Consider the following 57,671-nt stretch of genomic DNA (forward strand, 5'->3'; position numbering starts at 1 on the left):
TGCCTGCGGCGGTATCATCAATCTTGACACATTGGCTGACAGACGGGATTTCCATTTCAATGACGTTCTTTAATGCAGCTGCGGGTCCTGGTCTTGCGCCCACAGCTTCATCTGCTGCAATAACACAGTCGGGCTCTAGGCCTTGTTGTTGAGCTTTTGCCAGCATGCCCTCAATCATTATACGACTGTAACCTGTGGTGCTACCAATACGTATATTACGCTCACGCAAGCGGACAAATAGTTTGTCGGCTCCGGGTATTATTTGGCTGTGCCTATCGATTTCCTGAATCTGTATCGGGGCCAGACGGCGATATAGTCCGTCTATATCAGATTCCTGGGATGGGCGCCCATGAACCACTTGCCAGGCAGTTTGAATGGAATTTTGTTGTAGCATCTGGCGAATATGTTCTTTCTTCTCAGTACCCATTGGAATACGGGTTTGCTCTTCACTGACCGTAACTCCAGCCTCAGCAAAAATTTGCATAAACGCTTGTAAAGGGGCGCGGGAGCCAAAATCTACTAAGGTTCCGGCCCAGTCGAGGATAGCAGCTTTAAGTTGCAGTGGTTCCATGGATTATCTCCTTTTTGGTAATTGATAAGGGAGTTGAGCGGTAAAATATCTATCGACTAAGTACCTTTGAGCAGATCTTTAGCCAGTGTTCCAAAGGAGCTACGGCTAAACCAGGCACTTTTCCTGAATCATCCCACTCGCGCAGACGTAGAGCATCCTCGGCGAAGGGGGCTTTCAGAAAATTATCTTTTTCTTTATCTGTCATTCTTTTTCCTTGTTTTTTTAGGGTTTTGTGGCTTGCTGCGGATAGCCGTGTCTCATAAATGTTATCTGTACTCATTAAAAATCTTTTAGCTTGAACATGTAGGGCGATAGGCTTTGTGACTGTATTGGGAAAACCCCACCTTTCGAGTAAATCTGCACCTATTAGGTCATGTGCACTGTAGCCTTCAGTATCCGTCCCGGGTATTTTTTCCTTTATAGCGTGGAGATGGCCGATATCATGAAGAAACGCTGCAACAGTCATTTCACCGGAGATACCAGAGTGTTCCGCCAGGGTGGCACACTGGGTAGCATGCTGTAGCTGCGTGCATTTTTCTCCAAGTGTTAAATTCCCGTACTGCAAAAATAACTGTTTAATTTTATCGACAACATTAGCTCTCATCGATTAAGCACTCATCTAGAGGGATCTTGTCCAAAATACCCTTCACCACCCGTTCCATTAATGCTGGTCCGGTTGTCATACCTTTTCCTCCAATACCGGTTATTAAATGAATATTTTCTGTTGCGGATTTTAGGAATACGCCTTGGCTACTTTCCTGGCTGTAATAGCCATTCCAAATCCTGGCAACATTTAAATAGGGTAGATTAAGGATACGCTTGGCTTCGGCTAACATCAGTGAGTTGATTTCCTGACATATTTCATAGTCCAAAGTGCCTGAGTCCTGGGCGGTGAAGTACTCATGAGAATCGCCAATGATGATGCTGCCATCGGCAGATTGTCGGAACAGAAGGTGGATACCAAATTTTCCATAGCTTGGATCAATATGGGGCTTCGGTAAATTTTTATAATTAGGGCAACTTTTAAATGCTTCATAGCGGCGGATTGTCAGACCTGTAAGCAGGTTCCCTGGTATTTTGACTCCCTTGATTTGTTGGGTGCGCAACATCTGCAATTTACTAAGCTGTAGCTGTTCTGTTTGTAATAAGTGCGGAAATAGATGACTAAGTTGGTGGCCACAACAAATCATTACCTGTTCTGAAATAAAAGACTCACCTGTTGAGCAGCGAAGCTGGACCCCATTTTTGACTTCCTCTACGGCTATTACCGGAGATGCCTTCTTAAAATGTAAATTTTTCGTGTCTTCAAGTAGTTTCCAAAAAAACTTCATTAACAGGGAGCTTTCGGCACTCATTTCCTGTGGATAGTAGAGGCCACCATGGCAGTAACTCTGCTTTAGTAAATTAATTTGCTTGTGACACTGCGTCGAGGTAAGGAGCCTGGAAACGTAGTTAGTCTCACGATTAATCTCATGCATTTCCTCTAGTAGATTGGCCTCTTCTAAAGAAGAAGCCACGTAGAGAGAGCCATGCTGCCAGAGTGCGTCCGGCATTATTGTCGCCAACTCGCCATAAAGTTCCAGCGATCGTCGCCCCAGATTTCGCCATAGTTTTAGATTCATACCAGATGGTACTACTTGGCCAAAATTGCGTACCGTGGCTCCGTGAGGCTTAGTGCTGGCTTCAATTAACAGCACTTTTTTTCCGGATTTTAGTGCATGGTAAGCAGCAAAACTGCCTAATATCCCGGCACCGACAATGGCAATATCAAATTTCATAACTGCTCTATAGCCTTTTTTACACTGGAGAAGTAATAAGCCTCAACCGTGAAGAAGAATTACGGTGCAAGCGGCGAAAGAAAAGAAGTGAGAGCAGCATTAACAAAATACATGCAATACCAGTAGCATAGGAAAGTTGCTGAGTAAACTGTAACCAGTTTAGGTTTGGTTGCGCGAAAGTCTTATAGAGCATGACACTAATGCTGCCGATATAACCCGTACTATCTGCCAGATAAATCACAAATCCTGCGTTACCTAGGCTCTTGGTGCAGGCGACCAGACGTTCAAATAATAAACAGTTAAATGGAACATAGCCTATATAGAGCCCGATATTGGTCCCAATCATCCAGGCAGCCCCGGATACAATATCTAACTCAAATGCGAGAGTTGAAGTTATGCAGATTGCTCCCCCAGCCGCGACTAATAGCTGGTTTAGCTGCAATGCGCGATAGTTGTTACGTACAAAAATAAGTAGCGCCAGGGATGCTAAAACTATCAGTGCCACGGGTAGAGTGCTGGTAAGGAAGATCTGGGGTGCTTGACCATGACCCAAAGCTTGCCAAAGCTCTGCAGCGAAATTATCAGAGAAGTCACGAAATGCCGTTAGGAATACATAAGCGATGATTAAAGCCAACAATCCCAGATTCGTTTCATTCACGAAAGTCCAACGCATTTCATTCGTCATTGGTACTCTTTGTTTTCGTGCACGGATGTCTGCTTGATTGGGTTGGGGAATTCTACTGAGTGTAAATGTAGATAGAATCAGTGCAGGTAGAAATAATAAGCCCACGGTTGCAGGCATCCAGATTTCCGGCACTTTCCATTCCAGCATTAGATATGCGGCTACTGCTTTTACGGCTCCTGAAGAGACGATTAAGCTAACACATAAAATGGCGCCTAGTGCTTCAGTAAGACGACGCCCCTCTAAATAGCTGAATACTAGTCCCCACACCATTCCAAGTGGGAGACCATTAAAAAAAAGCATGACAACATTATAAGGAGCGGGGATCAATGCGAATGCTATCAAGGCCAGATGACTGAAAAGAATTAGAATTACCAGTATTCTTCCCCGCTGCAATGGCCGTAACTCTGAGACAACCTTAATCCCGATAATTTTTGAAAACGCATAACCCAGTACTTGGGAAATTATAAGTGCGGTTTTAAAGTCTAGAGTGAAATCCCAGCCGGAAATGTTGGCGTAAGATGCTGCTGCAAAGGGCTTGCGGAAAGCATACATACAAAAATAAGTGAAGAATGCAGCAACTCCGGAAAAGAGTAGCAAGAAAAGCTCACTGTTGAAATCTTCACTGGAATCAGATTCCTGTTTTTTACTGGTTTTTTCCATTTTATCGATAGCTGCCATTTGGTCTAGACCAGATTTTAGGTGCTTATGATTGCGTTTTTGTGACAGTCTTTTTTAAGTTCAATAACCATTCCAGATGGTAAAAATTTTTCATTTATATATTCGCAGGGAATATTCACACACCTGTTATACAAACGTCATAGCGGCAATTTAGGATTCTGGTCTAGTCCAGATTTATGTTGATGATCGAGCAAGTTAATTTGTGTCGATAAAAATTTGCCAATCATTTTTTGATGGATACAGGGGAAGTAAAATGATTTATGTCAAATTATTGCCTGCAACGATTACTCTGCTGGTGGGACAAGTAAATTACGCTCATGCACAAGAAAGTAGTAAGCAGAGTGTCCAGGATGATAGCGAAATAGAAGAGATTGTTGTGCTTGGACGAATGTTTGAGACAGAGTTACGTTCCCTGGAGTTACAGAGGGAATCCAACCGGATTGTTAATGTGGTATCGGCAGATGGTATCGGTAAGTTACCGGATCGTAACGCCGCAGAGGCAGTTCAAAGAGTCGCAGGCGTATCTATCGAGCGTGACCAGGGGGAAGGGCGGTTTGTCGCTGTGCGTGGCCTCCCGTCCCAATGGAGCTCTTCTAGCCTTAATGATCATCGTTTGCCATCTGCAGAAGAGGAAACTACCAGCAGGGCTACGGCGTTTGATTTCTTTCCATCGGAGCTGATTGAACGTATTGAGGTCTCTAAGGCTGTTACCGCGGATCAGGAAGGTGACTCTATTGGCGGCAATGTTAATTTTGTGACTCGTACAGCCCCTGAAGAACGCACTTTGGATATATCCCTATCTGGTGGCTATGCGGATAAAGCCGACGGTGATATTAAATCCATGAGCATTCTTTATGGGGATAGAAGTGAAAGTGGTAAATGGGGATTTTTGGCCAATGTAACTGGTTGGAGCAGGGATTGGGCAACAGATAACTACGAGCCCCGCCGTAAAGGGGAGGGAATATATCGATTGGAACTGCGGGATTATACCGGAACCAGAGATACCCTGGGGTTAAACCTTGCTACTGAATACCGATTGGAAGAAGGAGGTAAGATTTTTGCTCGTGGTTTGTATGGGACATTAGAAGATGAGGAGACACATTACAAGCACAGGTTGCGGTTCGATAAAGATAGAATGGAACTTCAGCATATCCACAATACTTTGATAACACGTATGCAAGGTGTTGAAGTTGGTGGAGAGCACTTTTTTGGTGATGATAAGCAGCTGAATTGGAATTTAGCCAGCTATGATAATGAATTCCGCTATGGGAATACACCCAATAAAGGTGATCGCTCTTATTTTGTAATGCGTTTTGATCAAACGGAAGTAGGTTATGTTGGTCTGGATGATGATGGGCTAGCTTACAACCAAATCGATGGTGGTACTGACCCAGCAGAAAATATACCCACTCACCTTCCGGATGGTTTTGTAATGGACCCAAGCCAGTCCAGCCTATCTTGGGTTGAGCTATATAAAGTGTATGTCAACGAAAAGGATAAAATGGTAGCCACTTTTGACTTTTCTTCCCAGTTTTCCAGTGAGCTGGAGTTAAAGTTCGGTATGAAATATCGGGACAAGGAACGGGTGTCTGAATTCTCCGATGCATTTTACATTTGGGATGAGGAAAACTATGGGCCTGCCCCAGTTCTCTCTGACTTTACCTTGTTTGATCAGCCTGGCAGAAATAATTTCCTATCCGAGTTGGATATCAACTATGACTCCCAATTCTCTCAGGTTGCTTCAATGTCTCAATTGGAGAATTTTTGGAACCAAAACCGGGATAAATTCATTTTGATTCCCGAAGAATCAGCTCTAGTTGAAAATGGAGGGGCTCTTGGGCGAAATTTTGAGCTAACAGAGAGGCATCTATCGGCTTATGGTATGGGTAATTATGAGCTTTCAGATAGAGCCACTCTTGTAATGGGATTACGACTCACTCAGACACAAACGAAGGTGGAAAGCCAGGTATTTGTTAACGATGAAGCTAATAACGGCTATTTGGTGCCGTTTAATGGTGATAAAGAGTATTTATCCATTCTACCATCGGCACATCTAAAATATGCGCTCACAGAGGATAGCAATATCAGGCTCGCGCTGACCAGAACCTTTGCCAGGCCGGACTTTGGGGATCTGAATCCGGGAGGGTACTATGCCGAGCACGATAATGAGTTTATAGGAGGTAATCCAGATCTTGATCCTACTTACTCTTGGAATCTGGATTTTATGTATGAGTACTATTTTAATGACTCCGGGATTTTATCTGCTGGTCTATTTTATAAAGATATTACAGATCCAATTTTTAAGGATGTGAAAGAAGGTGAATATAATGGGGTGTCAGGAGTCGATATTTATAGTCCGGAAAATGGTGAAGATGCGTGGTTGGGGGGATTGGAATTTAATCTGGTGCGAAAATTGGATTTCCTCCCTGGATTTCTTTCAAATATTGGGGTATCGACAAATTTAACCATGATGGATTCAGAAATGCGTGTTCCGGGCCGTGATGGTGCGGTGCCGATTTCCCGTCAGGCTGATTTATTACATAATCTCTCTATCTATTATGATGACGGTGCTTTCTCCATTCGCTTAGCTCAAAACCATAAGGGAGAGTATATTGAAGAGCATGGTGGCAATAAAAATGAAGACCAGTACTACGGTGCTTACACAAGCCTGGATATGAGTGCAAATTATACGATTGGGGACAATTTAGTTATTTTTGCTGAGGCCTTAAACCTTACGAATGAACCTTTAACTTATTATATTGGTGATAAAGATAGGCCAAAACAAGTTGAGTATTATGGGGTTCGTGGTCAACTGGGTTTTCGCTATAGTTTTTTTTAGCTAATCTTTTATCTTGCACAGGAGAAACATCTCGGTTGTCGTCGAGTTGCTTCTCCCAAAAGCAGTTAAACACCAATTGTAAGCGGGTCGCCGCGTCTGAGTAATGTTTCAATGTCAACACCCTTTGGTAGACTGCCAGTGCTATGAGCTCCTCTAGTTTCCAGTCTTGATCGAATAAATGCATCACTAATCGATTCGTTGCCTGACTGTAAAAGTAGATGAACCTGCATTGCAATCGCCATCTGATCAATAATACTGCGTGCTCTGTATTCAAATTGATCCAAATCAGCAAGCTCTTTTTTTAGTGAATCTATAGCGTTATCGAAGCGGATATCCATACCAATGCTTGTTGCCATCTCATCCAGCCAGTGATTTACGACATTGGGTGTTTTTGTAATGGCACGCAACACATCAAGAGCCTGGATATTACCGGAACCCTCCCATATGGCATTAATTGGAGCATCGCGGTAGAGTCGTGCAGTGATAAAACTTTCAATAACACCATTTCCACCGAGGCATTCCATCGCCTCATAGGCATGATGCGGGCTGCGCTTACAAATCCAATACTTACCCACAGCTGCTCCCAGTCTTAGGAGCATTTGTTCGTGTTCTTGACCTTCATGATCCATAGCTCGGGCCATGCGCATGGTCAAGGCCACTGACCCTTCAACTTCTAATTGCAGGTCTGCCAGGACATTTTGCATTAGGGCTTGATCAATTAGCTTTTTTCCAAAGGCTTCTCTATGGGATGCATGGTATATAGCTTGCAATACGGCTTGGCGTTGGCCCCCAGAGGAACCGACCATACAATCAAAACGAGTTATCGCGACCATCTTGATAATTGCATTGACTCCCCGACCTTCTTCACCCAATAGCCATCCTAAGGCACCTCGCATCTCCACTTCGGAAGAGGCATTGGATACATTGCCAGATTTCACTTTGAGCCTTTGGATTTCTAATGGGTTTTTACTTCCATCCGGACGCCATCGGGGAACCAAAAAACAAGAAAGCCCGCCCGGTGCCTGAGCCAGAATTAGAAAACCGTCACACATAGGAGCAGACATAAACCATTTATGCCCAAGTAGCTCATAAGTTCCGTCATCCATGGGGATTGCACAGGTTGTGTTGGCACGTACATCTGACCCACCTTGTTTCTCTGTCATACCCATACCGATAGTCAGAGAGTGTTTTTCATAGTAGGGGCGATTACTGCCATCGTAGCCCCGGCTAAGAATTTTAGGGATCCACTCCTTGGCGATTGATGGGTTTAATTTTATCGAAGGAAGAGAGGCAAAAGTCATCGTGATTGGGCACCCATGACCCGCCTCAAGTTGACAATGCAGATAGTTCTTTGCCGCTCGAGCAACATTGGCACCGCTACAAGGATGACTCCAGGGGGAGCTGTGTAGTCCTTCTGATAAGGCAAGCTGCATAAGTTGATGGTAAGAAGGATGATAGCGAACTAAGTCTATACGGTTTCCGATTCGGTCATGACTTTCAAATATGGGTTTAAACTCATTGGCAGCATAACCCCGTTCAATCATTTCTGGTCTTCCACAAACCTCGCCATAGCGTTGTAGATCATTTTCGGCCCAATGTCCGCCATTAAGGTGTACCGAATCGAGTAGAGCCTGATCGCCGGCATACAGGTTGTGCCCTGAGAGAGGGGAAGTCTGATTCTTTACCGTATGAGTGGTTGCATGGGCAGAGGGGTGAAGGTGATCGCTCATGATCAGGGCCTCAATGGTTAACATAGTTATATGTTCTTTGATTCATCTACTTGTACCAAAACACCAAACAGGTACCAAGAGACATGGTGATAGCGTACCAATACAAAATCATAAAGTAGTCCCACCCTGATTACTATTTGCGCACTCATTAAATCTATTACGCACTATAAAAATATTTAATAAGTATAATTTATAGGGTTTCTTTGGATAGGTTATCCAAAATAATATTACTTTCATGAAAGAGAGTGTATTTATTATTTTAGTGTGATTGATTAGCTAAATTTTAATTTTTGTTACTACTTGGTTTTTTGTGCCGTTTATAGGTTTTTAACTTTTCTAGGTATGCTTTTTTTCATGCTAATATTTAAAATAAATCCATTAATTTTGTGGGTTAGTGCAAATTTATTACTGTTTTTTAAACGCTTTATTTTTTTTAAGTTTAGACAAAAGGATGTTTCTAGTTGGTTGCTTAATAATCGTCTTTAATACCTTTGTATGAAAAAATGACATTTGTAATAATCGCTGGCACACTTAAGATTGAATTTTTGTTATCTGTATCACTTACTGTTGCAGTGTGTTGGTTGATCGAATAGATTTAGCTCTCAATATCGAGAATGTGGATAGAAAATAATAAAAAAGTAAGAAGTCATTAGATAAAATCTTAAAGAGATTGCATATTGGGGGAACCCAGATGAATTTGCATAAGGAATATGCACGCCTCAAAGTTGTTTCGCAGGATCATGTTTGTAAGGGTCCCGCTGTTACCTTCTTAACCTCATCAGTCAACTTGCAGAGTTCAATTTTTGCAGGGCATATTGAAGAGGAGTTTAAAACCAGATGCTCCATTGTTCAGCGAGTCCCATCTTTTTCACTTGATGGAGTTAAGGCTGATTATCTCTTGCTCGACTGTGTTGGGCTCTTTAAAGCGGATCTTGATCAGTTATTACGTGATATTCATGCTTCTACTAACTCGCCTGGCATTATTCTCTTAAATGTTGACGACCCTAATGAGTTTGACTTTGTCTTACACTGGGAGAAGGTCCTAGGATTGATGCCGGCAAAATGTGAGCCCGGGGTTATTATGGAGCGATTAGGTAAGATATTCCTGGGGGAATATTGGTTCCCTAGAGATGTTCTGCATAACTTTTTAAGGCAGCATAGACGTCCTAAAAGATGGATGGATTCTAGCGCAAACCTTACACAAAGAGAAAGACAGATATTGGAACTTATTTGTGAGTGTAGAACCAATGCAGATATTGCGGAGGTACTATGTGTCAGTGAGCATACCGTTAAAAGTCACCTATACAAGGTTTATAAAAAGATTGGTTGCAAAAACAGATTGGAGGCAAGTAGTTGGGCGAGTCAAAATCTGTGAAATTAAAAATTCTATTTTTTTCTATTTGGTTTATTTCTAGTACAGTTATTTCCCAGGAGTCAGAGTTTGCTCAGAGCGAAGAGTCAATCCTTACCGGTTTGGTGATTGATAACACAGTAAGCGGCATAGGGCATGAGTTCGCACGCTCTTTATCGTTGTATATTACATCCAACTTGACTGACTTTGATTATAACCTGACTGTGTATGAAAGGCCTTCTGCGCGGTGGGGTAGTGTTGTGTGGGTAAATTATGAGAATAAGCAGGTGTTCAGGACTGTTATTTACCCAGGCAGAAGACGTTTTGGGCAGATAGTTGAGCAAGCTGTTGCTCAAATCAATAATAATGTACGACAGCAAAGGCTGCAGCAGTTATTTTCACAAAACTTGGACTTGGCCGGGGAGGAATTATAGTGAAGTTCTATGTTTTATTGGTTTTATCTTTCTTTTCTGTCTCTGCCTATTCGACAGAGCTAATTTACACTCCAGTAAATCCATCCTTCGGAGGTAATCCATTAAATGGTAATTATTTGTTAAATAATGCCAGTGCTCAAAATAGTAAAAAAGATCCTAAAGCTGGTAAGTCACCATACTCTGATTCATCTTCACTTGACAGGTTTACGGATACACTAGAATCCAGATTGTTGTCTCAGTTGCTCACAGATGTTGGAGATGGAAATGATGGTACTCTCGTAACCGATGACTTTATCGTTAACATACTTGATGTAGATGGTACCCTAACTATAACTATTACAGATGCTGTCACAGGAGAGCTTTCTGAGATCGTAGTCGTTGGCCTAAATCCTGGTAACTGATTTAATTGGTCAATAGATTGTTTGTTCTTTAGGGTGGTGGTGATGGTGGTTAGAATAATAGTTATATTTTTGGTTTTTATTTTAAGTGGTTGTAGTTTCTTTCAAAATGCAGGAGAGGCGTTGTTTGGCCCAGGTCATCAAAAAGCCACTTTGACGGATCGAATGAGTACTTATGCAGATCTTTTGAATTTGCCCTTACCGAGGGGGAAGATAGTAGTAGCGGTTTATGGGTTTAGTGATCAAACTGGCCAGTACAGGCCAGCACCGTCTAGCTCTTTTTCTACTGCAGTAACACAAGGCGCTGCCTCTATGCTCGTACAAGTACTCAACGAGTCAGGTTGGTTTGTTACTCTTGAACGTGAAGGGCTGCAAAACCTGCTTACTGAGAGAAAAATCATACGAGCAGCAATCAAAGAGCAGGAAACTCCCCAACCCTTTGAGCTCCCCTCCCTGATGTCAGCAAATATAATGTTGGAGGGCGGTATAGTCGCTTATGATACCAATATCAAAACCGGCGGAGCCGGTGCGCGTTATTTTGGTATTGGGCTTTCTGAGCAATATCGAGTAGATGAAGTGACCGTGAATTTGCGTGCGGTCGATGTTAGAACTGGAAGAGTTTTAAATAGCGTTTTAACCAGTAAGAAAATTCTATCAAGGCAGGTCCAGGGAGACGTTTACACATTTGTTGAGTATAAGCGTTTGTTAGAGATTGAGGCTGGAATGACGACCAATGATCCGGCTCAACTTTGTGTGCTTTCTGCGATTGAATCTGCAGTTATTCACCTTATTGCCAATGGTGTGACGAATAACATTTGGGCAATGCAGGATGTCAATGAATTCCCTGCATCTGTATTGAGTGAATATGCGGATGCAACTGTGAAAATTCTTTAGAATAATTTTTTTATTAAATATTCTGACTAATTTCTTTGTCTTGCAATGGTTGCTAGCTGCTCACATTTTTATGTGGGCGGTTTTTCTTGTTGAATCTTTGTGTAAGTTTGTGTAATTTAGTAAATCTACTTGTCGATATCTTACATCTTCGTATTAAATCAACTTTCTAGAAAGGCTTTCATACAAAAGTCTTAAATATTTATTGTTTTCCCACCCCAAAAAATATTCTTTTTTCTGATTTATTGTTTTCGCTTAAATTCCTATAGTGGTCCTCGATGAGCGGAATGGCTCTCTCTTTAATTAACCTTTAGGAGAATTTTGGTGGGCGTTATCAAAGTGAGCCTATGTGGTTTATTTTTACTCCTTACCTGCATTAACTCTGTCTGGGCTGGTGACTTAGATGATCATGATGAGCTGTTTTCTGGTCAGGGAAAGCTGGATCTCATGTTGCAACGGGATGAGTCTATTACTGGTCAGTTAGCTGAGATCGTTCAGACAGGGGAATATAATTTTGCAGAAGTTTCTCAGTTTGGGCAGTTCAACCAAGTTTTTTTGGTTCAGGATGGCTATTCGAATGAAGCAGCAATTCAGCAGGCTGGGGAATATAACTATGCTGCAATTTCCCAGTCTGGAGCTTATAACCAAGCTACCGCTATACAAAATGGTTTAGATAATATTGCTCTAATAAATCAAGTGGGCAATGGAAACTCAGCCAACATCATCCAAAACGGAGATGGGCTCTTTGGATTTGTCGCGCAGTTCGGTGACAACCATGCGGTGCAGGTCGTTCAGCACGATTAAAGCACTGCTTTCTTTTTGTTTGTATTTGTTTACTTAGTCTGATGGAGAAACATAAATGAAAAAGCTTTCACTTGCTGCTGCGATTGCAATGCTTGTTGGTGCTGGTCACGCAATGGCCGATGCTAATTATGGTGATCAACTGCAGGTTGGAAATGACAACGCTGCTGATATCTATCAAATGGGCGAGTCCACCAATAATGCGGCTTATCAGTGGCAGGAAGGTAATGACAACCGTGCTTACGCAAGTCAATCCACCGCCGATGCGAACTATATCGACCAGACTCAGGTAGGTAACCGTAACTACTCTGAAACCACGCAATTCGATCAAAACAGCTCCCAAGCCTATTCCTATCAGCAGGGAGAGGGTAACTGGGGAGTTGTTCATCAGTGGGGCGGTAATGGCAATGCAGCTTATGCTACTCAAATGGGTAGTGAAAATACTATGCATCTAGATCAGTACCGCTCAGATGGTGGTGAGGCTAATTACAATACCCTTGATGCGGTTCAGGAGGGTAATGACAATATGGCTGCCCTGCAGCAGGACGGAGATAGTAACCTGTTTGTCAGCACTCAGTCTGGTGATGGAAACAGCGTTTGGAGCAGCACCTGGATGAGCTCTGATGAAGGCTTCGTAGGAGGCCAAGTTGGTGAAGGTAACGTCGGTTTTGTTTATCAAGGCGGTGTTGAAAATACTTCTAACTTGGTGCAGTCAGGTGACTTCAACTATCTGAATGTGTCCCAGGATGGGGCCAATAACTTCAATACTATTGCTCAGAATGGCACTGGTAACTCTAGTGTTATTGGTCAGTATGGTGATGCCAACACCATGACCGTTACGCAGAATGACCTCAACAATATTGGCGATATGTACCAATACGGCAATGATAATGCTGCAATTCTGCAACAAACGGGTGATCATAACGAAGCTGAATTCTCTCAGTTTGGGGATCTCAATACAGCTAATATTGATCAGCTGGGGAGTGCCAACTTCACTTATGGCCATAGCGAAGGTATGGCCAACACAGTTGATGTTGACCAGAGCGGTGAGCTGAACTTGGCTGAGATCCATCAGGACATGGGTGAGTTTAACCTGATGGTTGTATCTCAGGATGGCTTTGAGCACGGTGCTCACCTGGGACAGTCTGGTAGCGAGAACACTACCTATGTAACTCAGGCTGGCAATTTCAATATGGCCAGTGTGCACCAGGTCGGCAACAGCAATATGGCTACAGTTTCTCAAAACTAATACGCCTATAATGACTATTGTCTAAACCCTCCTCGTTTCGGGGAGGGTTTTTTATTAGCGGTGTTTAAAAGAATCCGATTGCTTGGGCTAACTTTCTAAACGCTTTTCTGTCCACTCAAATTAAGCGTGAGTTCCATAAGGCCATTCCATGGGGACTGGTGAGTGTTGCCACCTTTGATCGCCGAATCCACGGCTCTGGCTTTTAAAAGAAGAGCCTCCAGTATATTTGGAGTTAGACGGTTTAAGGCATTTTGTACAAGTGGTTGGCGTTTTTGGATGCGAACTAAACGTGCTAGTTGCTGGCCCTGATTGAGTTTCTCCATTAGTTCCAGTAATGAGCGCATCTCTCTTGTTAGGGCCCAGAGCACCACAGGTGGCTCAATACCTTCCGAGCGTAAGCCTTGTAGCGTTTTGATCGCTTTCTCGGCTTCTCCTGCCAAAGCTCTGTCAATTAAATCGAAAACACTGTATCGCGCAGAGCTGGTTACACTTTGCTCTAACAGTTCGACCGTTATTGTCCCGTCACTATTTAAAAGTTTGAGCTTTTCGATTTCTTGGCTTGCTGCGAGCAGATTACCCTCTACTCTTTCGGCGAGAATACGTATAGCTTCTTTCTCAGCAGATAACCCTGCGGCATTGATCCTTTGGTTGATCCAGTGTGGCATTTCCTGGGCGCTAACAGGCCAAATTTGTACGAGAGCACCATGCTGCTCAAGTGTTTTAACCCATTTGCTATTGAGTTGTGATTTGTCCAGCTTGGGCAAAACCAGCAGTAGTATCAAATCCTGACTGGCGAGAGCGGCAAATTCCTGTAAGGCTTTACTGCCTTTATCCCCTGGTTTTCCACTGGGAGCGCGTACCTCGATAAGCTTCCTCTCGGCAAAAAGAGACATATTTCCGGCTGAGGCAAGTAATAAACCCCAGTCGAAATTATGCTCTGCATGTAGAAGTTCCCGCTCAGCGAAACCATTCTGCCTCGCTGCTGCACGTATTCGGTCGCAAGATTCCTGAACCAGAAGTGGTTCATCGCCTGAGATAATATAAACCGGCGCAAGCCCTTTCCGTAGTTGCTGGGGAAGCTGTTGGGGATTAATACGCATGACAGAACTACCTAGTAGCTCTTATCTTGCAAGGGGGCATTGACATCAATACGGCGCAAACGATTGATCATTCGGCTAATCAACTCGCGGCGCATTTCCGCGCGTAAGAGGCGTTCCTCTTCTCCCTTACTGACTATTTCTGAAACGTTCCACTCCAATGATCTATAGACATCGGCCTGAGCTTTATTTAGCAGTACTTCGCCACTATGAGTACGCACACTATAAATCGCGCTGGTAATCAGCTCGTACTCGGAAGCCCGCCCTTCAGAATCCACGGCAACAGTTAATTTTCGTTCTATTTCTTTATGAATGGTGAGTAGGTAGTCCGCTTCAATAGGGGATGGAGCAACAGGGACCCCGCCGTTTTCCAGAAGACGGCTAATTTCATCAGCAATATCACTGCGAGGGTTCTCACTCGATATGTAAATAGTACTGCCTGGAGGAAAATTTTTTGGCGCTCCCCGCAGGTGCCAACCGCAACTGGCGGTGGCCACAAGGGTAACTAGCAGGACGATACGACGTGCAAATATTTTCATAAACTACCTGGCTTTAGTGCCAGCAAATATAGGGTTTGCAGATATGCGCCGGGAGCACAATGCTCCCGGCTATTGGTTGGATATAACTGCGCAGTATTTTTTACTTCGCGACAATATTTACCAATTTGCCTGGCACAACGATGACTTTGCGTACGGTGGCATCGCCAATAAATTTCTGGACGTTTTCATCGGCTAGGGCGAGCTTTTCCAAGCCCTCTTTGTCCGCATCAGCAGGCGCATCCAGCTTTGCACGCACTTTGCCATTGACTTGAACGACCAAAGTAATTGAGGTGCGCACCAGAGCCTTTTCATCTACTACTGGCCAGGGAGCATCAATTAAGGTGTTGTTATTGCCCAGGATTTGCCACAGTTGGTGGCAAATATGCGGAGTTACCGGAGCCAGTAGCAAGACAGCTGCCTGTAGAGCCTCTCTCTCCACTGCCAGCCCCTGCTCATTACTGCGATCCGCCAGTTTACCAACCTCATTGAGAAGCTCCATCACTGCCGCAATAGCCGTGTTGAAGGTTTGACGGCGTCCGTAGTCGTCGCCAACCTTCTGAATCGTCTCGTGGGTTTTACGGCGTAATTGTTGTTGCTGGTCGCTCAAAGATTGTTGGTCAATCTGAGCGCTGTTAGTGCTTACAGCAACATGTGCTTGTACAGTTTTCCAGAGCTTTCGCAGGAAGCGGCTGGCTCCCTCCACGCCGGCATCGTGCCACTCCAAAGTTTGCTCGGGCGGAGCTGCAAACATTGTGAACAGGCGTACAGTATCGGCACCGTATTCTTTAACAGCAGCATGGGGATCGATGCCATTGTTTTTTGACTTGGACATCTTCACAACGCCACCGGCAATTACTTCTTCACCTGTTGCGCGCTCAACTGCCTTGATGGGTTTTCCTTTCTCATCCCGCTCGACATCAACATCGGCGGGGTTGATCCAGGTTTTATGGCCGTTTTCTTCTTTGTAGAAGGATTCAGCCAACACCATCCCCTGGCATAACAGCTGCTTGAAGGGTTCATCGCTGTTGACCAAGCCCTCATCCCGCATCAATTTGTGGAAAAAGCGCGCGTAGAGAAGGTGTAGGATGGCGTGCTCAATACCACCTACATATTGGTCGACAGGTAGCCAGTAGTTGGCGCGGTCGGGATCGAGCATGCCCTCTTCGAAGTCTGGGCAGGTATAGCGAGCGTAGTACCAGCTGGACTCCATAAAAGTGTCAAAAGTGTCGGTCTCACGCTCGACCGGCGTACCATTGAGTTCGTCTTTGCGCCATTCGGGATCGGCTTTAATGGGGGACTGAACACCGTCCAGCTCCACATCTTCCGGCAGTAAAATAGGGAGTTTCTCGGCGGGCACCGGGATTTCTCCACCATCTGCGAGGTTGAACATTGGGATAGGGGCGCCCCAGTAGCGCTGGCGGGATACCCCCCAATCGCGTAGGCGATAATTGGTGGTCACACGGCCTTTGTCTGCTGCTATTAAAACTTCGGAAATCGCGGTAAAGGCACCATCAAAATCCAGACCATCAAAATTGCCGGAGTTCACCAGTTTGCCTTTTTCGGTGAAGGCTTCTTTGTTGAGATCGATTTCCTGGCCATCGGCGGGCGCTATGACTTGAGTCAAAGGCAACTGATACTTGTGTGCGAACTCCCAGTCGCGTTGATCGTGGGCGGGTACTGCCATCACAGCGCCAGAGCCATAATCCATCAGTACATAGTTAGCTACCCAGACAGAGACTTCCTCCCCGCTGATGGGGTGAATAGCCTTGAGACCGGTGTCCATGCCTCTCTTGTCCATTGTGGCCATATCGGCTTCAGACAGAGACTGCTTTTTGCACTCAGAGATAAATGTTTTTAGCTCGGGGTTAGTCTCTGCTAACTCCAGAGCGATCGGATGTTCAGCGGCGAGGGATACATAGGTGACGCCCATCAGGGTGTCTGGGCGGGTGGTGTAAACATCGAAGTGATCCATACCAGCCACAGTGGTGGGCAGGCTAAAGCTCAGCTCCACACCTCGGCTCTTGCCGATCCAGTTGCGCTGCATGGTACGCACCTGCTCGGGCCACTCCGGCAGCTTATCCAGGTCCTTGAGCAGCTCTTCTGCGTAGTCAGTGATCTTGATAAACCACTGGGCCAGCTCACGCCTCTCCACGGTAGTGCCGCAGCGCCAACAGGCACCATCTTCAACCTGCTCGTTGGCGAGCACGGTCTGGTCATTGGGGCACCAGTTCACCGCGGAATTTTTCTTGTAGACCAGGCCCTTTTCATAGAGGCAGGTGAAGAACCATTGCTCCCAGCGATAATAGGATGGCTGGCAGGTGGCTAGCTCGCGGGACCAGTCGAAGCCAAATCCGAGAGCTTTCAATTGCCCCTTCATATAATCAATATTGGCGTAGGTCCATTTTGCTGGCGCGGTTTTATTCTGGATCGCAGCATTTTCAGCTGGTAAGCCGAAGGCATCCCAGCCCATGGGGTGAAGGACATTCTTACCCTGCATACGCTGATAGCGGGAAATAACATCGGTAATGGTGTAATTGCGCACATGGCCCATGTGCAGCTTGCCGCTGGGGTAGGGGAACATGGATAGGCAGTAGAACTTTTCCCTGCCGGTATCTTCCTTTACCTCAAAGCTTTTCTCTGCCTCCCAGAATTCCTGGGCGGAAGCTTCGACTGCGGAGGGGTTGTACTGCTCTTCCATCGATTGGGGACCTATACTCTGTGATCAAATTTTGCGGGGAAACTTTTCAGTGTTTTAGTGGAAGCAGCTCTGGATCGACAAGCAAAAGGATTGATTGCGATCAAGGACGGCCCCCAGAGCATCTTTTAGGATGCGTAAACGCGAGATTATAGGAGGGATACCGTGACGAAGGAACCGAAGTTACCGCCGAAGGACGATCTGGCCGATGAGTTTCGTGAAGACCTGGAGGATTTGATTGAGGGAGAGCTGGCAGTTGAGGACTTGACCGCAAATAAGGTCGCTTTTCTTCGCGCCTGGTTAAAAGATGATCTGCATCGAGCCGGGGATTATATGCGCGGTCTGGGAGGGGAGCTGATTACTCTGGAAGAGCGCGGGGGTGACTGGTTGCTGAACGCGGCGGACCCTACGGAAACGGCTTGGCCCAATCTTATGCGTTGTATCCGTGAAGGCAAACCCTGGGCCCTTGCGGGTGAGATAGTGGGGGCCGACGAGGAACTGCAATGTCTGGGGTGTGGTTATCTCGCTCAGCCGCCGGAGAATAGTCAAATTACACCCTGTCACCGCTGTGGCTATGGTTGCTTCAGGCAAATAGAAGGCGGCCTTGAGTATTGATTGAGCTGTATAAAATAGCGGTCAATTTGTTGATGCCACCACTGGCGCCAATGCTGGGGCTGCTGGCGGCATTCTTGATACGCTTTTTTCCTGAAGGCTCTTTGCTGGAGAAATTGTCCCTGCCATTGGCGATCCTCTCATTTTGTCTGCTCTGGCTTAGTGCTACGCCGGCTTTTTCAAGCTGGATCGGTAAGCGCTTGGGCGTTGTAGCAGATTTACCTGATACAGAGGCTGCTCCCAGGGCTGTGGTGATCCTCGGAGGCGGTGTTTACCGGGATAATCAGCAAGGCTATGAGTACCTATCTGCGTCCAGTTTGGAGAGGGTGATCTGGGCAGCAAAGCATGTCCCAAGGGATATGCCAATCCTGGTGTCCGGCGGCCGTGTTTCACCGGATGAGCATGTCTCTGAGGCAGAGTTGATGGCGAAAATGTTGGATGAGATGTCCCGCCCGGTGAGTTGGCGCGAAGCTTGCAGTCGAACTACCGCAGAGAATGCGGTAAATAGCGCGGAGATATTGCGCAATTCAGGTGTGGGAACTATTGTGCTCGCCACTCACTGGTGGCACATGCCCAGGGCTGCGGCAGTTTTTACCCGCGCAGGCCTAAAGGTACAGCCTTTATCAGTGGGCAGTGCTTCTGAGTTAGAGTCAAGGGAAAAGGGTGGGGTCTTAAATTGGGTTCCCAGTGCTGAGGCGCTACTGCGGACTCAGGCCTATTGGCGGGAACTATTGGCACAAGCCTGGTATCAATATCGACCACTGCCACAGGCCAAAAAGTGCTGAGGAACTTTTGTGATGCGGTGCTCTCAGATACTTATCAGGCATGAGGGAATAGGCGTCGGCGAGGGATTGCATCTGTTTTTTGAAAGCTGGTTGTACTAGGTAAATGGACGACTGGCGCCACAGATCTCACCCGCTAATTACTACTTACATTGGAGTAGCGACTGTGGATAACAACCATAACAATAAACGAGATAACCTTATGATGAAGGGCATCCCGGTTTCCTTCACTCCCATCCAATTGCACAACCGACTCAACCGGGCTGTTTGGATCGGCTTCAAGCGTGTGGACCAGGATGGCCGAATTCTATTTTTCCTATGTGGCGGTGCTGAGAGCGGGGCCCATTTGAATAAAAATTTTGAGACATTTGCGGGGCAAATTGTCCGTGAGTTCGGTTTAGATCCTGCAGAAGTGGAATTCATCGAGCTGCGGGTAAATGCAGAGGAGTCCCAGTGGTATCGCTGGCACGCGCACTGGGTTGGCTCAGCCCCTATGGGTAGTCACGGGGATTTAGTCACCAGTGAATCCAGTCGGCGTTATTTAATGCAGGCCCTGGAGAGTAGCGTAGTTGCGGCTTAAGCAGCATAGCCTGATCCAGCCAATAAAAGTGCCCAGGAATCAGACACTTACCTTATTGCTAGCATTGTCTTTAGCTAGCAGGTCCGCTAGTGCTTGTTCCAGGGTAGGAAACTGGAAACTGTAGCCGCTGTTTAAGGCGGCTCGGGGCTCCACTCTTTCGCTGGCAAGGAGTAGCTCTTCTGCCATCTCCCCGAACAGGGTTTTCAGCAGCCAGGCTGGAGAGCGGAAAAAGCAGGGGCGGTGTAGCTGTTTTGCCAATAAGCGGCTGAAGCTGTTATTGGTAACTGCTTCTGGAGCACTGGCGTTAAAAGGGATGCATAGGTGTTGGTCAATAGCGTGAAGTATCAACCCGACTTCGTCGTCTTCGTGAATCCAGCTCATCCAGTGTTCGCCAGAACCCATTGGTCCACCAAGTCCCAGGCGAAATGCGGGTAGCATTTTGGGAAGTGCTCCCCCTCGGTTGGAGAGCACAATAGCCGTGCGTATGATTCCGACGCACATCCCGGCCCTTTGTAGTGGCAGTGTGGCCGCTTCCCAGTCACGGCACAGTTGTGCGGAAAACCCTCCGCCAGCAGGGCTGTCCTCCTTGAGCAGTTCGCCGCCACGGTCTCCGTAGTATCCAATAGCAGATCCTGAGAGAAAGTAATTGGGGCGTTCTCTTTGGGCGAGTGTCCAGCGTACTAGCCGTTCGGTGGTATTCAGGCGTGAGTTGCGAATTTCGGCACGGCGTTTCTCGGTCCAGCGAGAGGAAATGGGTTCCCCTGCCAGATTGACAACAACGTCTACCGGCTCTTGAACCTCTTCAGGAGCGCTGGCGGCATTGACAGACTCTCCGCAGAGTTGGTGTATCTTATCCGGATGGCGACTAAGCACTGTAAGTGTGTCACCACGAGCGAGCCAGCGTTGGCAAAAGAGTCTACCGATCAAACCGGTGCCACCACTGATTAAGCAATGCATAGACTGCCCATCCCCGCCATAATTTCACAGGTAAATTGCATGCAGCATAGCAGTCATCTGTACATGCGGGGTGTCTCGGCGGCACACTTTAGAGTGATCAGTGGCAGGTCATTACTATTCGGTCACTCCCCCGGTCATCGGCTTGGTAGCGCTGTTCTTTCGCTTGCGATTGAGGATTACAGCCAACGCCAACATTGGTAGTGCCAGGGCAAATACTGAGAAAATTCCGGCAAGCATAAATGGTGTTGAGCCGTGCATCGCACGTATGTCACCGCTCATATTGGCTTGCTCAAATTGTGGCAGCTGCTCAATGATAAGCCCGCGGGGATCGACAATCGCGGTTACACCGGTATTGGTGCCGCGGACTAAATAGCGACCGGTTTCCAGTGCGCGCATTTGCGCCATTTGCATATGTTGTAACGGCCCTATGGATTCACCGAACCAGGCATCATTACTGATGGTCAGGAGTACCTGGGAGGTGAGAGCGCTATCCGCCACTAGGCGAGGGTAGACAATTTCATAGCAGATTAGTGGAGCCCAACGTGCTCCTGCAGCATTCAGTGGCCCCTGTTGGTCGGGTCCGGAGCGAATAAAGGAGGTGGGTAAATTGAAGAATTCAATAGTGCCTCGAATCAGCTCCTCCAGTGGGACATACTCACCAAAAGGTACCAGGTGACGCTTATGGTAAACACTGGGGCTGCGGCCAAAGACCGCTGCGGAGTTGTGGACTTTGCGAGAGTTATCCACAGGGCTGTGGGTGTCGTAGAGAATTCCGCTGATAAGATCAATGCCGGTTTTCTCTGCATTGCGTTGCAGAGCCTGCATTAGGTTTGGGGCCTGGCCGTAAAGCATGGGTAGCGCTGCTTCAGGCCAGATTATAACGTCGACATCACGCTCGCTCAGGGTGCGGGTACCCTCCTGATAGCGGCTAATAGTCTCGCCGCGAAACTCCGGCAGCCACTTTTTCTCCTGGGGAATATTAGCCTGTACCAGTCCAACGGTTATGATGCCTCCCTCTGCCTGAGTCCACTGAATATTGGCGAGGGCAGCACCGAGGGGCCAGGGTACGATTGCTGCACCAATTAGTACAATATGGGCCGGTCGCTTGAGGGGGGACAAGCGGCCACTGGCAGCCAGTGCGATGACCGCACCGGAGAGGGCCAGAAAAAGTCCAATTCCGTAGACACTCACCACCGGAGCCCAGCCAGATAACCAGGTCTCCAAGTGGGCATAGCCGGCGAACAGCCAGGGAAAGCCAGTGAACATCCAGCTGCGGAACCACTCACTGATAAACCAGAGTGCGGCAAAGGCGAGGGCGAAGCTAAATTTGTTGGCGGTAAAGCGACCGAGGAAATAGAACGGTGCTGCAAGCAGCGCCGCCATCAGCGCGACGAAGCTGGCGGTGAGTGCGAATCCCAGCGGCGGCGAAGAATTGCCAAAATTGGTAATTGAGACATAGACCCAAGAGCCACCAGTGGCGTAAAGGCCTAGCCCATAACAGAAGGCTAGCCAGAAGCTGGTGCGCCCACGCAGCGGCTTGCCGCGAGAGGCAAACAGGAATAGCCCGGCAAAAAGCGCCAGAGAAAGTAGGCCGCACAACCAATAGTTGAAAGGGGCCAGGGAGAGCGTCATTAGCCCGCCGGCAGCTGCACCAGCGGCAGGTAAAAGTAATCTTCGCATAGACTCGCTTAATCGGTAGCCGCCGTTGCGGCTGCATCCTACCCGAGAAAATCTTGGCTAGAGCCCCAGAGGGGGCTTAACTCAATCTTCATCGGGTGGTTTACGCATATGGGCCACGCGCAGCAGGTGAATTTGCCGGCTGTCCGCGTAGAGCACCCGGAAGAGGAAGTCTCCCAAGCGGGTGACCTCATCGCGACCGGGCAAGTGGCCGAAAGACTGCATAATCAGACCACCAACTGTGTCGAATTCTTCATCGCTGAATTCGGATTTAAAAAATTCATTGAACTCTTCGATCGGCGTGAGAGCCTTGACTATGTAGTCATTTTCTCCCACCCGGCGGATAAAGCTATCTGCCTCTTCCTCATCGGTTTCGTCTTCGATCTCACCGACAATTTCTTCGAGGATGTCCTCAATGGTCACTACGCCGGAAACGCCGCCATATTCGTCGATAACGATGGCCATGTGGTAGCGGTTTTCACGGAACTCTCGCAGGAGAATGTTGAGGCGCTTACTTTCAGGGATGATATTGGCTGGGCGAATAATATCTTCGAGTTGAAATTCGCCGACGCCCTTGAGGAGCAGGGGGAGCAGGTCTTTGGCTAGCAGTATTCCGCGGATATCGTCGATACTCTCGCCGACGACAGGAAAGCGTGAATGGCCTGACTCGATAATCTTGGGGAGAAACGTTTCCGGCTTGTCCTGTAGCCCTACAACCACCATCTGCGAGCGAGGGATCATTATCTCCCGAACCTGCTGGTTGGATACGTCCAGGGCGCCCTCGATGATGGACAGGGCCTCGGCGTCAACCAGCTGATTTTCAGCGGCGTCTTTGATGATGTCCAATAGTTCATCGCGGGACTTGGGTTCGGCAGAAAATGCACCAAACAATCTTTCCAGCCAGTTCTTTTCACTCGACCTGGCTTTGCTGGAAGAGTGACTACTTGGGGGCTCGTCAGTGGTCATGGAAGTGGCCATGCTCCGAATATCTCTCGTCTATTTCAATCAGTAATCGTTAGTGGGTAGATTCATTTCAACCCTCGTTATCCCGCCTCATCGAGAGGGGTGTAGGGGTCCGCAAAGCCGAGATGGGTCATTAGGCCAGTCTCTAGCCTTTCCATGATTTCCGCATCGCTGTCTTTGATATGGTCATAACCCAGAAGGTGCAGTGTGCCATGGACTAGCATATGTGCCCAGTGCGCCTCAGTCGTTTTGTTCTGTTGCTTCGCTTCCTTCTCCACAACGGGAGCACAAATTACCAAGTCTCCTAATAGTGGGAGGTTCAGCTCTGCGGGAAAGTCTGCTTGGAAGGACAGGACATTGGTCGGCTTATCTTTGCCGCGATATTGCGCGTTGAGCGCTTGGCTCTCCTCTTCGTCGACGATTCGAACTGCCAGTTCGGCCTCATCTTTTCGGCCGGACAGAGCGTTAATGACCCAGGTGCGGATCTTTTCATCGGAGGGTAGGTTTGTGCAGCGGCTAGCCCGCTGCACATCAAGGGTTAAATCAATCATAACTCTGTGGAGGAACCTCAGGCGGCATTCTCGTCGGCTTTGTTGCTGACACTGGCATCCCGCTCAGCCTCGTGGATATCGTAGGCTTCGACAATACGTTGTACGAGAGGGTGGCGGACAACATCCTTAGCGCCGAAATGGGTGAAACTGATGCCGTTGACCTTGCCCAGGACTTCCACCGCGTGACGCAGCCCTGAGGCCTGCCCTCGTGGCAGGTCCACCTGGCTCGGGTCTCCGGTAATCACTGCAGTGGAGCCGAAACCGATCCGGGTCAGGAACATTTTCATCTGCTCGCGGGTGGTGTTTTGGCTTTCATCGAGAATGACAAAGGCATTGTTGAGGGTGCGCCCACGCATATAGGCCAGGGGGGCTACCTCGATCACATTGCGCTCAATGAGTTTGCCCACTGTTTCAAAACCGAGCATTTCATAGAGTGCGTCGTACAGCGGTCGTAGGTAGGGGTCTACCTTCTGACTCAGGTCACCGGGGAGGAAGCCGAGCTTTTCGCCTGCTTCTACCGCCGGGCGGACTAGTAAGATGCGCTCCACTTGGTCTTTGAGCAGGGCCTCGACCGCACAGGCTACTGCGAGGTAGGTCTTGCCAGTACCCGCTGGGCCAATACCGAAATTGATATCGTTACTCTGAACCGCATGCACATACTTGCGCTGATTCAAACCTCGGGGACGCACAGAGCATTTCTTAGTACGAATCAATACCACCTGGTCTGCTTCAGTGGATTCGCCCTTCTCTCCCTTGTGGAGAAGCTCCTCTACACCGGCTTGTTGCAGGGCTAAGTGAATCTCATCGGGGGTCAGTTGATCCCGGGAGTCAGTCTCCTTGTACAGGAAGCTAAGTAATTCACAGGCAGCCTTGGCTTTTTTAGCTTCACCGTAAACGGCGAACTGATTGCCGCGGTTGCGGATCTCAATATCCAGTCGCTGTTCTATTTGGCGCAGATGTTGGTCGAACTGACCGCAGAGGTTGGCGAGACGGCGAGCATCGTTGGGCTCGAGGGTAATACTTTGAGCGAGGGTTTGCGTTTCCAAACTGGTTTCCGGCACCTTAATCTAGAGGGTTCATAGCTAGGGTATACCCATTTTCCCCAGATAGGAAAGCTTTGGGTGCTACCAATAGGTTCTAACTTTACCCGATTTTAATTACAGCTTGTAATTTCAGAGGTGTTATTAGGAAATTTGGGTGGCAAGGGGTGGTTTTAAAGCACGCCTTGCCAGGAGGGTAGGGGGGCCACAAGGCCTCAGATCAGAATAAGTCCTCTTCCAGTTCCGAGGTGAGTAAAGTACCGCGTAGGGAGTTAGGCAGGGCTTCCTCAATCAGCACATCGGCAAATTTACCGATCAGGGCCAGGTCATCGGCGCGGAAATTAACCACCCGGTTATTCTCAGTGCGTCCTTGCAGCTGGCCTGGATCCTTCTTGGAAACTCCGGTCACCAAAACCCGCTCAGTATTACCTACCATGTGCCGGGCAATTGCCTGGGCCTGCTGGTTGATACGGTTTTGCAAAAGCTGCAGGCGCTCTTTTTTGACGTCTTCCGGGGTGTCGTCGGGGAGATCCGCTGCCGGAGTACCTGGGCGCGGGGAATAAATAAAGCTGAAAGATATATCAAAGCCCACTTCCTGAATCAGGTTCATGGTAGCTTCGAAATCTCTGTCGGTTTCACCGGGGAAGCCCACGATAAAGTCCGAAGAAAGGCAGATGTCCGGGCGTATTTTCTTCAGGCGGCGAATCTTGGACTTGTATTCCAGCGCGGTGTGTCCACGTTTCATGGCCATTAAAATACGGTCGGAGCCACTTTGCACTGGTAGATGCAGGTGGCTGACCAGTTCAGGCACCTGTGCATAGACGTCGATCAAAGCGTCGGAGAACTCTACCGGATGCGATGTGGTGTAGCGGATGCGGTCGATGCCATCAATTGCCGCTACATAGGTGATCAGCTCGGCGAAGTCCACTTCCTGTCCGTCTACCCCGGCGGCGCGGTAAGCATTGACGTTCTGGCCAAGTAGGTTCACTTCCCTTACACCCTGCTCTGCTAAGTGTGCAACTTCTTCCAGTACATCGGCGACTGGACGGCTTACTTCCTCGCCGCGAGTGTAGGGCACTACACAGAATGTGCAGTACTTGGAGCAACCTTCCATAATGGAGACAAAAGCCGTGGCTCCGTCGGCTTCAGGTTGTGGCAATCGGTCGAACTTCTCGATCTCCGGGAAGCTGATATCTACAACGACCACGCCATTCTTCTGCTCTTTGGTTTCCATCATTTCTGGAAGGCGGTGCAGAGTTTGCGGGCCGAAGATCAGATCTACATAGGGCGCGCGCTTGGCGATAGCCTCGCCCTCCTGGCTGGCTACACAGCCTCCGACGCCGATAACCAGCTCGGGATTTTTTTCCTTGAGGCGTCTCCAGCGACCCAGCTGGTGGAACAGTTTTTCCTGAGCTTTCTCGCGAATGGAACAGGTATTGACCAGGAGAACGTCCGCCTCTTCGGGATCGTCGGTGGGTACCATAGCGTGAGACTCGCCGAGTAGATCGCGCATCCTGGCGGAATCGTACTCATTCATTTGGCAGCCGTGGGTTTTGATGTATAGCTTTTTCGCCGGTGTATCGGACATATCGTGCCTGATTAAAAACTGGTCAATTAAACGAGTGGGGCATTATAGCGACAGGACCCGGCACTGCATAGATGGCTATATTAGCGGTTGAGAACCTGTGCTATTCTTGCGCGCTTTTTCGGGCTTTGCCCGCTTTCTGAACAACTTCGAGCTTCGGGGTATTCCCCATCCTGAGAGACTTATGGCCAACCCGATATATAAAGTGATTTTCCACAACCAGAGCCAGGTGTATGAACTCTATGCCCGGGCGATTTATCAGAGCGATATGTACGGCTTTATTGAAGTCGAGGAGTTTGTTTTCGGGGAGAAGGCCCAGCTGGTAGTGGACCCCAGTGAAGAAAAGCTAAAAACCGAGTTTGCCTCGGTAACCCGTTCCTATATCCCGATGCACAGTATTGTGCGTATCGATGAGGTGGAAAAAGAGGGGACAGGCAAAATTGTCGAAGTTAAAGGCGATAAAGTTGCAAAGTTTCCCTTTGCGCCGCCCATTCGTCATCCCCAAGACACCGAATAACCCTCTCCTCTTTACCGAATCAGCTGGCCTTGGGCCAGGCTGATTCGGGCGCCTAAAGCCCTCGCAGTCTAGCGGGTTTCACTGCAATATAAGCTTCAATAAAGGTCCTCTGGACTGTCATCAAATCGCTGCAAAGTGACTGCGCAGGCGATCATTGGCCTTAATGGTATTTGATCGATATCCAATAAGCGTTCGCCTGTTCGCGGCTTGCAAACTATTGACCGATAAATTCCACTGCATGGCATAGGTTGGCGCTCGGCAGGCAGGTTATCAGTCTTTACGCGAGTTGATTACTGGTCAAAGGTTGGAGCCTTGCTATGGGCAATCGCTACCATGCGCTGTGGATATCTGATGTCCATTTGGGCAGTAGAGACAGTGAGCCTCATCGGTTGGCGGATTTCTTGGCACAGAATCGTGCCGATAAGGTGTACCTGGTAGGGGATATTTTCGATATGTATGCCCTCTCTAAAGGGAAGGGCACCTGGTGTCAGGCATCCTCCATGTTGTTAGGGATGCTTTCGGAGTTAAGCAGTCTTACTCCGGAGGTTATTTATATTCCCGGAAATCACGACGCCCCCATGCGCAGCTGGGCGGGTAAACGTCTGGGTAATATTCGTATCGAGCGTGATTGGATTCACACAGCTGCCAGCGGTAAACGCTACTGGGTAACCCACGGCGATCAATTTGAACATAATATCAAAATTAATCCGCTCAGTTACCACATTGGGGATCGCAGTTACTACCTTATGCTTCGATTTAACCGCTGGATTAATTATTGGCGTAGTCGTTTCAACAAGCCCTGGTGGTCTCTGGCCAGCCAAGTAAAGAACCGTGTGAGTGCAGCCAGGCAAATGATGACCGATTTCGAAAATGTCGCCGTGGGTGAGGCTCAGGCTAAGGGGATGGATGGAATTATCTGTGGGCATATTCATCGCCCGGCGCTGCGCAATAAGAACAGAGGTGGACGTACGGTTACTTACGCAAACTGCGGTGATTGGGTCGACTCGATGAGTGCCGTGGTAGAACAGCAAGATGGCAGCCTGGAACTGCTCCATTGGTACCGGGCCCCAAAAATAGCCAGCATAATGACAGAGGTGGTGGCCGCATGATTCAGCTTGAAACACTGTTACAAAAAAATGCCTGGTACAGCGCAGCGCCGCAAAAGCCCACACGAAAATTGGTCTCCGCTACCCTTAAAAAAATTTGTTGTGAGGAACAGATTGTAGAATTTGGGCGGCGTTACCCTCACTTGGGAGGGTTGGATTTTATTCGCCAGTTATTTAGTGACCTCAATTTCCGCTATGAGTTAAATCCCTCGGAATTGGAGCGGGTGCCAGTGACTGGGCCCTTGATTATTGTGGCTAATCACCCCCTGGGCAGCCTGGATGGCCTGGCATTAATCGATATGGTTGCCAGAGTGCGCAAGGATGTGCGTGCAATTGCCAGTCATCTTTTATGGAATATTCACCCATTGCGTCCATATTTTTTGCCGGTAGATAACTTTAACGGACGTACCCGCCGTGCCGATGTGCAAGGGATTTATGATTATCTCGGCCAGGGTGGGGCTGTAATTATTTTTCCCGCCGGTGAGGTTTCACGCCTAAGCCCCCAGGGGGTGCGCGATGGGCGCTGGAACCCTGGGTTTGTCCGCTTTGCTGAGAAGGCCAATGCACCGATCTTACCTGTGCAAGTACTCGGCAGAAATTCCTGGTGGTTCTACGGTCTGTCGATGCTGAATAAACCACTTTCAACCCTTTGGCTTATTAGAGAAATGTTTAAGCAGGCTAGCCGTGGTATTGATATCCGTATTGGCCGCCCCCTGGAAGCAGAGCACTTCCGCAGTTGGCCGCTAACTCCTCGTGCCCAGGCGGCTCTCTGGCGCAAACATGTCTATAAATTGCATCGTTCTCCCGCGCCTCTGGGGCCGGAACTTATTGCCGCTGCTGAGTCTAGGGGGGAGGTGAAAAAAATAATCGAGAACTGTGAAGCTTTGACCTCCCAGGGGAATTTCTCCGTGCGACTCTATCGACAGCGGCCGGATTGCCCAGTTATGCGTGAGCTGGCGCGTACGCGTGAAGTGGCTTTCCGGGCAGTGGGTGAGGGAACAGGGCAGAGTCGGGATTGGGATGCATTTGATGCGCACTATGACCACTTGCTACTGTGGGACCATCATTGCCAGCAGATAGTGGGCGCCTACCGTATAGCGGGCACCGAGAGCTTGGCAGAGAATGAAATCTACAGCAGCACCCTGTTCAATTATCCATCCCCACCGCGATATTGCCTGCCGGGTTCGGCAGAACTTGGTCGCAGTTTCTTACTGCCTGAATACTGGAGGGGCAAAGGGCTGGATTTGCTATGGAGTGCTATCGGCCAGTGGGTCTTGCGCAATAAAGTGCGCTATTTATTTGGCCCTGTTTCTATGCCGGGAACATTTTCGGTGCGGGCAAAGTCGGCAATTGTAAGATATTTTTCCCATTATTTTGCTCCGCAAAACCCACTGGGCGATGCGCGTCTGCCTTTCCTGCAAGCCGGTGCACCTCTGCCAGATCTCTCTGGGGATTCAATTGCGGATATGCGCCAGTTAAAACTGGTGTTGCGTGAAGAGGGGGTGGTTTTACCGCCACTTTTCAAAAAGTATGCTGCATTAACCAAGCCGGGTGGCACTAGTTTTCACGCCTTCAATGTTGATCCAGACTTTTGTGATTCCGTTGATGGGCTCGTGGTGGTCGATTTAGATTTAGCCGATGAGAAGTTCGCACGACGCTATCTCTCAAGCGAAAACGCTGCTTGAATCAAAAAGGCAGTTTTTAATGCCGCCCTTTTGATTCTCTGCCAAACCATTTCAGAAGGTTATCCTGCCTTTCGCTGTTGCTCCAGCTTCTGGCGCACACTGGCTAGTTTCACGCACAGTACAAACACCGACATGGCGGTGTCGAGTTCTTCCAGGGGGGGGAAGCTCGGTGCTATGCGGATATTGCTGTCCTCAGGATCTTTACCATAGGGGAAGGTGGCACCTGCAGGGGTGAGTTTTACACCGGCCTCTGCTGCCAACTTGACTACGGCCTTGGCACAGCCTTTGCGGGTATTGAAGGAGACAAAATACCCTCCTTGAGGTTTTTCCCATTGGCCCAGATCCATTTCAGCCAGACCGTTGTGCAGGTGTTCCAGCACACAGTCAAATTTGGGCTTAAGGATATTGGCATGCTTGCGCATGTGTTCCTTCAGGGTGGTGAATTCGGTAAAGAAGCGTGAGTGGCGCAGCTGATTCACTTTATCTGGGCCAATAGTCATGGTCTGCATCTGTTGCTGCAAGGATTGCAGGTTGGCACTACTGGCACTGACAAATGCGACACCGGCTCCGGCATGGGAGACTTTAGAGGTGGAGGCAAATTGAAGCACTGAGTCCACAGTGTCATTTTCCAGAGTGGCAGCACGAATGCTGGCGAGACTGACATAGTGTCCAAGGTCGTGTACAGCATAGGCGTTATCCCAGAATATTCGAAAGCCTGGATTGGCGATTTGGCCGAGCTGAGCCAGGCGCTCTACGGTTTCATCACTGTAAGTGATACCACTGGGATTGGAGTACTTGGGCACGCACCAGATACCGATAATTTCATTGTCCTCACGAATATACTTTTCTACAAGGTCCATATTAGGTCCTTGATCATTCATGGGGATGCTGACCATACCGATCCCCAGTTGTGCACAAATACTGAAGTGCCGATCATATCCGGGCACAGGGCAGAGGAATTTGGGGGCTTTCAATTCTCGCCAGGGGGTATTGCCGGCAAAGCCGAACAGGTAGCCGGTTAGCACTGCGTGATACATCAGGGTTAGGGAGCTGTTGCCTGCGGCGATAACCTCTTCTGTGGGTACTTGAAGCATATCCGCACCAAGTTCACGGGCACTAGTGAGCCCGATTAAACCGCCGTAATTGCGGGTGTCAGTGCCTCCTGCGGCGCGGTAATCGTTACACAGGATACCGTCGAGCTTGTCGGATAAATTCAACTGTTCTGTGGAGGGTTTGCCACGGGTGATATCCAGATTTAGCTCGTGTTGACGGATGCGCTCATAGTGGGAACTCAGCTCTTTTTCCCACTCGGCTAACTGGTCAAAACTGGCGGATTCGATTTGCACGTGAAGTCCCCTGGCTGGTCATTAGAGTTGGCGAGCTTAGCAGTATGAGCTGGGCTTAGTCAGCCCCATGTTACGATTTTTGAAGGTTACTTTTTAGGGTGCACTGGCTTATAAGTGCGCTTTATCTTTTTTCTTCGGTATTTTTATTGGTTGGCGAGGGAGTGAAAGTCCTGCGCGTATTCTCTTAGTGTTTTACTGAGATGTCGGCGTTGTTCAAGGCTGGTACTGGTTAATATTTTTTTGGCCAGTTCTTGCGCCTGCTGTTGGCGCTGTTCCTGATTCTGACGATATTCTTGAGACCAGAGTTGTTCTGGGTTGAGCAGCAGGCTGCGGATTTTTTCCAGGTATCCCTCCGGTTTGTTACGCAATAATTCGAAGGTTTTGGATTGCCAGAGTCTTCGTTGCTCGATGCGCTGTAGAGGATTGTACTCCATTTTGGATACCCAGGCGGTAATCATTTTTTTTTGCTCTTCGGTAAGGGCGCCGAGCCAGCGAATGCTTTCTCTCCGGATAATTTTGTCGCGCTTATGTTGTACTTTTTCCGGAGAGCGTTGCCATTTTTCCAATCTCTTTTGTTCTTTTCTCCACATATTGCCTTGTAGTTCATTAATTTGTTGTTCACTCAACTGCGCTGCCAAAGGCAGCATCAGGTTGTAAGCATTTTCACTGGCGGCTGCTAAAAACTGATGGACCTGCTTATCGATAGGTTGCAAGTTGGGATTTTCCAGTGCTCCTTCATCGACCCTTTTTGCTAGGTTGTTCAAAAAGTTGGCGTAGCGAGGGAGTTGGGTCTGTCGGTGCCAGCGAAAAAAGCTGTTAAGGGCGCCCTGCAGCTCACCTTTTTGGGTGCGGTCCAGTTCTACATATTTTTGGGCTTTCCAGCGAATCCAGTAATCCACATTGTTGTAGGCAAATTGGATGCTGGAGCAACTGTTAATAAATAGTAATAGGATTAGGAGCGTTATAACTCGCCAGAAATGGTGTATTGGCGTGCCACCCGCTTTTGTCATCGATTTTTCCTGTAGGCATTGCCCGATTGATATCGGGGAATTATTAGAAAGCATAGATGATTAGGGTATAAGCGTCTTGTGGCGTGAAATCTCCTGTTTCTCTCGTTTAGGCCTGCTTTGGGAAGCTTTTCACGCTTATCGGGAATGAGTTGAAAATGGTTTGATAAAAGAAGTGACAATGACCTCCCCAGCCATTAAAACAGCCGCTCTTTATGTGCTACCTGCACATAAACTGATAGTTGGATTCCTCCAAAAAGTTTGCCGGGAGTCCGGTTTCGGGGGGAGGGGTAGCCTGAGTGAATGATGGAATGACTACGACGATCATGGAGGCCGAAGCCCGTGAGGCTCCGGCAAGAGTTGCTGAACAGCTACAAACGAATGCGAAAGTGATGGAGCGCCTGGGGGAGCGTTTGCAAGCTCAAGCTCCACGCTTTGTCATGATTGTTGGGCGGGGTTCTTCTGACCATGCTGGTGTTTTTGCCAAGTATCTGATCGAAATAGAAACAGGAACGCCCACCTTTGCTGCGGCGCCTTCAGTTTCCAGTGTGTATGGACGCCGATTGAAATTGGAAGGGGCATTGGTGCTGGTGATCTCTCAGTCGGGGCGCAGTCCGGATATTCTGGCTCAGGCGAAGATGGCCAGGGAGTGCGGCGCCTATACAGTAGCCTTGGTGAATGATGAGCAGGCGCCAATCAAGGATATTGTCGATTTACTGATTCCCTTGAAGGCTGGGCCGGAAAAAGCGGTGGCAGCAACCAAAAGTTACCTGGCCACGCTTTCGGCAATTTTGCAGTTGGTGGCTTGCTGGAGTGGTGACAAGACGTTGCGCCTGGCCTTGGAAAAACTACCTGAAACTTTAGAAGCTGCTGTTCGCGCAGAGATACAATTGAGACCTGAGGATCTGGCTTCGGTGCAGAATCTGGTGGTGCTCGGACGCGGTCCCGGTTATGCCATAACCCGCGAGCTGGCGCTGAAATTAAAAGAAGTGTGCAATATCCATGCGGAGTCTTTTTCCAGTGCAGAATTTTTGCATGGGCCGGTTACTCTCGTTGAAGACAAGCTGACCGTTGTAAATGTCCCTATTGAGGATGAGTCATTCAAGGCGCATAGTGAGCAAATTGATGACATAGTGCAAAGAGGGGCAAGCCTGATCAATCTGCATGTGCCGAGTAAAGGAGTACATCCCCGCATCGCCCCCCTTGCTTTGCTGCAGCGCTTTTATATCGATGTTGCCCATGTTGCAGTAAACCGCGGTATTAATCCTGATGAGCCGGCAGGCCTAAAAAAGGTCACTCAGACCGTGTAATAATCTGCCAGAAATTTCGGTGTAAATAATATTCAGTGTTAAGGAGAGGTTGTGGCTTTCGCCCTGGTCGCAGAGAAGCTTTTTGATGGTGAACGGATCTTGGAGGACGTGTCACTGATTATCGACGATGATGGTCGCATTGCCTCCGTTGGAAAATCCCCGCAGTCCTCAGCGACATATTTACAGGGCCTATTGGCGCCGGGGTTGGTGGATGTGCAGGTGAATGGTGGTGGTGGTGTACTGTTTAACCAAGAGCCCAATGTTGCAGGGTTGCGTACAATGGGCGAGGCTCATGCCCGGTTCGGCACTACAGCTTTTCTCCCCACGCTGATTACCGACCGTCTCGATATTATGCAGGAAGCTGCGAATGCGGTTAGTGCTGCGCTGCATCAGCAAGTATCCGGTGTGATCGGTATCCACTTTGAAGGACCACATCTTAGCGTGCCGAAAAAGGGGACTCATGAGCAGTCATTTATTCGTCCTCTTGGCGATGAGGAGTGGCAAATTTATGCGCGAGAGGATCTGGGTATCAAGGTTGTTACCCTGGCGCCGGAAACAGTGCCCATGGAGGATATCAGTCGATTGTCTTCTATGGGGGTGCGGGTGTGTTTGGGGCATTCTAATGCCGATGGGGAAACCGTGCGTTCGGCATTGCAGGCTGGTGCAGTGGGTTTTACACATTTGTACAATGCCATGTCGCCGTTGCATTCTCGCGAGCCGGGTATGGTGGGATCCGCTCTTGTTAGCGACGAAGCTTGGTGCGGAATTATTGCTGATGGTCATCATGTCAGTGCCGAGGCTATTACTCTGGCGCTCAAGGTTAAGCCGCATGGAAAGCTGCTTCTTGTGACTGATGCCATGTCCTTGGTGGGAAGTGATGCGCTGAGCTTTCCGTTATTTGATCGGGTGGTAACTAGAGAGGGGGATAAGCTCACTTCAAGTACCGGAGAGTTGGCCGGTTCGCATCTGGATATGATGGGGGCAGTGCGTAATATCAGCGACTGGTGTGGCTTGGATATCTGTGAATCCTTGCGAATGGCAAGCCTCTATCCTTGCCAGTTTCTGGGTTCGCAGGGTGGAAGGATTGTTCCTGGAACCAAAGCGAATTTTATTTTGCTCGACCGTAATTTTAATGTGCAAAAAACCTGGATCGGTGGGCGTCAGGTTTATGGTGAGTAGTGTGCTTGCCTATCAATCAAGTTTGAGGGTTGTAGGCTTTCTCAACTACCGGACCACTGGATTCTCGCACGATTAGACTCGGCGTAAAGCTGCGGTAATTGCTATCTGACTTTACGCTGTTTAGTTGTTCTTTTTCCTGTCCTCCACGGCATTGAATACGCTCCAATAATAGTTCTGTAGCGCGACGGGCAATATCTTCGTTCGGTTGGTGGGCGGTGGTGAGCTTCGGCCAGGTCTGGCGTGAAAAGGGGCTGTCTTCGAAGCCAGCGATAGAAAGTTGTTGTGGCACCTCAATGTTTAACATGCGCGCGGCAAAAAGTGCTCCTGCAGCCATTTCATCATTACCGGCAAAGATGGCCGTGGGAGGGGTGACTGAGTGTAATAAGGCGGTCGCCCCGGCTACGCCGGAGTCAAAGGAATATTCGCCCTCTATGACCTGCTCTTCAGTAAAAGGTAAGCCAGCTTTTTGCAGGGCCTTTTTGTAACCCGCTAGTCGGCTGAGGGTGGATAAGTGTTCGGCGCCACCGCCAAGGTAGGCAATTTGTCTGTGCCCCAGCTGCAATAAATGTTGGGTAATTGTGAAAGCGGCGGTTTCGTCATCAATTGCAATGCAGTTTTCCTCTCCCTGGCCGCAACCTTCAGAGGAAATTATCCGTACAAACTCCACATCCAGTGACTTCAAAGTATCGATAACTTCCCGGGTCTCGGAGAAAGGGGGAGTGAGTACCAGTCCGGCAACCCGGCTTTGCTCTATTAGTTTGCGCAACTCTTCATGGATGGTTTCTCTTCGGCCACTGCCAGGATGGATAAGCAGTTCGTAGCCCCGTTCGCGGCAGGCTTCGAGGATGCCGTTTTGCATGTCGATCACATAGTAGGCATTGGGGTTGTCGTAAATAAAGGCAATGGAATAGGAATGGGTACCTGCCAGATTGCGCGCGGCCAGGTTGGGACGGTAGTTTAGGGCTTGTACCGCCTGCATGACCCGCTCGCGGGTGCTGGGGCGCACAGAGGGTTCATTGTTTATGACCCGAGAAACTGTCTTAATTGATACGCCTGCACGTGCGGCAACGTCGTTAATGGTGACTTTCATCGGCACCGATTCCTCTTGCAAAACCTGCCCTGGGGAGGCCTCTAGGCTCAAGCTCATCTCATCTTCTTTGTTCGGACCATCCGAAGTAAAAAGGATCACTCGGTACTGACAGTTTGGCAGCAGCTAGAAATCCCGGTTAATGGCGGTAGTGGGCATGAGCAAAATATACTGATCTGACATCTTTTTGTAATTTTCTTACATTATTACCTTTTGGTACCAAAAATTTATTTCCCGTATATCTTGCTATTGTGGCGTTTAATTCTCTTTATTGGAGGATTTCGCATCGCTTCACTTGACCTTCCCAGGCTAATGGCTTGGTTCTTATGTCGGCTATAGGTTGGCTCTTGATCTTTTTTGTAGTTTTACTACATAATACGCTTCATTAAGCTTGCAGGACCTTATTTGCTAGTGCCATTTGAGGTTTGTGAGCTTTTTACTCCATCTGGAGGGGGGAGGATTTGAACTCACTGGCCCACTAGTATCCGATGGGGTTAGTGGGCTCCGGTAAAAATTAGGCCTGGTAAGAAAGTGCATTTCTTGGGGTTTGGTAGGGATGTTGATCAAGCCTATTAGTTTTTCTTGAAAAAAAAGTGCACTTTTTTTGCTGGATGGGCGATGTAATTCTCCATTTTGTCCATCGCCTGCCGGGTGATAGGGCTTCGCCCGCACTACAACCCAGTCAGGCGGCGGGATTTTACTTGCCGGAAGGCCCTTTCAGGAATGAAAACTCAATGGTGGCTGTGCCGCCACCGCAATAAGGCATCGATGTCAGCTCAAGCGTGCATCGAGCAGAATTAATACGGAAGAGTCATGGTTCACAGCAAGGTTCAGGCAGTTACCGAGCGAATTATTCAGCGTAGTGAGGCAACCCGCGCTCAGTATTTGGCTCAGGTGGAGAAGGCGCACATTGAAGGGCGTGCCACTGCGCACCTGTCCTGTGGCAACCTGGCCCATGCTATTGCAGCCTCTCCAGAAAAGGACAAGCAGCTTATTGTTTCCGGGCGTGGTCCCAATCTGGGGATTGTTACCGCTTATAACGATATGCTCTCAGCGCACCAGCCCTATGGGCTTTATCCGCCACGCTTGAAAGAGGCGGCGGCGCGCCACGGTGCCACTGCGCAAGTAGCCGGTGGAGTACCGGCGATGTGCGATGGGGTGACGCAGGGGCAGCCAGGTATGGAGCTGAGTCTCTTTTCCCGCGATGTAATTGCTATGTCCACAGCTATCGCCCTTTCCCACGATGTCTTTGAAGGCGCTATGTTCCTCGGCATCTGCGACAAGATAGTGCCGGGACTGGTAATCGGTGCCCTCGCTTTTGGACATCTACCCTCAATTTTTGTACCGGCGGGCCCAATGCCCACTGGGCTTTCTAATGCGGAAAAAGTACGAGTTCGCCAGCTCTATGCCGAGGGCAAGGTTGGTCGTGCCGAATTGTTGGAGGCGGAGAGCGCTTCTTACCACAGTGCTGGCACCTGTACTTTTTACGGCACCGCTAACAGCAACCAGATGTTGGTGGAAATTATGGGCCTGCAGTTGCCAGGCAGTTCATTTGTCAATCCTGGCACTGGCCTGCGCGATGCACTTAATGAAGCGGCGGTGGCGCAGTTAGCAAAAATTACTGAGCCCAGCCAACACACACCCATCGCGAAAATCCTCACTGAAAAAACATTTGTTAACGGTATTGTGGGACTGCTCGCCACAGGTGGTTCTACCAACCATACGCTGCATTTAATAGCGATGGCGCGAGCTGCCGGTATCCAAATCACCTGGCAGGATATGGCCGACCTCTCTGAAGTGGTGCCTCTGTTGTGCCATGTCTACCCGAACGGTACAGCCGATATCAATCACTTTGCGGCAGCTGGCGGTATGCAATTCCTGATGAGTGAGTTGCTTGAGGCTGGTCTGTTACATGGTGATGTATGCACGGTGCTGGGTGATAGTGGTCTTGAGTCCTATTGCCAAGACCCCTTCCTCAACGAGTCTGGTGATGGTGTAGTTTGGCGGCCAACGGCGAAAGAGAGCGGCGACACTACAGTGATTCGCCCTGTTAGCGATCCTTTCTCCCATCACGGCGGCTTGCAGCTACTGGAGGGCAACCTCGGCCGTAGTGTGATCAAAGTTTCTGCGATTAAACCAGAGCATCTCAAGGTGAAAGCGCCGGCGATTGTGCTGCATAACCAGGATGAATTGCTGGAGCGTTTCAAAGCTGGCGAGCTGGAACGGGATTTTGTTGCGGTAGTGCGTTTTCAGGGACCACAAGCAAACGGTATGCCTGAACTGCATAAGCTGACTCCAACCCTGGGTGTACTGCAAGATCGAGGCTTCAAAGTGGCCCTGGTCACCGATGGGCGTATGTCCGGTGCTTCCGGCAAGGTGCCGGCGGCTATTCATATGTCTCCTGAGGCCGTCGAAGGCGGCCCCATTGCCAAGGTGCGCGATGGTGACATAGTGGAGCTAGATGCCGAAGCTGGCATGTTGCGGGTCTTGGTGGATGAAACGGAATTACATGCGCGCGAACTCGCTCAGTGCGATTTATCTGATAGCGCCCGCGGTATGGGCCGGGAACTTTTTGCCAATATGCGCGCTATCGCCAGTGGTGCCGAGAGTGGTGCCAGTATCCTTTATTAATATGTGTCGCTCAAAAGAAACGGCGCAGTAGAAAACGATTTCAGAGCAAAATTTATGTCTAACCCATTTGATATGGTGTTATTTGGTGGTGGTGGTGATCTTGCCCTGCGCAAGTTGATTCCAGCACTGTATCGCGCTTACCGAGAGGGCAGCTTAGCAGAGGGCTGCCGAATTCTTCCTGTTTGTCGCCACCAGCAAGACGCCGATCAATATCTAAATGTGGCACTTCAGGCCCTACAGCAGCATTTGCGCGATGGTGAATATTGCAATTCCATCTGGACTGGTTTTAGCCAGTTATTACGCCCTGTGGCTCTGGATATTTCTGTACCGGATCAACAGTGGACGCACTTATCGGACATCCTCGAATCAGATCCCGAGCGAGTACGAATTTTTTATTTGGCGATTCCCCCTGGTGTTTTTGGTCCCTGCTGTGAAAACCTTTCATCCAAAGGCTTAATTAGTAAAAATTCCCGGGTGGTGGTAGAAAAACCTCTCGGTTATAACGCGCAGACTTCCGACGAAATCAATAGCAAAATTTCGAGTTACTTTCCGGAAAATAGTATTTTCCGCATCGATCATTACCTGGGTAAGGAAACCGTTCAAAACTTGCTGGCCTTGCGTTTTAGTAATGTATTGTTCGAGCACCTTTGGGATGCAAAAACTATTGACCATATACAGATTAGTATTTCTGAAACTGTCGGCCTTGAAGGCCGCGCGGGTTTTTATGATGAAACCGGTGCGCTGCGGGATATGGTGCAAAATCATCTTTTACAACTTTTGTGCCTGATCGCTATGGATTCTCCGAATTCCATGACCGCGAAAAATGTTCGAGCGGAAAAAATCAAGGTATTGGAGGCGTTGCGCCCACTAAAGGGCGGTCTGGTAGATAAAAACGTTGTGCGTGGCCAGTATGTTGCTGGAGAAATTAATGGTCAAAAGGTGCCGGGGTATCTGGATGATCTGGGAGGTGGCTCTAGTGCCACGGAAACCTTTGTCGCTTTGCGTGCATATATCGATAGCTGGCGTTGGGCGGGAGTACCTTTTTACCTGCGTACAGGCAAGCGTATGGAAAAACGCTGTGCGGAAATTGTGGTGCAGTACAAAAAAGTTTCCCACTTAGTCTATGACGAGAGCGCCGGCAATGTAGTCCCCAATCGTTTGGTTATCCGCTTGCAACCGGAAGAGAGCATCCGACTGATTTTGATGGCCAAGAAAATGGATAGCCTGACCACTGAGCTACAGCCGGCGGAATTGAATTTAACGCTTTCAGACACTTATGACAGCTTCCGCAGTGATGCCTATAAGCGGTTGATGCTCGATGCCGCTGCCAATAACTCGGCCCTGTTTATTCACCGCGATGAAGTGGCGGCAGCCTGGGCCTGGGTGGACCCTATTATTGAACACTGGCGTGAAACCGAAAATCAGCCCAAGCCCTATCCTGCGGGTAGCTGGGGACCAGAAGAAGCTAACGAACTGCTAGCGCGTGATGGTCGCCAATGGTTTAACGCCTACTAATGATTTTGTGGATTACCTATTTTTACGGTGATCCATAACGATGGATGGAAGTATTCATGGCAGAAGAGAAATTCTTTACCGATCGTGAACGCCTGGTACAGGCACTGGCCTACGACTGTGCCTGCGAACTGCAGCAAGGCATTAAAGAATCTGGTCAAGCCACTTTTCTTGTCTCGGGAGGCAGTACCCCGGAACCGGTTTATCACGAACTTTCCAAGCGTCCACTGCCCTGGGCGCAGATTACGGCGGCGCTGGTGGATGAACGCTGGGTAGAAAAATCCCACAGTGGCAGCAACCAGGCATTTATTGAAAACAGCCTGCTGCAAAATAATGCCGCCGAGGCCACTTTGCTGGGCATGAAAAACACCCATAGTAGCGCTGTAGAGGGTGAAGCTGATTGTGAGCTCGCCTATGATGAGCTGCCGCGCCCCTTTGATGTGTGCATTCTGGGAATGGGTAACGACGGCCACACCGCTTCTTTATTTCCCCATGCGCAAGGGCTTGCCGAAGCACTAAATCCAGATTCGGACAAATTGTGTAGCGCCATTACCGCGCAACAGAGTGCCGTGACCGGAACTAATACCGAACGTATGACGCTAACCCTAAATGCCATTTTACAGGCAAAAAATATCAAGCTACTGATTACCGGTGAGGAAAAACTCAAGGTTTATCGTGAAGCCCTGCTCGGTAGTGATGAAATGGAAATGCCGGTGCGCAGTATTCTCAAGCAGGGACTGAAGCCGGTCACTGTGTATTGGGCGCCTTAACGAACGATTTGGAATTGATTGATGCAGAAAAATATCGCCGACATTTTGCAGTCTGCTGGCGTTGTCCCAGTGTTGGTTATCGAGCGGGCTGAAGATGCGTTGCCCCTGGCTGAGGCCTTGCTCGAAGGTGGCTTGAATGTCCTTGAGGTCACTCTGCGTACAGAAGCAGCCTTGGCTGCAGTAGAGCAAATTGCCAAACACCTACCCGAGGCTGATGTGGGTACCGGCACAGTGCTAAATGACGATGATCTGCGCCGCTCTGTCGATGCAGGAGCGCGCTTTATGGTAAGCCCTGGTGCAACAGAAAAACTATTGGCATCTGCGGATAAAAGTGATGTGCCTCTATTACCCGGTGCCGCAAGCGCCTCCGAAGTGATGGGCCTGTATGAACGGGGTTACCGTTATCAGAAATTTTTCCCTGCTGAGGCCGCCGGCGGTGTGGCCATGCTGAAGTCCCTTGCCGGTCCATTAGCGGAAGTAAAATTTTGCCCAACCGGTGGTGTGAGCCCCAACAACGCGGCGGATTACCTGGCACTTAACAACGTGGTTTGTGTGGGAGGTTCCTGGATGGCCTCCAGTGCCTTGGTACAGGAGAAAAATTGGGCCGAGATTACTCGTCTTTCGCAACAGGCTGCAGCACTGAAATTCTAATCTGTTAATTGCCTGTGCCGTTCCCGAATTGTTCGGGTAGTACTTTAGTGACTGATGCAAGTGCGCTACACCATCAGGCAAATCGTCATAAAAGTTCGCTAGAGTGCATTCATAAATGGATGCAATAGGGGATAACCAGAAGCTAATAAAAAGGTAAAGCCAGATGAAAATTAAACTCGCCATCAATGGTTATGGCCGTATCGGTCGCAACGTCACCCGTGCCATCTACGAGTCTGGTTACAGCGATCGTATCCAGCTGGTTGCGATTAATGACTTGGCTCCGGTTGCCTCCAATGCGCACTTGACGCGTTTCGATACTGTTCACGGCCGCTTTGCCACCGAAGTAAAAGTGGATGGCAATGCGTTGATTATCGGCTCTGATAGAGTTCAGGTCTATCAGGAGCGCGATCCAGCTAAACTGCCTTGGGGAAAGCTGGGGGTGGATCTGGTATTGGAATGTACCGGCCGCTTTACTGACAAGGCTTCTGCTTCTGCCCATATCGAAGCCGGTGCTGCAGCGGTGCTGATTTCCGCTCCTTCAAAAGATTCAGATCTCACCGTGGTTTACGGCGTGAATAATAGTAACCTGACCTCGGAGCATCGCGTAGTTTCCAATGCTTCCTGCACCACCAATTGCCTGGCACCGGTGGCACAGGCGCTGCACCGTACGCTGGGAATTGAGCGGGGCTTTATGACCACGGTGCATGCCTATACTAACGACCAAAACACTCAGGATGCGGTACATGCGGATATTTATCGGGCACGTGCCGCGGCCGACAATATGATTCCCACCAAGACTGGGGCGGCGGCGGCCGTGGGTCTGGTATTACCGGAATTAAAGGGGCGTTTGGATGGAATGGCGGTTCGGGTGCCGGTAAGTAACGTCTCCCTGGTGGACTGTCAGTTTATTGCGGGCCGCGATACTACGGTTGAAGAGGTAAACCGCATTATGCAGAGCGCCGCAGAAGCCAGTGGTGGTGTTTTGAGCTATTGCGACCAGCCTTTGGTTTCTGTGGATTTTAATCACACCACCGCTTCCAGCCACTTCGATGCCAATCACACGCGGGTGAATGGAAATCTGGTGAAGGTGATGGCCTGGTATGACAATGAATGGGGCTTCTCCCACCGTATGTTGGATACAAGCTTGGCCATGGCAGCAGCTTTACAGTTGGATCTGCCGGTGGCGGAATCTGCCTGAGTATACTCTTATGATAGGTTGCCCCTAAATTAGAAAACCCTTGTGGGAAAGCCTGTGAATTCGTCTTGTACTCTAGTGGGCCGGCTAAATTTACTTTTGCAGTGCTAGCCGGTCGTAGACATTTTCTTTCAAACAAATATCTAACGGGACCATATGATTCGCCATACAAAAATCGTCGCCACTCTGGGACCCGGTACCGATAAGCCGCGTGTGATCGATGAAATGATTCGTGCCGGCGTGAATGTTGTGCGTTTAAATTTCTCCCACGGTAGTGCCGATGACCATCGCCGTCGGGTGCGGGAAGTGCGAGATGCTGCTGAGGCCCAGGGGAAAACTGTCGCAGTGCTGGGCGACTTACAGGGCCCCAAAATTCGAATTGCCCGTTTTACAGCCGGCAGCGTGGCGCTTGAGAACAATGATGAGTTCACACTGGATCTCGACTGCCCTCCGGAAGGGGGCGATGAGCATCGTGTGGGGGTAGACTACCCCAGTCTGATCAGCGATTGCCATTCCGGTAATATTCTCCTGCTCGATGATGGCAAGATTCGCCTGGAGGTGACCGGCACCACTGCCAGCAAGCTGTATTGCCGTGTGCTGCAGGGCGGTAAACTCTCCAATAACAAGGGTATTAACCTGCTCGGTGGTGGCTTATCCGCGCCAGCTTTAACCGAAAAAGATTACCGCGATATTAAACTGGCTGCCGAATTGGAAGTGGATTTTCTCGCGGTGAGTTTCCCTCGCTGTGCCGAGGATCTGGAGACCGCGCGCAAGGCCATGCAGGCTGCCGGTAGCCGAGCCGCCATTGTGGCCAAGATTGAGCGTGCCGAGGCCGTTGCCGACGATACACAGATGAATGCCCTGATACTTGCTTCTGATGCGATTATGGTGGCCCGTGGCGACCTAGGGGTAGAGATTGGCGATCCCGCTCTGGTGGGTGTGCAAAAGAAACTGATCAACCGTGCCAATGCGCTCAATCGTGGCGTAATCACCGCGACACAAATGATGGAGTCCATGATTACCAGCCCAACGCCTACCCGCGCGGAAGTGATGGACGTGGCTAATGCTGTGCTGGATGGTACCGATGCGGTGATGCTTTCTGCAGAGACCGCTGCAGGAGATTACCCGGTCTCTGCAGTGGAATCCATGAGCGAGGTGATTGTGGGGGCAGAGCAGTATCTCGGCAGTGTGCCTTACTCGCCAGAGGAGCACGGCGCTTCGGATCGTATTGACACTGTGATCGCCCAGGCCGCTATCGATGTGGCTGCCCGAGTGGAGAATCTCTGTGCGGTGGCTGCGCTGACAGAATCTGGCCGAACCCCGCGTATGATGTCCCGCGCCAATACCCGCCTGCCGATTTACGCTATGACAAGGCACCCCAATGTTGCACGTCAGCTGGTACTCTTGCGCGGAGTAGAGCCCATCAGTTACGACCCAGCCACGGTGCCTCTGGGGCACCTTACCGAGTCAATTATCGAAGTGCTGGGCGCGCGCATAGACCTGCAAAAAGGCCAGCGGGTATTGATCACCCAAGGTGAGCGCCTCAATGTCGGTGGTCATACCAACTCGATGCGTATTAAAGAAATCGAATAAATCTTTATGGTGTAAGTCATTACTAACGATTTGGGAGTTGAAATTAGTAATGGCTTTCACCTGAAAAGAAAGATTGTCGATAAACTTTTCATTTCTCCATTCTCAGCTGCTCACTTTTTCACCCAGTTCTAAATTCTTTCTAATCTTTTCTCCTCTCCTGGTTTGTGATGTTGTTCACGTTGCGCCTGATCCTGGAGTGGTTCTATAGATCCAACTAGTAGCTACTAGTTAAAGCCGTGAAGAGGGATGGCAGCACAAATAACTTTTTTAATGAGTTATTGCCGGTTAAATTCGAATTTGATTTTTCTTTTAGATCTTTGCAGTAAATTATCTGTTGTTAGGATGATTACCTTTATATTTATTACGCTTAATTCAAAATATTTTCAGTAATTTATTTGTCTGCAGCGCTACACTCGTTGTCGTACTCGTGTAATGCCGTTTATCTATCCCCCTCGACCTATTTGCGGTAATCTGCCCAGATAGGTCGCAATTTCAGGTATCCCTTACCGGTAGCTTTGGCCTCATCCCATCCAGGTGCCGGTAAATTGGAGCTGTTGGCAAGTAGTTTTCCATAAGCTTTCGGGATCATGAGGTTTACTATTTAAGATTTCACAAATTGCGAACATCCTAATCCAAAAGATTTTTGGCTGTGACAAGTACTAATCGTGTTATTACTTGCAGAGTGAACAATTTTTATTGGAATAGAGGCCGGCCATGTGTGCCGGGTTGTAAATAGATGTGAAGATAAATCGGGATGATTTATTGGATCTGGCAAAGATAAAAGAAGCTGGCGTAGAGCGGGCTTACGGCGTTTGAAGGATTATCCATGCAGCTAAGTGTCGAGAATAGGCAAGGCATTCGTTATATGGTGAGAGTTGGCTGGGCGTACCAGATGGGTATTCCCCTGCAGGTGGATGCCACCCAGCTCTTATCTATGTTCGATAACGCCGCCATTCAGGAGATCTATGAATACTTTTTCGGCTTGAATGGGATTTCCTGCAATACGCTGAGTGTCAGTATCCAGTCCAGTCAGTCGGGTACGATATTTCTTGGCCCCTTAAGTGAAGCTCCGGGACATTTAACCAGCCGGGAAAAAGAAATCTACCTGGCCCTGGTACAAAACCGCCTGATTATTGAGGAAGCCCCATTTGCCGCTACCGAGTTGGTCGACAAGCAGGCGCAACTGCTCAGCAAAATCCGTATAGGGTTTCAGCAGATTATTGCTCAAGAGCGGGCTGAGGCTGCGTTGATTCAGCAGCGCCATGAACAGCGCTCGGGTCTAGAGAAGGTAGGTGCTTATATTAATCGAGGCGCTACGGGCCTGGGCAACGCTGCCTGGGGGCTGGCCGTTTGGGCTAAAGACGTGCTTGAAGTGGCTGCACTAATCCATCCTGTACGTCAGTCCTTTGAGCAAAATAAAGCGGTTGTCAATTACCTGCTCCATGATAAAAGTCTTGTAGAGTCTCAACGGGAATATTTATCGGCTGTTCAGCGAGAAGCGGTAGATGTACTCGGCTTCGACCCCTCTAAAATCACCAAGCAGCAATTTGATCTGGCCCTTGAGGTGGCTGAACTGATTTATGACGATCCGGCGCTACGCGATATCATCATCCGTTTTGCCAAGGATTACGCCAGTGCCCAGCACAGTTTAGAAATCACCGAAATGGCCGGTGGTGGAGCTTTTGAGATTATTCTCACCATCGTGTTGGCTGCGGCTACAGGGGGTATTGGTGCGGTAGCGGCTATGGCGAAAAATACGCGCCTGCTAACAGCCTTCCGTGGCATCGGCGACCTGATGATGGATTTTGCCAAGCTGAAAAAGCAGCGCAATCTGCTCTCCAAAAAACGCGGCGGCAATGCCAAGGGCAATGGTGCCAGCTTCTCCGACCTGAGTTCCTCTGAAGCCGCGGTACCAACACCGTCCGGCGGCCCCTCGTCGAGTAGTTCTTCCTCAAGTAGCGCTTCCAGTAGCTCTGCTTCTAGCAATAGCTCTACCAGTAATTCCAGTAACGATAATCAAAGCAACCAGGGGAGTGGCTCAGGCTCCAATACCGATGGTGGGAGCCAGGCCAACGGCAGTTCTACTTCCAATGAACCGGATAGCGCCAATAGTGAGACCGGCACTAACCAAAATGGTAGTACCTCCCAGTGCAATGCGAATGCCTGTGAGGGCGGAGAGCCCATCAACCTAAAAACCGGTGAGGAGCGTCTCACTCTGGTGGATACGGTATTAGATGGGCCCCTGCCACTCACTGTAGCGCGTACTTACCGCAGCAGTAACCCCAAAGATTTTGGTCTGGGACATGGCTGGACTCATACCCTGGGGGAAAAACTGCTATGGCGACCCGGTAAAGCGGTGCAATTCCACGATGCCGAGGGCCGAGTGATTAACCTGCCGGCACCAGGAGATAGCGGTCGCAGCCACAATGTGGTGGAGCAGTTATCGCTTACTCGCGTTAATGATGAACATTGGATAGTTACCCCCTATGGTGCCCCCAATGGAGTGCAGAGGCACTTTAAAGCTATCGGGGATAAGGGGACTCTTAAGCTTGCAGAAATTCGCGATGGTTACGGCAACTTCTACCTGTTCCACTATATCGATGAGCGTTTAATCTGTATCGAGAGCAGTCTCGGTGAAGCCCTGCATATCAGTCCTCCGGAAGGGCAGGCAAAAAGTTTACATATTGGTGAACTGAAAAAAGAAACCCGCGATGGTCGTATTAAAGTTCTCGCAAAATATGAGTACAACAATGAAGGCGACCTGATCAAGGCCACCGATGCTGATGGCCACAGTGAGCAGTATCAGTATCACCAGCATGTTATTAAGCAGCGTACCCTAAAAACCGGCTACCGCTTCCACTTCGAATGGGATGCCGAAGGTCCCTCCGCCCGCTGTGTTCGTCAGTGGGGTGACCCTATCGATGGGCAGGACACTTACAATTATCAGTTTGCCTGGGATGATGATGGTAAGGGGGTTAGCGTCACGGATACCCGCGGCGGTAAAGAGCGTTACCGTTTCAATGAGCGCGCCCTGCCCATTTATCACCGCGATCCGGAAGGTGCCGAGACCCTTTATACATATAACGATCTGGGCCAGATCACTAAGGTACAGCTGCCAAGTGACGATGGCAGTCTGCGCGAAGAGATTTATCAATACGATAATCAAGGCCGCCTGATACAAAAAACCGATGCCGCCGGCAATAAGCGCCGCATTGAATACAATAGCGAAGGTCTGCCCGCAAAAGTTACGGACCCTGCTGGGAATAAGTGGCAACGCGAGTACAACAAAAAAGGTCAGATCGTTGCCACTAAAGATCCTCTCGGCAACAGTACCCAATACGGTTATAACCCCGTTGGTCTGATCGGCAGCGTTACCGACCCATTGGGAAATACCACCCGCTACTTGTGGAACCCCGAGGGTAAACTTGCGGCGGTCAAAGACCCTATGGGCCGCGCCCAACACTACCGCTATGACAACGCTCGCCGCCTGGAAGAAGTACAACACGCCCCCGGCCAGGTCACTCGCTACGAATACGATGCCCAGGATCGCATCCATGCGGTAATCACCCCAGATGGTGCTCGCACCCAATACAGCTACAACCCTCAGGGGTTACTGGCCGAAGTTACCGACTCCGAAGGTCGCAGTACCTGTTACTCCTACGACGGCCTCAGTCAGGTTAAGACCCGCACCAACCCGGACGGCAGCCGCCTGGAATACCACTATGACGGTGAGCGCAACTTAGTTGGTCTTACCAATGAGAATGGAGAGTGCTACCAGCTTAAATACGATCTCAATGAGCGCCTGATTGAAGAAGTCGGCTTCGACGGCCGCGTGAGCCGCTATGCCTATAATCGCGCTGGCTACTTAATCAGCTCCAGAGCCGTAACCGATACTGATACTGGTAAGGGTATCGATACCATCTTCGAGCGCGACCCCTTCGGCCGCCTTTTAGAAGAAGTCACTCCAGACGGTATTACCAACTTCCGCTACAACCGCAGTGGGCAATTAATTGAGGCGGAAAATGCCCACCGTAAATTGCGTTGGGAGTACGATGCCAATGGCCGCGTTGTGGCTGACTGGCAGGGCAAAGACAAACTGAGCCACCAATACGATGCCGCCGGTAATCGTATCGCCACGACTTTACCCGACGGTGAAGTACTGAACTTCGCTTTCAATCCTGCTGGCCAATTCCAAAGCCTGCACCGCCGCCCGGTAGGTGGAGACACCGATCAGCTGATCACCTGCATCAGTCACGATGAACAGGGCAGGGAAAGCCAGCGCCAACATGGTAATGGGCTGGAAAGCCAGAGAGATTACGATCCTCAGGGCCGCTTGCAAAAACTGCGCTTGGGCAAGGCAAACGGTCCGGTATCAGATCCGACTCTTTCAAATTCCATTCTGGAGCGCAGTTACCAATACAGCAAAGCCGGCCAGATCGCTCAAATTGAGGACAGCCTGCGTGGAACCCGTAGCTACTACTACGACGCCCTCGATCGCCTGACCCAGGTAGATGGCCCCAACCCCGAATACTTTGTGCACGACCCCGCACATAATATTCTTGCTGCCGCCAACTCGAAAGACGAAGCGAAACAACAGGCCAGCGCCACCCAGGTCAAAGGCAACCGCTTAGCCTTCCGTGGTGATACCCACTACCGCTACGATATCCACGGCAATCGCATCGCCGAACTGCGCGGTAAAGGACAAAAACTGCAAACCCGCTACCACTACAACAGCCGCCAGCAGCTGGTGCGGGTAGAAAAGCTCAAGGTAGAAGAGGGGGCAGAGCAGCTTCAACAAAAGATTCACTACCAATACGACCCTCTGGGGCGTCGTATTGGTAAAGTGAGTGAAAGCGTGCAAACCGGTTTTCTCTGGGATGGTGACGTACTCCTGCAGGAAAATAAAGTCGATACCCAGACCAAGCAGGATCTCAATACCCGTACTTACTACTTCGAGCCGGGCACTTTCAAACCGGTTGCTTTAAAAGAAAGTAAGCAAGAGAAAGAGCAGGTATACCACTACCACCTGGATCATCTGGGAACCCCAGATACTCTCACCAATCAAGAAGGCGAAGTGGTATGGAGTGTTGCTTATAAGAGCTATGGAAATATTGCTTTAGCCCATGAAAACCAGGTAGAGCAACGGATCCGCTTTCAAGGCCAGTATTACGATGAGGAGACGGGGCTGCATTATAATCGGTTCCGTTATTATGATTCGTTGATTGGACAATTCATTTCTCAAGATCCAGTTGGGTTGTTTGGTGGAGTGAATAACTATCGATATGCTCCAAACCCGATTACCTGGATTGATCCTCTTGGTTTGAAGTGTAAAGAGATAACCCTAAATGATATTAAATTTAAATCTATTTGGGGTGATGAATATCTCGAGTTCTATGTCAGAGATGATGATGGAAACAAATTAGATTTAGGTTTGGCTGAGTTGTCTGAGGATGAGGGTAAGATCACTTTTTCGATATTTAACGATAATGACGGAGTTAAACTAAAACCAATTGGTTTTAGTCTTACGGAGGCATTGCTATCAATTTCCATTCTAGAATTCATGGAAAAAAATAATGGTTTGCCACCAAGTAGTCTGCCCGGTGGTTTGTCAAAATCAAATAAATATAATTATCAAAAAGAATACTCTCTTGCATTAGATGAGGGATTAGATGCTAATGATGCGAAGAATAAAGCTATAGTTAATGTATCATTTGGCAAGCATAGGAAAAATATGGGCTATGAAGACATAGAGGTGCTGCATGGTCCTACAGTGACCACTGTTACTCATGATGCTCAGGCGCAACTCCTTGAAGTCCCTTTGGAAAATGTTCCAGAGGGAATTGAAGTCACGAACGCCAAGCTTACAGACAAAAGCAAACTTGATAAAACGTTAGCAAAGTACAAAGAGGCTTATGAAGGTGGGCGTGAAAATAACAAATAATGAAGTAAGAATACATCGAATGCACTTAAAGAAAATTGAAAAAGTAATTGGTGTTGCTGTCACACCGGTTGAGGAAGGTAAATTTTCTAGCTACCAAGAAATTGATGAATTGACGAGAAGACGTGTTAGAGAAATTTGCCACCAGGAAGATGAATTGAGAGCTGAAGCATACCTTAAATATCTGTTGTCTAAAGATCTTGATCGTGGGTATGTATTCTCTTTTATAATCAATGTCATAATTGGTGGCATGGATCAAGATGAGTGGGTAAAAAAAAATCTAGGGTGCTCGGGTAAAGACTAACTTTAAAATTGAGAAAGTTCAGGAAATCATAGATTGAGAAACAATATATGTATCTCGATGGGCTTGATTTCTATTTGGAAAGGCCCTAAGGAGTGGAATATAAGATCTATACCCTGACTATTGTATTTATTTTGATGAAGTAATAGCCAGCTAGTGGTATAGAGAGGCCTTGGGTTATCTGGAACAGGGGAGAGAAATTGTAGGCAATCATACAAATCTTGCGCCCAGAGTTTGTTTGTTGGTGGAGGCTGGTTACCCTCCTCTGTTGACTTCGTTAAAACTTGAATTCGGCTTTCAAGGGTTTTTGTATGGAGCTAGTGTAATGGTAAAATGTCTAGAAGCTGTTTCATAACTTCTTTAAGGTAATTAACATGCATGCAATATAGAAAAAGCACGATAAGTGGACAAATATCGCTCCCATCTAATAACTAAACGGCGGTAATTTCCCAACCACTCAAAAGTCCTCTCAACTTTCCAACGGCAAGCGTACCTTCTGAGCTTTCTGCCATCCTGCCTTGAGACTTTTTTCCTATTTCTCCTGTGTGGACAGATAAGGTCGATTCCAAGACTCAACAGACTATCTATAAGAGGATCCTAGCCCGCCGCTTTATCATAAACTAAGCGATGAATCTTTGTATTTTTATACGTAACATCAAGTAATGGGTGTAATAATTTCACTTCTGCTGGTGAGGCCGAAGTAACGGTGCCTCCCAATGGAATACCTTCGCCATCGACCACCACCATCCACTTTGTACCCTTGCCTCGCTTAGTTTTTCCGACTTCTGCTCCCCTTTTTTTGCTGAAGCAAAGCTACCATCCGAAAAGACTTCTTCCCAATTAAGCAGGGATCTTTGATCGAGCTGTCCGAGAAATTTTCTCCAAGCCTCCAACCAAGCGCCTTGCTCTTCCCAAAACTGGAGCCTTCTCCAGCAAGTACTCGGCGAAGGGTAAGATGGGGGGAGATCCTTCCATCGTGCTCCTGAGCGCAAAATCCACAAGATACCTTCAAAACATGCACGGTTATCAATGGGTTTGGGACCTCCTTTTCCACGTTTTAGCTGGGGAAGGCAAGGCTCAATCAATTTCCACTGAGCGTCGGTTAATTCTGACTTAAATCTACTCACACTTACTGGTCTTATCATTCCATGAGGTCGCAAGAATAACTGATTTCAAGTTATGAAACAGCTTCTAAGCAAAAAGCAAAATTAGATGGTAAAGAATCTTTTGATATTGATTTAGTTTTTAATTATTTTCCAGTTTATGAACATGATAAAGAAGATATAGGAAATACAAAATTAATGCAGCAAAAAATAGAGGCTTTAGAGGAGCGTTACTATGTTAGCTTTCCAGACATCATGACTATAAAAGAGTTTGGTGAGAAAATGTGTGAGTTGAGAAATTGGGAGGGCTTTTGATTGATTGTCTATTAGCCAGAAGTTTTTATGGTGTCTGGAGGGCTCTCTGTATGTGTCCGTATCTTATAGTTCCTATTACTTGTGATCTATGGCGTGCTAAAGAGGCAGCTTAGAATGGTCATAAATTGAAGAGCTGAGATTTAGGTATGGGCAATATAAGTATTGCCAGTACTTTATTAAGTGGTTAATTTAAATATCGGTTTGCTCTGAATTGGGTAACGATGGTAAGAGTGTTACCGATTGCCTAGATGGTGAGTAACGCTATAAGCCATTTTATAACTTCCTTAATGTAATTAACATACAGGCAATATAAAAAGGAAGTTATAAAATGGCTTATAGGATGTATCCCATGGATTTATATCACTTGTGAAATGGTAGTAAATATAGTTGGGTGCAGCGGTAGGTGATAATTGTCTTTATAAAAGCGAAATTGTGTCGATTGGTACCTGTAGCAGCTGGGGCTTTAAATTGCGATTAATTTTTTAATCGTGTTTTGCCTAGGGGTAATTACTTGTGAAACTATTTTTCCTGTCTTTATTGTGTTTCTGGTGTGGGAACTTCATTTGAAGTGGTCCTTGAATTTAATTCTTTTTATGCCATTTGGTTGAGCTTGCCGCCTCATTAAAGAAACCAATGTCATTATTCCTTTTTTGAGAGTTGGTACTATTGACAGTAGTTGTCTTCAGCATGGAAGGTGAGCGGGCTGTCTGGGGTTGTCAATTTAATAAAAAAATTAAGGTTCAAGTTATGAGAAAAGCTAATCTTTCAACTTCAATAAAAACTGCATTATCTTTATGTTTGCTAATATCACCTGCTATCAGTTTTGCTGAAAGTGATTCTTCACTTGAGCGTGCTAATGACAACGCTAAATTTAAACGTTGTGGCACTAATCACCCCTCTATTCAGGAGGCTGCTTTGAAAGAGCAGCATTTTACTGCGCTGCGCGGACAGTCTCGTAGTATAAGCAGTGGAACTCATACGCTACGTCCAGCGGGTTCTGTAACTATTGATGTATATTTCCATGTTATTACTGATAACGCCAATAATGGGTCGCTACCCAGCAATGTAATTAATACGCAAATGGCAGTACTTAATGATGCTTATGCGAGTACACCATTTACTTTCAATCTGGTTTCAACTTCAGTAACGGCTAATAATTCTTGGTATAACGTTGGATATGGTTCCTCCGCAGAGCGTGCTATGAAAAGTTCATTGCGTGTTGGTGATGCGGGAGACCTGAATATCTATGTGGCTGATATCGGCGGTGGTCTACTTGGGTGGGCAACTTTCCCAAGCAGCTATTCTTCAGATCCGCTGGATGACGGGGTAGTTATTTTAACCGGTTCTGTGCCTGGTGGCGATGCAGCACCTTACAACGAGGGCGATACTCTTACTCATGAGGTTGGCCACTGGTTAGGTTTGTATCATACCTTCCAGGGCGGCTGTGGTGGAAATGGGGATTATGTTTCCGATACTCCTGCCGAGAGGTCACCGGCTTACGGGTGTCCAGTAGGTAGGGATTCCTGTACTAGGGGGCGGAACGCAGCCGGTCTTGATCCGATTACAAATTTTATGGATTACACAGACGATAGCTGTATGTACGAATTCACAGAGGGGCAGGCTACTCGCGCAGATGAGCAAAGCAGTACCTACCGCGGTCTATAATAATTTTTTGGGGGGATTACTCCCCCCAATACACTGATAATTATGAAAAGTATCCGATTTTTTATCCTATTTGCTTTGATATCTATGAATACGGCTAACGTAACTGCCCAGAGGCTCGCTGTGCCAGGCTATGTTGCTTGTAATAGGAACCAGCTGACTTCCTGGCAGGGAGAGGTGACAAAATTAGTGCGGACAGGAAACAGCGTTAAAGTATGGATTTCCACCGATTACGACACCAAAGAATCATTAGAATTGACGATGCCTAGTTGGAAAGCACTTCTCGGTCAGTTCCGTTTACAAGGGAAAGAGTTTCTGGAGAGTGACTGGGGAAAGGTTACTGATTCACAAGCAGAACTTAGGCCTGGGATTCGAGCAGTAATTTGGTTGTGCGAGAATAAGGCCTATCCCGCTGTGATCAATTGGCAACCTCGCCCAGAGTAGGTGCCTGCATTCTTACTTTATATGTAATCAAGATTTAATTAAATTTTTAGTGCCGCCCTAATTAAGTCAAAGATATCTTCTCTGATGGTTGGTTATTTTTAAACCAAAGATTACAAGTTGTTGAAAAGTAACCCCTCAATAAGCTTTGGGAACTTACTCCTATATTGAGAGTTGTTTGCAGGGGGGGGGATTTTTAAGAGAATTCAATTACTGGAGTTCTCATCAATTAATCGATTTCTCCCGTCGTACAGAATTTTCTGAATTTCTTTTTTCGCTATGATCTACATCTACCCTGTGAACGTATTCTCGATATGGGTTGCTGGAGCTAACTGAATAGTACTTAAGTTCAACTCCTTGCTTGAATATAAAATGAATATGTGCCTATTACTATCTGTATACCTCCTTCTGAGAAAAAAGAAGGGTGTGAGCATCGCTTGGGCTAAAACACGGTGTTGAAGGTGTTAGATAGACTCCAGTTTTAGCAGGCTGCCCTCGGCGTCTCCTGTTGGGAGTTCCTTCTATAAATTTATCTGTAATTTTGTAAAAGACTCATTTTTTGGTATTCCCTGATCTAGAAATCCAGAATCGACACCGAACCAAAAGCTTCCATCTTTATTGTCAAAATACATATATCGAATGTTGCCTCCGCTGGGTACAGTCGTTTGACTGACAAATTTTTGTGCTTCTGTATCAAAAGCAAAGATGATGTTAGGAATATCACCGGTGTCTGCTACCCATAGCCGGCCTTTGTTATCCATTGCGGTTCCGTAAGGGCGTGGATTTTCAGTGGGGAGCTTCCATTCTTTGAATTCTTTTGTACTGGGCGTATATCTGCCAAGATAGCCCTCTGGATAGTCCACATACCAGATATTGTTAGATGTATCGATTTCCAGCCTGCGAGGCCGAGCGTTTGGTCGGGGAATTGAGATTTCGTTTACCACCATGGTTTTAGGGTCTACCCAAGCTAGTTTATTCGTGCCAAATAGAGCAACCCAGGGGCGACCTTGTGAGTCTACCTTGATTCCATAAGGGCGTGCGTTGGCAGTTTGTGGTGTAGCTACTTTCACCTCTCCATTATTTACATCCAAAATACCTATGCGATTGCTCTGTTGGGCTGTAAACCAAATATTGCCCTCACGGTTGAATACCAGTGTATGTGGATCATTTACACCTTTAGGCATTAGGTATTGAGTGATTTTACCGGTCTCTGCATCCATACGCCCAATATGCGCATTGCGGTTGCCCGCATACCAAACCATGCCCTGCTTATCTACTATCAAGTTGTGAGGGTGGGTTCCTTCAGGGACCTCAAATTTTTTAAACGTCTGATCAGACGGAGAAAATCGACCGATGTAGTTGCCGGCCTGCCCACAGAACCAAACTTGCTGCCTGTTATCCACATGGGGGTCTCTGGGCAGTCCCTGCCAGGGGACCTTCCACTCGTTTAATTTGAGTCCGTCTGGCAGTTTATTTTCTTGTGCCGCAGTAATTAATGATGTCGACAAGAAATAAATGACGCAGATAGTGAGTTTTAGTGACAGCGCAGGAAGTTTTGGGGAGATTTTCATTTGCCAATTCCAGTGATTAAGCCGTCAAGGAGAATTTATACGTATATGCCGTAGTATAGGAAAATGGGTGATCTGAGTCCTGGTCAAAGCATAGGTGATAATTGATGCATATTGAAAATGGTTTACAGGATTAATGTTTCGGCGAAGAGTGATTTCAAACTGCTATTTAGCGATCAAGAATCTCATTGGGGCACTTGATCATATTTACGAAAGAGATACTGAAGTCTCAGAGCTCTATTTGTGTAAGTTCTAATTGACCCAGTGGGGTTTAAATGAGAAGAGCCTTGTCTTTACTACAAGGCAGAATTAATAGCTGGTTTGGTGGTGATTGGCAGTCATCTTAAGCTCAATTTACACGCCAGCGTTGTATAGCGTATATTGCTGTCCTCAGTGTAGGAGTCCCGCTATGTTACAACGCCTCCGTCGACCGGAAATTCTTCTGTTGATCCTTGCAGGCTCAATGCCACTTTCTTTTTCTGTCTGGAATACCCTCCTTAATAACTTTGTGATAGCCAAGGCTTCATTTACCGGGGCTGATATTGGCTTGCTGCAAAGTGTGCGGGAAATCCCAGGTTTCCTTGCCTTTACAGTGATCTTTGTTTTGCTGCTTATTCGTGAGCAGCGGTTGGCGCTTCTCTCACTTGTAGCAACCGGGATTGGTGTGATGCTGACCGGTTTTTTTCCATCTCTCACAGGTTTATTACTCACGACATTATTGATGTCGATCGGTTTTCACTTCTATGAAACCCTGCAAACCTCTCTGGCTTTGCAGTGGTTTCCAAAGAAGACTTCGGCAATCTGGATGGGGCGAATGGCTGCAGCTGGCTCTTTTGCCGCATTATTGGCCTATGGGCTAGTTTGGGGCTTGATGGATTTTGGCGGGTTGGACTATTCCTGGGTTTACCTGATTGGAGGGGGGAGCACAGTTATTATTGCCCTGGTGGCCTGGATACTTTTTCCTCAATTTCCCCAGCCCCATAGCCAGAGAAAGCAGTTGGTTGTACGCAAACGTTATTGGCTTTACTACGCTCTGACAATGATGAGCGGTGCACGTCGGCAGATCTTTATTGTTTTTGCTGGTTTTTTGATGGTTGAGAAGTTTGGTTATAGCGTAGGGGAAGTTGCTGCACTTTATACCGTAAACCACCTGTTGAATTTATATATTGCCCCGAAAATTGGCCAGTTTATTGTTCGCTTTGGTGAGCGCCGAATCCTCACTCTGGAATATATTGGTTTAGCACTAGTCTTTGCTGGTTATGCATTGGTGGAGAGCGCGATGATGGCAGCTGCGCTTTATATTATCGATCATCTGTTTTTCTCTATGGCCATTGCGATCAAGACCTATTTCCAAAAGATCGTGGATGAACGTGATATCGCAGCCTCTGCAGGTGTCAGCTTTACCATTAATCATATCGCGGCGGTTATTATCCCCGTCTTGTTTGGTTTGCTATGGCTCACCTCTCCAGCGATGGTTTTCTTTGCTGGATCTTTGATGGCTTTGGTTTCTTTGGGATTGGCTCAGCTGGTACCGGAACACCCCGGACCAGGCAATGAAGCGCGTTTGGGGCAGGGTGTTGCAGCCACATAGTAGCTCTATTATTTTTTAGGTTGGATTTTTTGGTCGTTATTATGGGTTGTATATGCATCTAATCCTCCTACTCATAGTGCTTGCACTTCCGCTATATGCTTTTGCGGCGCCGGAACAGATTCCTGTGGGTGAGTACCGTATTGAATATGAGATCAGAGGATCTGGTAAGGCTATCCTGTTTTTAGAAGCGGGGGGCTCGGCTGGCATGTCTGACTGGAATCCAATCTATGACAGGCTAGCAGAGCATGCACGAGTTATACGTTACTCGCGTGTTGGCAATGGTAATTCTACAGCCATCAAGAAACATTTTAGCTCTGAGGATTATGCTCAAGGGGCCGAGGCGTTATTGGAGGCTTTGGGGGTTAAAGAGAAAGTTACTTATATTGCCCACTCCTATGGTGCTCATGTAGCCCGAACTTTTGCCGCACAGTACCCAGAAAGAATGGCAGCGTTGATGCTGATAGAGCCTTCTTCTGAGCATGATGTGGATATTATGCGATCTCTGAATTTGGAATTGGCCGAAGAGCAAATTGCTCAGGTAAAACTGGATGATATGAAGAGCGGCATGTCAAATCAGTACCTGGATTTTTGGTCTAAACGCCCTTTACCTGACTATCCACAAATCCCAGATATACCAGTCACAGTAATTGCCTCAATTAAAAAGTATGACAATCCTCCTC

At 48.2% G+C, this 57,671-nt stretch carries 50 protein-coding genes (2 of these 50 cut by a window edge); 28 read left to right on the forward strand and 22 right to left on the reverse strand.

All coding sequences use genetic code 11. The annotated features are described in order from the left end of the window. The 4 genes in view from phnX to ACJJIV_RS15665 are tightly spaced (at most 49 nt apart) and all read right to left on the reverse strand, a layout consistent with a single transcriptional unit that may run on beyond the window. A protein-coding gene (gene phnX, locus ACJJIV_RS15650; protein ID WP_020412495.1) for a phosphonoacetaldehyde hydrolase crosses the window boundary here: on the reverse strand, positions 1–571 show its 5' portion. 239 nt of this gene lie to the left of the window's left edge; only the first 571 of its 810 coding nucleotides appear in the window; it begins with the start codon at positions 569–571; its stop codon lies beyond the left edge, outside the window. A gap of 49 nt (positions 572–620) precedes the next feature. Then, positions 621–1,175: an HD domain-containing protein gene (locus tag ACJJIV_RS15655; protein WP_444889571.1), complete on the reverse strand. Its 555-nt coding sequence runs from the start codon at positions 1,173–1,175 to the stop codon at positions 621–623. Beyond that, entirely contained in the window at positions 1,165–2,349 is a 1,185-nt protein-coding gene (locus ACJJIV_RS15660; RefSeq protein WP_444889572.1) for a TIGR03364 family FAD-dependent oxidoreductase, read from the reverse strand. Before ACJJIV_RS15660 ends, ACJJIV_RS15655 begins: the two co-directional genes overlap by 11 nt. Positions 2,350–2,368: 19 nt before the next feature. Continuing rightward, complete coding sequence (locus ACJJIV_RS15665; protein ID WP_444889573.1) at positions 2,369–3,712, reverse strand: DUF5690 family protein; 1,344 nt, start codon at positions 3,710–3,712, stop codon at positions 2,369–2,371. A 253-nt stretch (positions 3,713–3,965) separates the two neighbouring features. Here ACJJIV_RS15665 and ACJJIV_RS15670 point away from each other — a divergent pair, with 253 nt between their 5' ends. Continuing rightward, positions 3,966–6,551 (forward strand): TonB-dependent receptor, encoded by a 2,586-nt coding sequence (locus tag ACJJIV_RS15670; RefSeq protein ID WP_444889574.1) that lies wholly within the window; start codon positions 3,966–3,968, stop codon positions 6,549–6,551. Positions 6,552–6,616: 65 nt separating this feature from the next. On the opposite strand, the gene ACJJIV_RS15675 is transcribed toward ACJJIV_RS15670, so the two are convergent. After that, positions 6,617–8,305: an acyl-CoA dehydrogenase family protein gene (locus ACJJIV_RS15675; protein ID WP_444889575.1), complete on the reverse strand. Its 1,689-nt coding sequence runs from the start codon at positions 8,303–8,305 to the stop codon at positions 6,617–6,619. A 667-nt stretch (positions 8,306–8,972) separates the two neighbouring features. Here ACJJIV_RS15675 and ACJJIV_RS15680 point away from each other — a divergent pair. The 6 genes from ACJJIV_RS15680 (at position 8,973) to ACJJIV_RS15705 (ending at position 13,405) form a co-directional block, all read left to right on the forward strand. Beyond that, positions 8,973–9,656, forward strand: coding sequence for a response regulator transcription factor (locus tag ACJJIV_RS15680; RefSeq protein ID WP_252083083.1), 684 nt, complete (start codon positions 8,973–8,975; stop codon positions 9,654–9,656). After that, positions 9,635–10,066 (forward strand): CsgE family curli-type amyloid fiber assembly protein, encoded by a 432-nt coding sequence (locus tag ACJJIV_RS15685; RefSeq protein ID WP_444889576.1) that lies wholly within the window; start codon positions 9,635–9,637, stop codon positions 10,064–10,066. Before ACJJIV_RS15680 ends, ACJJIV_RS15685 begins: the two co-directional genes overlap by 22 nt. Then, on the forward strand, positions 10,066–10,467 hold the full coding sequence (locus tag ACJJIV_RS15690; RefSeq protein WP_444889577.1) for a curli assembly protein CsgF: 402 nt from the start codon (positions 10,066–10,068) through the stop codon (positions 10,465–10,467). The genes ACJJIV_RS15685 and ACJJIV_RS15690 overlap by 1 nt, the downstream gene beginning before the upstream one ends. A gap of 42 nt (positions 10,468–10,509) precedes the next feature. Beyond that, positions 10,510–11,358: a CsgG/HfaB family protein gene (locus ACJJIV_RS15695; protein WP_252083080.1), complete on the forward strand. Its 849-nt coding sequence runs from the start codon at positions 10,510–10,512 to the stop codon at positions 11,356–11,358. Between the two features lie 321 nt (positions 11,359–11,679). Next, positions 11,680–12,159: a hypothetical protein gene (locus ACJJIV_RS15700; protein WP_444889578.1), complete on the forward strand. Its 480-nt coding sequence runs from the start codon at positions 11,680–11,682 to the stop codon at positions 12,157–12,159. 55 nt (positions 12,160–12,214) lie between these two features. Beyond that, complete coding sequence (locus ACJJIV_RS15705; protein WP_444889579.1) at positions 12,215–13,405, forward strand: hypothetical protein; 1,191 nt, start codon at positions 12,215–12,217, stop codon at positions 13,403–13,405. Positions 13,406–13,500: 95 nt separating this feature from the next. Here ACJJIV_RS15705 and holA read toward each other — a convergent pair whose 3' ends face one another. The 3 genes from holA to leuS form a co-directional block, all read right to left on the reverse strand. Further along, positions 13,501–14,505: a DNA polymerase III subunit delta gene (gene holA / locus ACJJIV_RS15710; protein WP_444889580.1), complete on the reverse strand. Its 1,005-nt coding sequence runs from the start codon at positions 14,503–14,505 to the stop codon at positions 13,501–13,503. A gap of 11 nt (positions 14,506–14,516) precedes the next feature. Then, positions 14,517–15,041: an LPS-assembly lipoprotein LptE gene (locus ACJJIV_RS15715; protein ID WP_444889581.1), complete on the reverse strand. Its 525-nt coding sequence runs from the start codon at positions 15,039–15,041 to the stop codon at positions 14,517–14,519. A gap of 100 nt (positions 15,042–15,141) precedes the next feature. Beyond that, entirely contained in the window at positions 15,142–17,739 is a 2,598-nt protein-coding gene (gene leuS / locus ACJJIV_RS15720; protein ID WP_444889582.1) for a leucine--tRNA ligase, read from the reverse strand. A 162-nt stretch (positions 17,740–17,901) separates the two neighbouring features. Between leuS and ACJJIV_RS15725 the strand changes: the two genes are divergently transcribed. From ACJJIV_RS15725 to ACJJIV_RS15735, 3 genes are all read left to right on the forward strand, one after another. Next, positions 17,902–18,351 (forward strand): zinc ribbon-containing protein, encoded by a 450-nt coding sequence (locus ACJJIV_RS15725; protein WP_252083074.1) that lies wholly within the window; start codon positions 17,902–17,904, stop codon positions 18,349–18,351. Further along, complete coding sequence (locus ACJJIV_RS15730; protein WP_444883976.1) at positions 18,348–19,133, forward strand: YdcF family protein; 786 nt, start codon at positions 18,348–18,350, stop codon at positions 19,131–19,133. Before ACJJIV_RS15725 ends, ACJJIV_RS15730 begins: the two co-directional genes overlap by 4 nt. A 163-nt stretch (positions 19,134–19,296) precedes the next feature. Next, positions 19,297–19,710, forward strand: a complete 414-nt coding sequence (locus ACJJIV_RS15735; protein ID WP_252083072.1) for a hypothetical protein — start codon at positions 19,297–19,299, stop codon at positions 19,708–19,710. Positions 19,711–19,749: 39 nt separating this feature from the next. On the opposite strand, the gene ACJJIV_RS15740 is transcribed toward ACJJIV_RS15735, so the two are convergent. The 6 genes from ACJJIV_RS15740 to miaB all read right to left on the reverse strand — a co-directional run bounded on the left by ACJJIV_RS15740 (position 19,750) and on the right by miaB (position 26,486). Further along, entirely contained in the window at positions 19,750–20,667 is a 918-nt protein-coding gene (locus ACJJIV_RS15740) for a TIGR01777 family oxidoreductase (RefSeq protein ID WP_444889583.1), read from the reverse strand. 114 nt (positions 20,668–20,781) lie between these two features. Then, complete coding sequence (lnt, locus tag ACJJIV_RS15745; RefSeq protein WP_444889584.1) at positions 20,782–22,347, reverse strand: apolipoprotein N-acyltransferase; 1,566 nt, start codon at positions 22,345–22,347, stop codon at positions 20,782–20,784. A gap of 81 nt (positions 22,348–22,428) precedes the next feature. Continuing rightward, positions 22,429–23,322 (reverse strand): CorC family transporter, encoded by an 894-nt coding sequence (locus tag ACJJIV_RS15750; RefSeq protein ID WP_435583622.1) that lies wholly within the window; start codon positions 23,320–23,322, stop codon positions 22,429–22,431. 65 nt (positions 23,323–23,387) lie between these two features. After that, a complete protein-coding gene (gene ybeY, locus ACJJIV_RS15755; protein ID WP_444889585.1) occupies positions 23,388–23,858 on the reverse strand; it encodes an rRNA maturation RNase YbeY in 471 nt (156 codons plus the stop codon). Positions 23,859–23,875: 17 nt separating this feature from the next. After that, on the reverse strand, positions 23,876–24,904 hold the full coding sequence (locus ACJJIV_RS15760; protein WP_252083068.1) for a PhoH family protein: 1,029 nt from the start codon (positions 24,902–24,904) through the stop codon (positions 23,876–23,878). 214 nt (positions 24,905–25,118) lie between these two features. Continuing rightward, on the reverse strand, positions 25,119–26,486 hold the full coding sequence (gene miaB / locus ACJJIV_RS15765; protein ID WP_444883981.1) for a tRNA (N6-isopentenyl adenosine(37)-C2)-methylthiotransferase MiaB: 1,368 nt from the start codon (positions 26,484–26,486) through the stop codon (positions 25,119–25,121). Between the two features lie 181 nt (positions 26,487–26,667). On the opposite strand from miaB, the gene ACJJIV_RS15770 reads away from it, so the two are divergent. From ACJJIV_RS15770 to olsF, 3 genes are all read left to right on the forward strand, one after another. Then, the gene (locus ACJJIV_RS15770) at positions 26,668–27,000 is read left to right on the forward strand and encodes a DUF1820 family protein (protein WP_211214910.1); all 333 of its coding nucleotides are present in this window, start codon (positions 26,668–26,670) and stop codon (positions 26,998–27,000) included. A 317-nt stretch (positions 27,001–27,317) separates the two neighbouring features. Continuing rightward, positions 27,318–28,109 (forward strand): UDP-2,3-diacylglucosamine diphosphatase, encoded by a 792-nt coding sequence (locus ACJJIV_RS15775; protein ID WP_252083066.1) that lies wholly within the window; start codon positions 27,318–27,320, stop codon positions 28,107–28,109. Next, the gene (olsF, locus tag ACJJIV_RS15780) at positions 28,106–29,791 is read left to right on the forward strand and encodes a bifunctional ornithine lipid synthase OlsF (protein WP_252083065.1); all 1,686 of its coding nucleotides are present in this window, start codon (positions 28,106–28,108) and stop codon (positions 29,789–29,791) included. The genes ACJJIV_RS15775 and olsF overlap by 4 nt, the downstream gene beginning before the upstream one ends. Before the next feature lie 59 nt (positions 29,792–29,850). Here the strand turns inward: olsF and ACJJIV_RS15785 are convergent, their stop codons facing one another. Both ACJJIV_RS15785 and ACJJIV_RS15790 read right to left on the reverse strand, forming a co-directional pair. Then, positions 29,851–31,137: an aspartate aminotransferase type Ic gene (locus ACJJIV_RS15785; protein ID WP_252083064.1), complete on the reverse strand. Its 1,287-nt coding sequence runs from the start codon at positions 31,135–31,137 to the stop codon at positions 29,851–29,853. A 143-nt stretch (positions 31,138–31,280) separates the two neighbouring features. After that, positions 31,281–32,147 carry a DUF6279 family lipoprotein gene (locus tag ACJJIV_RS15790; protein WP_444889586.1) on the reverse strand — a complete coding sequence of 289 codons (867 nt, stop codon included), beginning with the start codon at positions 32,145–32,147 and terminating at the stop codon, positions 31,281–31,283. A gap of 308 nt (positions 32,148–32,455) precedes the next feature. Between ACJJIV_RS15790 and nagB-II the strand changes: the two genes are divergently transcribed. Beyond that, a complete protein-coding gene (nagB-II, locus tag ACJJIV_RS15795) occupies positions 32,456–33,454 on the forward strand; it encodes a glucosamine-6-phosphate deaminase NagB-II (protein ID WP_444889587.1) in 999 nt (332 codons plus the stop codon). A gap of 51 nt (positions 33,455–33,505) precedes the next feature. Then, the gene (gene nagA, locus ACJJIV_RS15800; protein ID WP_444889588.1) at positions 33,506–34,633 is read left to right on the forward strand and encodes an N-acetylglucosamine-6-phosphate deacetylase; all 1,128 of its coding nucleotides are present in this window, start codon (positions 33,506–33,508) and stop codon (positions 34,631–34,633) included. A 16-nt stretch (positions 34,634–34,649) separates the two neighbouring features. On the opposite strand, the gene ACJJIV_RS15805 is transcribed toward nagA, so the two are convergent. After that, the gene (locus tag ACJJIV_RS15805) at positions 34,650–35,723 is read right to left on the reverse strand and encodes a LacI family DNA-binding transcriptional regulator (protein WP_444891721.1); all 1,074 of its coding nucleotides are present in this window, start codon (positions 35,721–35,723) and stop codon (positions 34,650–34,652) included. 810 nt (positions 35,724–36,533) lie between these two features. Between ACJJIV_RS15805 and edd the strand changes: the two genes are divergently transcribed. The 8 genes from edd (at position 36,534) to ACJJIV_RS15845 (ending at position 50,314) form a co-directional block, all read left to right on the forward strand. Next, a complete protein-coding gene (gene edd / locus ACJJIV_RS15810) occupies positions 36,534–38,351 on the forward strand; it encodes a phosphogluconate dehydratase (protein ID WP_444889589.1) in 1,818 nt (605 codons plus the stop codon). A gap of 54 nt (positions 38,352–38,405) precedes the next feature. Beyond that, a complete protein-coding gene (gene zwf, locus ACJJIV_RS15815; RefSeq protein ID WP_444889590.1) occupies positions 38,406–39,866 on the forward strand; it encodes a glucose-6-phosphate dehydrogenase in 1,461 nt (486 codons plus the stop codon). Positions 39,867–39,922: 56 nt separating this feature from the next. Further along, positions 39,923–40,633, forward strand: coding sequence for a 6-phosphogluconolactonase (gene pgl / locus ACJJIV_RS15820; protein ID WP_444889591.1), 711 nt, complete (start codon positions 39,923–39,925; stop codon positions 40,631–40,633). Between the two features lie 21 nt (positions 40,634–40,654). Further along, the gene (locus tag ACJJIV_RS15825) at positions 40,655–41,284 is read left to right on the forward strand and encodes a bifunctional 4-hydroxy-2-oxoglutarate aldolase/2-dehydro-3-deoxy-phosphogluconate aldolase (RefSeq protein WP_444883992.1); all 630 of its coding nucleotides are present in this window, start codon (positions 40,655–40,657) and stop codon (positions 41,282–41,284) included. Positions 41,285–41,447: 163 nt separating this feature from the next. After that, the gene (gap, locus tag ACJJIV_RS15830) at positions 41,448–42,482 is read left to right on the forward strand and encodes a type I glyceraldehyde-3-phosphate dehydrogenase (protein WP_444889592.1); all 1,035 of its coding nucleotides are present in this window, start codon (positions 41,448–41,450) and stop codon (positions 42,480–42,482) included. 153 nt (positions 42,483–42,635) lie between these two features. Next, a complete protein-coding gene (pyk, locus tag ACJJIV_RS15835; protein WP_444889593.1) occupies positions 42,636–44,072 on the forward strand; it encodes a pyruvate kinase in 1,437 nt (478 codons plus the stop codon). An 826-nt stretch (positions 44,073–44,898) separates the two neighbouring features. Continuing rightward, a complete protein-coding gene (locus tag ACJJIV_RS15840) occupies positions 44,899–50,013 on the forward strand; it encodes an RHS repeat-associated core domain-containing protein (RefSeq protein ID WP_444889594.1) in 5,115 nt (1,704 codons plus the stop codon). Beyond that, complete coding sequence (locus tag ACJJIV_RS15845; protein WP_444889595.1) at positions 49,985–50,314, forward strand: hypothetical protein; 330 nt, start codon at positions 49,985–49,987, stop codon at positions 50,312–50,314. Before ACJJIV_RS15840 ends, ACJJIV_RS15845 begins: the two co-directional genes overlap by 29 nt. Before the next feature lie 366 nt (positions 50,315–50,680). On the opposite strand, the gene ACJJIV_RS15850 is transcribed toward ACJJIV_RS15845, so the two are convergent. From ACJJIV_RS15850 to ACJJIV_RS15860, 3 genes are read right to left on the reverse strand one after another with little or no spacing between them, the layout of a single operon-like run. Further along, the gene (locus ACJJIV_RS15850; protein ID WP_444889596.1) at positions 50,681–50,887 is read right to left on the reverse strand and encodes a transposase; all 207 of its coding nucleotides are present in this window, start codon (positions 50,885–50,887) and stop codon (positions 50,681–50,683) included. Positions 50,888–50,908: 21 nt separating this feature from the next. Next, on the reverse strand, positions 50,909–51,058 hold the full coding sequence (locus ACJJIV_RS15855; RefSeq protein ID WP_444891745.1) for a hypothetical protein: 150 nt from the start codon (positions 51,056–51,058) through the stop codon (positions 50,909–50,911). Next, complete coding sequence (locus ACJJIV_RS15860) at positions 50,989–51,456, reverse strand: transposase (protein WP_353505443.1); 468 nt, start codon at positions 51,454–51,456, stop codon at positions 50,989–50,991. The genes ACJJIV_RS15855 and ACJJIV_RS15860 overlap by 70 nt, the downstream gene beginning before the upstream one ends. A 24-nt stretch (positions 51,457–51,480) precedes the next feature. On the opposite strand from ACJJIV_RS15860, the gene ACJJIV_RS21530 reads away from it, so the two are divergent. Next, positions 51,481–51,729, forward strand: a complete 249-nt coding sequence (locus tag ACJJIV_RS21530; RefSeq protein ID WP_507021894.1) for a hypothetical protein — start codon at positions 51,481–51,483, stop codon at positions 51,727–51,729. Positions 51,730–52,469: 740 nt separating this feature from the next. On the opposite strand, the gene ACJJIV_RS15865 is transcribed toward ACJJIV_RS21530, so the two are convergent. Then, positions 52,470–52,616, reverse strand: a complete 147-nt coding sequence (locus tag ACJJIV_RS15865) for a hypothetical protein (protein WP_252083045.1) — start codon at positions 52,614–52,616, stop codon at positions 52,470–52,472. Positions 52,617–52,644: 28 nt separating this feature from the next. Here ACJJIV_RS15865 and ACJJIV_RS15870 point away from each other — a divergent pair, with 28 nt between their 5' ends. Next, positions 52,645–53,394, forward strand: coding sequence for a zinc metalloprotease (locus ACJJIV_RS15870; protein ID WP_444889597.1), 750 nt, complete (start codon positions 52,645–52,647; stop codon positions 53,392–53,394). Between the two features lie 120 nt (positions 53,395–53,514). After that, positions 53,515–53,835, forward strand: coding sequence for a hypothetical protein (locus ACJJIV_RS15875; RefSeq protein WP_444889598.1), 321 nt, complete (start codon positions 53,515–53,517; stop codon positions 53,833–53,835). Positions 53,836–54,353: 518 nt separating this feature from the next. Here ACJJIV_RS15875 and ACJJIV_RS15880 read toward each other — a convergent pair. After that, a complete protein-coding gene (locus ACJJIV_RS15880) occupies positions 54,354–55,403 on the reverse strand; it encodes a Vgb family protein (RefSeq protein WP_444889599.1) in 1,050 nt (349 codons plus the stop codon). A 406-nt stretch (positions 55,404–55,809) separates the two neighbouring features. Between ACJJIV_RS15880 and ACJJIV_RS15885 the strand changes: the two genes are divergently transcribed. Next, positions 55,810–56,991 carry an MFS transporter gene (locus ACJJIV_RS15885; protein WP_444889600.1) on the forward strand — a complete coding sequence of 394 codons (1,182 nt, stop codon included), beginning with the start codon at positions 55,810–55,812 and terminating at the stop codon, positions 56,989–56,991. Between the two features lie 52 nt (positions 56,992–57,043). Continuing rightward, positions 57,044–57,671, forward strand: partial view of an alpha/beta fold hydrolase gene (locus ACJJIV_RS15890; protein WP_444889601.1) — the 5' portion only. The gene runs 179 nt beyond the window's last position; the window shows 628 of its 807 coding nt (coding positions 1–628); the start codon lies at positions 57,044–57,046; its stop codon lies beyond the right edge, outside the window.

Source organism: Microbulbifer mixtoriginis (SeqCode) (genome assembly GCF_052466765.1).

What these genes read in the sequence shown, in the direction of transcription:
- ACJJIV_RS15655 (WP_444889571.1), bottom strand. Translation starts at nt 1,175, where the DNA reads ATGAGAGCTAATGTTGTCGATAAAATTAAACAGTTATTTTTGCAGTAC.
- ACJJIV_RS15660 (WP_444889572.1), bottom strand. Translation starts at nt 2,349, where the DNA reads ATGAAATTTGATATTGCCATTGTCGGTGCCGGGATATTAGGCAGTTTT.
- ACJJIV_RS15665 (WP_444889573.1), bottom strand. Translation starts at nt 3,712, where the DNA reads ATGGCAGCTATCGATAAAATGGAAAAAACCAGTAAAAAACAGGAATCT.
- ACJJIV_RS15670 (WP_444889574.1), top strand. Translation starts at nt 3,966, where the DNA reads ATGATTTATGTCAAATTATTGCCTGCAACGATTACTCTGCTGGTGGGA.
- ACJJIV_RS15675 (WP_444889575.1), bottom strand. Translation starts at nt 8,305, where the DNA reads ATGTTAACCATTGAGGCCCTGATCATGAGCGATCACCTTCACCCCTCT.
- ACJJIV_RS15680 (WP_252083083.1), top strand. Translation starts at nt 8,973, where the DNA reads ATGAATTTGCATAAGGAATATGCACGCCTCAAAGTTGTTTCGCAGGAT.
- ACJJIV_RS15695 (WP_252083080.1), top strand. Translation starts at nt 10,510, where the DNA reads ATGGTGGTTAGAATAATAGTTATATTTTTGGTTTTTATTTTAAGTGGT.
- ACJJIV_RS15705 (WP_444889579.1), top strand. Translation starts at nt 12,215, where the DNA reads ATGAAAAAGCTTTCACTTGCTGCTGCGATTGCAATGCTTGTTGGTGCT.
- holA (WP_444889580.1), bottom strand. Translation starts at nt 14,505, where the DNA reads ATGCGTATTAATCCCCAACAGCTTCCCCAGCAACTACGGAAAGGGCTT.
- ACJJIV_RS15715 (WP_444889581.1), bottom strand. Translation starts at nt 15,041, where the DNA reads ATGAAAATATTTGCACGTCGTATCGTCCTGCTAGTTACCCTTGTGGCC.
- leuS (WP_444889582.1), bottom strand. Translation starts at nt 17,739, where the DNA reads ATGGAAGAGCAGTACAACCCCTCCGCAGTCGAAGCTTCCGCCCAGGAA.
- ACJJIV_RS15740 (WP_444889583.1), bottom strand. Translation starts at nt 20,667, where the DNA reads ATGCATTGCTTAATCAGTGGTGGCACCGGTTTGATCGGTAGACTCTTT.
- lnt (WP_444889584.1), bottom strand. Translation starts at nt 22,347, where the DNA reads ATGCGAAGATTACTTTTACCTGCCGCTGGTGCAGCTGCCGGCGGGCTA.
- ACJJIV_RS15750 (WP_435583622.1), bottom strand. Translation starts at nt 23,322, where the DNA reads ATGGCCACTTCCATGACCACTGACGAGCCCCCAAGTAGTCACTCTTCC.
- ybeY (WP_444889585.1), bottom strand. Translation starts at nt 23,858, where the DNA reads ATGATTGATTTAACCCTTGATGTGCAGCGGGCTAGCCGCTGCACAAAC.
- miaB (WP_444883981.1), bottom strand. Translation starts at nt 26,486, where the DNA reads ATGTCCGATACACCGGCGAAAAAGCTATACATCAAAACCCACGGCTGC.
- ACJJIV_RS15770 (WP_211214910.1), top strand. Translation starts at nt 26,668, where the DNA reads ATGGCCAACCCGATATATAAAGTGATTTTCCACAACCAGAGCCAGGTG.
- ACJJIV_RS15775 (WP_252083066.1), top strand. Translation starts at nt 27,318, where the DNA reads ATGGGCAATCGCTACCATGCGCTGTGGATATCTGATGTCCATTTGGGC.
- olsF (WP_252083065.1), top strand. Translation starts at nt 28,106, where the DNA reads ATGATTCAGCTTGAAACACTGTTACAAAAAAATGCCTGGTACAGCGCA.
- ACJJIV_RS15790 (WP_444889586.1), bottom strand. Translation starts at nt 32,147, where the DNA reads ATGACAAAAGCGGGTGGCACGCCAATACACCATTTCTGGCGAGTTATA.
- nagB-II (WP_444889587.1), top strand. Translation starts at nt 32,456, where the DNA reads ATGACTACGACGATCATGGAGGCCGAAGCCCGTGAGGCTCCGGCAAGA.
- ACJJIV_RS15805 (WP_444891721.1), bottom strand. Translation starts at nt 35,723, where the DNA reads ATGAAAGTCACCATTAACGACGTTGCCGCACGTGCAGGCGTATCAATT.
- edd (WP_444889589.1), top strand. Translation starts at nt 36,534, where the DNA reads ATGGTTCACAGCAAGGTTCAGGCAGTTACCGAGCGAATTATTCAGCGT.
- zwf (WP_444889590.1), top strand. Translation starts at nt 38,406, where the DNA reads ATGTCTAACCCATTTGATATGGTGTTATTTGGTGGTGGTGGTGATCTT.
- pgl (WP_444889591.1), top strand. Translation starts at nt 39,923, where the DNA reads ATGGCAGAAGAGAAATTCTTTACCGATCGTGAACGCCTGGTACAGGCA.
- ACJJIV_RS15825 (WP_444883992.1), top strand. Translation starts at nt 40,655, where the DNA reads ATGCAGAAAAATATCGCCGACATTTTGCAGTCTGCTGGCGTTGTCCCA.
- gap (WP_444889592.1), top strand. Translation starts at nt 41,448, where the DNA reads ATGAAAATTAAACTCGCCATCAATGGTTATGGCCGTATCGGTCGCAAC.
- pyk (WP_444889593.1), top strand. Translation starts at nt 42,636, where the DNA reads ATGATTCGCCATACAAAAATCGTCGCCACTCTGGGACCCGGTACCGAT.
- ACJJIV_RS15840 (WP_444889594.1), top strand. Translation starts at nt 44,899, where the DNA reads ATGCAGCTAAGTGTCGAGAATAGGCAAGGCATTCGTTATATGGTGAGA.
- ACJJIV_RS15845 (WP_444889595.1), top strand. Translation starts at nt 49,985, where the DNA reads ATGAAGGTGGGCGTGAAAATAACAAATAATGAAGTAAGAATACATCGA.
- ACJJIV_RS15855 (WP_444891745.1), bottom strand. Translation starts at nt 51,058, where the DNA reads ATGGTGGTGGTCGATGGCGAAGGTATTCCATTGGGAGGCACCGTTACT.
- ACJJIV_RS15860 (WP_353505443.1), bottom strand. Translation starts at nt 51,456, where the DNA reads ATGATAAGACCAGTAAGTGTGAGTAGATTTAAGTCAGAATTAACCGAC.
- ACJJIV_RS15880 (WP_444889599.1), bottom strand. Translation starts at nt 55,403, where the DNA reads ATGAAAATCTCCCCAAAACTTCCTGCGCTGTCACTAAAACTCACTATC.
- ACJJIV_RS15885 (WP_444889600.1), top strand. Translation starts at nt 55,810, where the DNA reads ATGTTACAACGCCTCCGTCGACCGGAAATTCTTCTGTTGATCCTTGCA.